Origin of the sequence: Flammeovirga sp. SJP92 (genome assembly GCF_001583495.1) — a bacterium.
In the GTDB taxonomy this organism is placed as follows: domain Bacteria; phylum Bacteroidota; class Bacteroidia; order Cytophagales; family Flammeovirgaceae; genus Flammeovirga.
The window spans coordinates 115343-173013 of sequence record NZ_LQAQ01000032.1 but is presented as its reverse complement, the minus strand read 5'-3'; the positions used below and the strand labels follow the sequence as shown (position 1 = coordinate 173013).

Genomic DNA, 57671 nt, shown 5'->3' with positions numbered 1-57671 from the left:
TTACTATTAAAGTAGGTGGAGATAAAAATAATATTCGATTATTGTATGGAAATTTACCTCACCAAAATGATTTCAAAGGCTCCAATTTTGAATTGAATAACCTCACAAATTACCCTGTTTTATTATCTGACAAATCAGAAAATATCACTGGACAATCAGGTGGAATGGTAACAGATTTGGGTGTCAATAACAACCTTACTTATACAGCAGTTTCTGCATTAGCAATTGAGGCAGTAGATTATGCTGAAATGTCTGGCGTAACGAAAACAGCTTCTTATGTAACTGATATTACTGCTGATGATTGGATGGAATATACGATCGATGTCCCTTATTCAGGTACTTATTTGATGGATTATTCAGTAGCGAGTGCCTCTGAAAATGGAGCATTTATAGTTACTCATTCATCAGAAACAATTGACCAAGTTACTTTCCCTGCCACAGGTGGAGCGGAAATTTGGAATACAGTTCGTTCTACGTCTTCTTTCTTTTTAGAGAAAGGCGAACAAACTATTCGCATCACTTCCAATTCTTCAGATTGGAATTTCCAAGGCATGGATTTATTGCTAGAATGTGCACAGGTAGATATCGTTCCTTATGTTGAAGAACTTAATGTATTAGGGACTAGATTAAGTTTATCAGAAACGAACGAAATTGATGTTTTCCCAGGCAATACCGTAAAACTATTACCTGAACCAACGGTTGGAGGTAGCTGGTCTTGGACGGGCCCCAATGGTTTTTCAGCAGACACTAGAGAAATTCAAATTTCAGCAATTCAAGCAGAAAATGCTGGAGAATATGAAGTGACCTTCACGAATGATTGTGGAGTAGAAGATAAGATGGTTTTCACTATCAATGTTGAAGATTCTTATGTCATTCAAGCTCAAAATTTCTCAAATTCAAATGGTGTAGAAACAGAAGTGACATCAGATGATCAAGGTGAGAGCAACGTTACTGCGATCCATACTTCAGACTGGATGGAATACGAAATCAATGTTCCCGTTTCAGCTACTTATAAAATTGATTATAGAGTATTGAGTGCGTCCAATGATGGAGACTTTACAGTGAGTCTAGATGGAGAGTCACTAGAAAATGTTACTTTTTCATCATCTGCATCATGGCAAACGGTAACTACAGCTACGCCATTCTACCTTACAGAAGGTATGCACACTATAAAAGTTACTTCTAATTCAGAAGATTGGAAACTCAATTGGATAGAGTTGAAAGGAGAAAGCTTTGTCAACCCATGTACTTTGCCTTTCACGCATGACGGTTTCACAATCAGAAACGAAGACAAAATGTGGTCTTCAGGTTTAATGGATATCTCTTGTGTGAATAGTGTAAACGTATACGCTGTGTTTGAAGCGATGGGTGCAATGACAGCTTCAGATCAGTTAAATATCTATTATAAATTGGATGGAGGAGAGAAAGTTCAACTATTGGAAGAGACTGGAGATCTAGAAAATAATACGGTCGTTTTAAAAGATATCAGTGGTCAAACCATAGAAATTTTGATTGAGGGTGTTTCAACAAGTGAGGATAACTATTATGAATTCACGAAAATTAATATTGTTGAAACGACAGATCCTTTCCAAAAAATAGAGGCTGAAGATTTTGATGATCAATCTGGCGTAAAAGTAGGGAATAATGGAGATGTAGACGGTGGCCAGAATTTAGGCTCTATTACACCGGGTTCATGGTCGATGTATGCAGGTTTAGATCTTACAGAGGTAAAAAGCATTGACCTTCGATTAGCCACTATTTTTAATGATGCTTTTGTAGAAATTCGCCTTGGTTCACCTGAAGGAAGATTAGTCGGAAAAGCATTTGCAACCAATACCAACGGATGGCAAGTGTATGAAACAGTCAGTGCTCATATTGAAGACGTAACGGGTATTTATGATGTTTACTTAGTCTATCAAACTGTTTCAAGCAGTTATGTAGTGAATGTCAATTGGCTTCAGTTTTCAGATCAATTTGTAAAGCCTGTCATCAATCCTTTTGAGAGATTTGAAGCAGAATATTTTGATGAAGAAAGTGGCGCTGAAGTAGTTGAAACAACAGATGTTGACGGAAGTGAAGACGTGGTAATTGGTAGTACAAATGGTGATTACATTAAGTTTGACCGTCTTGATATCACAGGGGTAGAGCAAGTGGAAATGAGAGTTGCTAATCCTAATACAGCTTGTACAATAGAGGTACGTTTGAATAGCCCTGAGGGTAAAATTATCTCATTTATCGATGTTCCATCAACAGGTTCATTATCAGATTGGACAACTGTCAGTGCTCCTGTTGATGCTGTGTTTGATGAAAACAGTATTTATTTCGTTTTCAAAGAAGAACAAGAAGTGGCTGTCAATTGGCTTCAGTTTAAAGGGACTGAAAACAGTTTAGGGTATTTACAAACACAAGATTATGATGACAGTGGATTGGAGAAAGCATTGATCTCATCTATCACTTCAGATGCAGAAGGCGGAGAACAAGATTTACGTAATATTGTTTCAGGAGATTGGATCATGTTTAGTGCTGTGGACCTTACAGGAATCAATAGTATCAATACTCGTTTTGGTTCTTTATCGGATGACGCATTTATTGAAATCAGAACAGATGCTTCTGACGGAAATCTGATCGGACAAATTGATTTACACAACACGGGAAGCTGGCACAACTGGGAAACAGTTTCAGGAAATATTGAGGTAGAAGACGGCGTTTATGATCTTTATTTTGTCTATAAAACCGTCAACAGTTCCAATGTATGTAACAGTAACTGGTTCCAGTTGTCAGAACAGACTATTGCACATCCTTATGGTCCGTTAGAAAGAATTGAAGCAGAATCTTATACAAGAGCCAATGGAACTTCTACTACGGCAACAACTGATGAAGACGGTGGAGAACTAGAAGTAACATCAATCTCACAAGGCAACTGGCTTCTATTCCAAAATGTAGATTTATCCAATGCCGTTAGCCTTGATACACGTATTGCCTCTGCATCAGATAATGTAACCATTGATGTGTATGTGGATGCTTATGATGGCGAAAAATTAACGACAGTGGAAGTGCCGAATACGGGAGGTTTATCCAATTGGGAAACTGTGAAAACACTCCTTGATGGGAATGGAAAAGAAGGAATACACCATATTTATTTGGTATTTAATGGAGAAGGAGAAGATCTAGTCAATATCAATTGGTTGCAGTTCAGTGACCTGACAGAAATTGTATTGTTAGACCAAAAGATCACTTTCCCGGTGTTCCTACAAGATTATAAAGTTGGAGATGAAAACATTCAATTAAGTGCAACGACAGATTCTGGTTTACCGATCACATACTCAAGTTCAGATGAAAGCGTAGCAACAATTGTTGATGGCGATATGGTTCAAATCAACGGAGCAGGAGAAGCGTATATTACTGCATCTCAAGAAGGTAATAATAAGTATAAACCTGCAACTAATTTGAGCCGAAAATTAGTGGTAATCTCAGATGACGTCACAAGTATTGATGATCTTTTAGGTGAAATCAGTTTTTACCCTAACCCGGCCTCTGAGTGGTTAGTGATCAAAACAAAAGAATTCAAAAATGTAGCAATAGAGATCGTTAATTTGAATGGTCTTGCCGTACATTCTCAAAACATCAATCAAGGGGAAAGTCAAATCAATATCAGCACGCTGAACTCAGGTATGTACATCCTTAAAGTTGTAGGTAATGATAAAGTTTTGATGACTTCAAAATTTATAAAAAGGTAAGTTTTACCGTGAGTACATTGTAAACTAATAGTGGTTAGTGTGGGCGTTGCAATTCAACGTCCACACCTATAGCGCAAGAGTTAAGCGTCAGCGTCTCTTGTGTTTCATAGATCACAAGAAGTCTCTGACTTCTAATCGAAAAGTTCAATTTAATTTCAAGTTACTATTACTGATAACCTTTAGAAATCAGGAGATTTCTATTGATCTGTAAGGCACGAATGACGCTATCGCTTAACATTCGCGCCATAAGTAGAAGCTCAATGAATAAGAAAAACAATTCTTAGTTTACAACATACTTATACCCAACAAGGAAGACGCTGTCACTTCCTTTTAAACTCTGATAGCAAATGACAATTAAGAAATAGGTGACCGACATTACTTATTTTTTCTTGTGAGAAAATCACCTTCAAATGAATGTGAGATTTCCTCTATTTACTGACAACTATTTTTTACATCAATGAAATTATTACTAATTACAACCTTATTAGTCTTAGGGGTATTCAATCTGTATGGGAAAGATTTTATACACCCGGGCTTATCACATAAGAAATCAGATTTAGAACGGATGAAAAGTCAGGTGCTGGCAGGTATCGAACCTTGGAAATCTTCTTATGCTGATTTGACACAAAAAACAGACGCAAGCTTTAATTATAACGTACAAGGACCAACTCAAAATGGAAATGAAGCACATTATTTTGATGAAAGCAGTTTAGGCCCTATCCAAAAAGACGGTCAGGCGGCTTATTATAATGCGCTGATGTGGTATGTGACAGAAGATATAAGATATGCTGAAAAAGCGATAGAAATATTTGAAGCATGGTCGACAATCCGATATGTGAAAACCATTCCTCTTACGTCAGGAAAAGCACTATGGAGGATGTTGGAAGCGGCAGAGATCATTAAACATACCTACGGCGATTGGGAAGAAGAATCTATCCAAAGTTTTAAAGAAATGCTTGTTTATCCGGGGTGGTCCGGAACACAAGTGCCCGATGGTGATAAAAGTTTTTACTGGACGATTTATAACGGAGATAAGGCACGTCATGGTAATCAAGGTCTTTTTGCATTCAGATCTGTAATGGCCATGGGCATCTTTATGGACAATGAAACTATTTATAATAGAGCGTTACGTCATTTGCAAGGATTACCGCATGATGAAAATGACCTTCCTTATCCATCAGGACCTCCGATTACGCAATTAGTAGATACAGGCAATGAATATTATGAAGAGTACAAAATTGTGGGTTATGAAGACACTATCGAAGACTATATTTACAACGGGTCGATAGAAAACTATATTTGGGAAAATGGACAATCTCAAGAATCTGCAAGAGATCAAGCTCACGCTTTTGGTGGAATATCTATTATTGCAACGATGTGTGAAATGGCTTGGAATCAAGGTGACGATATTTATGGGTTTTCAGATAATCGATTGTTGTTGGGGTTAGAATTCGCTTATCGATATAATATAAGTTATAACTATTCTTTTCCGGATCAAGAAGAACCTTGGGAGCCTACTGTAGCATCAGGAGAATTTATAGAAAGAACAGATCGTTCGGGAAGATGGAAATCTTTGAAAATTAATCCTTGGACAGCTCATTTAATTCATGATGAAGAATACCTGACAAGAGGGAAGCATGATCAAATTCCATTGCCACAATTGATATTAGGACATTACAAGGATAGGTTACATCTTGACCAAGAAAAATATAAATGGGTGAATAGAGCCGATAGTTTAGCACTTGAAGCAAGAGGTGGCTATGAAAATGCAGGTACTTACACAGATCACCCTTCATTCGGACATCTTTTTTATCATAGAATAAAAGGAGCAGAAGGCGACCCTGTTCAAAGCTTCACCAATCAAGTCCCAACTTTTGGTATGCACACATTGCCTACCACAATTGAAGCTGTAAATTTTGACCACTTTGTATTAGACGGAAATGACAAAACCTATTTCGACCTTTCTGATACCAATGAAGGAGGAGAATATCGTTTGGATCAATCAGTGGATATAGAGGAATGTAGCGAAGGCGGTTATAATCTCACAGGTTTAGAAAGTGGTGAATGGCTGAACTATACAATTGCTGTTCCCGTAGCTGGACTTTATACCATTAAAGTTAGATATGCTTCAGAAAGTACGGATGGCAAACTAAAATTCTCATTTGATGGAGAAGATAAGACGGAGGAAATTACGGTTCCATTTGGAGGAGAAGATTCACAAGGGATGACAGATTGGAAAGAGTTGGTTGTAGCGAGTGATATCATCCTAAAAGAAGGTGTACAAATCATGAAGGTGAATATTAGTGGTGTTTCTAATTCATTTACTTTGAAAAACATTTCTTTAGAAGAAGGAACTCCATCTGATTGTGAGGAGGCTTGGTCTGGAATTAAAGCTTCAGATAATTTTCAGGAAGGCGTCTATTATCAATACTTTGAAGGGGACTGGGAAGAACTGCCTAACCTTGATAATCTAGAAGCAAAAGAAGAAGGCTTTACGGATAATATTCACCTTGATATTGCACAAAAAAGCAGTGGTTACGCTCTACAATTTGATGGTTATATTAATATGGATCTCAAAGGAAGCTACACTTTTTATACTACTTCTGATGAGGCCTTGAACTTATGGATTGATGGGGAGAAAGTAATTGAATATGATGGAAGCCAATCTAATAATGAGCAACAAGCAACAGTCTGTCTGGATAAAGATTATCATAGTTTTAAAATACAATATTTCAATCAATCAGACGATGCAGAACTTTCTGTGATGTACGAAGGTCCAGGTATTAAAAAAGGAGCGTTAACTTCTTTATTTGCTACGGTTCCATGTGAAAATTCTGGTATTGTTCCCCCGGAAGATCTTTTAAAAGGGCAAATCAATTATACGTATTATGAAGGAACTTGGAGTGAAATTCCAGATTTTAAAACTTATTCTGCAAAGAGCATTGGTATACACTCATCAGTAGACCTGAATATTGAGGGCATCCAAACTAGTTTCGGCCTAGTGTTTAATGGCTATATCAACATTGCAAAAGGAGGAGAATATACTTTTTACACGGCCTCTGATGATGGATCACGCCTGTCTGTTGATGATGTAGAAGTAGTAGATAATGACGGTTTACATCCTTCACAGGAAAGGTCAGGTGTAATATGTCTGGCTCCAGGATATCATTCGGTAAGTATAGAGTATTTTAATGTGGGTAGTTCCAAAAATCTGTCAGCCTCCGTAGAAGGATTAGGGCAACCTAAAGTATTACTCTCAGAATTTGGACTTTATGGTGTTCCAGTACCCGATAAGCAAGCACAAACAATAACTTTTCCTGAGTTTGACGAACCAAAGCTAATCACAGATGAAGATTTTGACCCAGGAGCTACAGCCTCGTCTTTCTTAAAGGTCAACTACAATACTTCTGATAGGGAGATCCTTTATTTTATTGGTGGAAAAATGAAAATTGTAGGTGCAGGAACTGTCGATATTATCGCGTCTCAAGCTGGTGATGCTCGTTTTTTACCTGCTGAAAGTATAACACGAACTTTGGTAATTTCGAAGTTAACTCCAATCATTACTTTCCCAGAGATTGAAACCAAAACGCTCGATTCCAAGGATTTCGACCCGGGAGCGACAATTAATATCGAAGATCTTGAATTAACGTATTCAAGTTCAGATGATGCTGTGGTTGAATATATTTATGGGAAACTACGTGTCAGAGGTATAGGTGAAGCAGAAGTGACGGTATCAAATATTGAAACAGACCAATATAAATCAGTGTCTGCAACTCAGAAAGTAGTGGTTGTTCAAGATAATGTAACTTCTATTGATAGCAACCCTAAGACAATAGAGATTTATCCTAATCCAGTAATCGATTTTATGAAGGTGATCAATAAGAGCAATAATCAAAATGTAGAATTAGAGATCATCAATAGTGCAAGTAGCCTTGTATCCACTTCTAAATTAAATAAAGTAGAAAATACAATCGATTTGAGAAAGCTTCAAAAAGGGGTTTATATCATTAGAGTGAGAAGTGATAATACCGTTCTGTCGAATGAGAAGATTATTAAAAAATAAGATTTATCAGTTGTTACATACAAAGTACACTGTAAACTAAATTATCGCAATTAGAAATCAGGAGATTTCTGATGATCTGTTGGACACGAATGACGCTTACGCTTAACATTCGCGCCAGGGGACTTTCTACCTAAACCGGTTGGTAGTGCTCCCCCGGCCTTGAAGGGAAAAGCGTTAAGAATTTCATGTATTGAGCCGTTAAAAATGATTTTCTTGTTTGAGCTTTAGCGAGTTTAAAATCATTTAGGCGAGAGGAATGGAATTTAGCTTTTGACTTCAAAGCCTTGACTTTTTTGCTTCGTTTTTGTGTTAAGACAAAAATGAAGAAGAAGGTAGCTTGGAAGTAGAACATAAAAGTCTTGAGGAAAGATCGATTGAAAGTTGACGATAACTTCGTTTACAGTGTACCAATTCAAATTTAGATATCAATTTCAACGCTTATGATCCAAAAAATACACTACTTAATTATAGTTCTTTTTTTAACAGCCATAGCACCCATAAATGGTCAAAATAGTATCTATAATAATTTAGGAGTAGCACCTGTGGATGGAGGATTAGAAATGGATGATTATTGGGTTTGGGGAAGTTCTGTTATCAAAGGTGAAGATGGCCAATATCATATGTATGCATCAAGGTGGCCTAAATACTTAAAATTTCATCCTGGATGGATGATCGCTTCGGAAATTGTACATGCGGTGTCAGACAAGCCGGAAGGTCCATATAAATTTCAAGAGGTTGCATTGGGTGCCAGAGGTGCTCAATATTGGGATGGGAGATCATGTCATAATCCTAAAATTGTAAAGTACAAGGATGAATTTCTCTTATTCTACATGGGGTCTACTCATCCTTTTGAAGATGTCTCTGAAGAGAATGCAGATCAGCTGACTTTATCAAGTAAGTGGTGTATTGCAGGCAGGTGGGGGAAAAGAGTAGGTGTTGCGACTTCAAAAAGTCCATATGGACCGTGGAAAAGGTTAGACCACCCTATTATTGACGTAAAACCAAATTCTTATTATAGTTTCTTGACTTCTAACCCTTCTCCACTAATAAAGGAGGATGGGACAGTGATTTTGTTATTTAAGGGGAGAAGTTACCAAGAGGATGAACTGACTCATACAGATCAATTTATTGGTGTTGCAACTGCTAAAATATACCATGGACCCTATACGATCAGTGAACAGCCGATTTTTTCTAAAGATAAATTTGGTGAAGTAGAGGACCCTCACCTTTGGAGCGATGAGAACGGTTATCATATGATTGCAAAAGATATGAGAGGAAAGATTGTCAATCATCATCATGGAGGAATACTCGCTCACTCTAAAGATGGTATGCATTGGAAATTAGATAAAAACCCATTGGCTTATACTCGTAATGTCACTTGGAGTAATGGAAAGGTACAACAACAAGGGCAACTAGAAAGGCCTTTTGTATTTGTAGAGAATGGAAAACCAACGCATATTTTCTTTGCAACGATGGACGGAAAAGGTGGATTTTCAAATGGTTCGAAAACTTGGAATATGGTGATAAAATTAAACGATACAATCAAATAAAAAACGAAGACCATGCACTTTAAAAAGCACTATTACATATTAATCTTAGCCCTATTTTTTTTCAAAACAGGCTTAGTTAGGGCACAAGTAAAAAGCAAAATTGACTGGCCATCATTTATGGCACAACATGATTTGATTTGGGAGGAAATTCCTTCACAATGGGCAGAAGGGGCCTTTGTAGGGAATGGACAGCTAGGCATGATGATGTATGCAAAATTAGATGAAAACCGCTTTAATTTTCATATTGGTCGTCAAGATGTAACCGATCATAGAAAAGCACCCGATAAGAAAACTTCAATGGGAATAGACGGGGCCAATTTATTGGATTTTTCAAGACTTGATATTGGGAAAATGGTCATTCGTCCCGAAGGAAAAATCCTCAATGCCTCATTACGTCAAGACCTTTGGAATGCAGAAGTGAGGGGTACGATTTATACAGATTTAGGGCAAATCGATTTTAGAGCTTTTACGGCTTATGATGAGATGCTTCAAATCATAGAATTAACTTCTTCAGAGCAAAAAGAAGGAAAAGAATGTCCTATTAAATATGAGTGGCTACCCGGTGATCCGTCATGCCCGAGAGCCCATTTGATGTATGAAAGGTATAAAGATGATTATCAATTTAATCCACATTTACCCGAACAAAAAGTCATTGATGGAGTCAATGTTTGTGTACAAAAATTAGAAGCTGGAGGTGATTATGCAACAGCATGGAAGGCTGAAAAGAAAGGGGCTAAGACAACATTATTTTTAACGACCGCCAATGAAGTGCCGGCTTCCAACATCTCAGAGAAAGTAGCGGTGAAGGAAATTCAAAAAGGGGTTGAGCTTGGGGTGAAAAAACTAGAGAAGGCAACAAGAAAATGGTGGCATTCCTTTTATCAAAAATCATTTTTATCAATGCCCGACAATAGAATGGAATCGTTTTATTGGATTCAATTGTATAAACTCGCTACCTGTTCCAGAGTTGGTGGACCTGCCTTGGATTTGAATGGAGTATATTTTAAAAATACTTCATGGCCTGGGTTGTGGTGGAATCTGAATGTACAATTGACGTATTGGCCTTTCAATACCAGTAACCATCAAGATATCGCTTACAATTACATTGAGTTGATTGATGATCAGTTTGAATGGATTATGAGAAATAGAACCGGAAAAAGCTTAGGTGATTACGGTTGGGCACTGCACAACTATTGGCTGTATTTTGATTATCAAGGAGATGATGAAGCACTTCTTGAAAAATGGTTGCCTAAAGCCAAACGAATCATCAAAAAATATGAGGATAAATTGATTCAAAATGATGAAGGGAAATATGAACTGACGCCCATGGGTTCGCCTGAGTATAAAGGATTTAAATCATTTCATAACACCAATTATAATCTAGCAGTACTAAGATGGCTACTGAATGAATCAATTGCTTTAAGTCAACAGTTTAATGCCAATGCTGAGTTAATAACACATTGGAAAGGGATTTTAAACGACCTCATTGATTACCCAACGGATGAAAACGGATTGATGATAGGCAGTGATCAGCCTGTAGATATGTCGCACCGTCATTACTCTCATTTATTGGCATTGTATCCTTTATTTCAGTTGGACCCTGACAGTGAAAAAGACCGAGATTTAGTAGTGAAATCAGTTTTGCATTGGCATCATATTGATGATGGAAAAGCATTGGCAGGGTATTCATTTACGGGAGCATCCTCATTATATTCCGCATTGGGTATGGGCAATGAAGCAGAGGCGATTATGCAAACTTTTTTAGATGCAGAAATTGGTAGAGCTCATTTTCTACCCAATACTTTTTATATGGAAGGCAGTAATCCTGTGATTGAAACACCCTTAAGTGGGGCCTCATCCATCATGGAATATAGCCTTCAAAGTTGGGGAGGAAAAGTTAGGGTTTTTCCTGCTATTCCAGAAAAATGGGAAGAAGCATCTTTCTCCAATTTACTAGCACAAGGAGGTTTTGAAGTGAGTGCGTCTCTCCAAGAAAAAGAGATAAAATGGGTGGAGGTGAAAAGCCTTGCAGGAAAGGAGTGTGTACTTAAAATTCCTGGTTGGGAAAACGCTTTTCAAATAAGTAAAGGGAAGCAGTTCAAAATTGAAAAAGTGAAAGAGGGAGAGTTTCGTATTTCTCTTAAAAAAGGGGAAAAAGTGACATTGGGTATCACTCCAAAAATAAAACCTATCTTGAAATCAATTCCGCATCCTGAAGGTAAAGCCAACTATTTTGGAGTCAAAAAACACACGAAGAGAAAGCCATTGTTAGAAGCTCCAATTTTGGAATATAAAGCATTAAAATAGTACCGATGAAACAAACGAAACAAACACTACTTATCTCCTTTCTTTTATTATTCAGTGCGTGTTCAACGAGTTTGGAAGAAGAGGAAGATTTACTATTAAGTTACAATCATCCGGCTACAACTTGGACGGAAGCTTTACCCATTGGAAACGGTAGACAAGGGGCAATGATTTATGGTGGGGCACTGGAAGAACATTATCAATTAAATGAGAATACACTTTATTCTGGTGAGCCTTCTTCCAATTATAAAGGCACCAATATTCAGCCCACTTTCCAAGAAGTGAGGGAGCTGATTAATGCACAACAATACAAAGAGGCAGAGAAAATTATGGCTAAAGAATGGCTTGGTCGTTTACATCAAAGTTATCAGCCTTTTGCAGATTTGAAGTTTAATTTTGGCGAAGGAGAAATCTCAAATTATAAAAGAGATTTAAATATTTCAGAGGCCATTTCTCATGTCTCTTATCAAAAAGAAGGAGTTGAATACAAAAGAGAGACATTGGCAAGTCATCCTAATCAAGTGATCGCCATAAAATTAAGTGCAAGTCAGCGTAAATCCATCAATTTCAAAACACATTTTGAAGCTGTACATCCACAATGTAAAGTGGAAGTGGAAGGCAATACGCTTATTTTCAAAGGTCAAGCGCCAGGTTTTGTGTTGAGGAGAACCTTAGAAAATGTGGAGAGAAATGGTGATGACCACAAGTATCCAGAGATTTATAATGCTGATGGAAGCAGGAAAGAAATAGCAAAGCAGGTGCTTTATGGGAATGAGGTCGATGGGAAAGGAATGTGGTTTGAGGCACGCTTGGAAGTGAGAAATCAAGGGGGAGAAATTACTTCTACTTCAAAAGGATTATCAGTCACTGGTGCTGATGAAGTGGTATTGTTGTTAGCGATGTCTACAAGTTTTAATGGTTTTGACAGAAGTCCTTCAAGAAATGGTATCAATCCATCTGCATTGAATAGGACCACCCTCAGACACCTTTCAAATAAAACATTTGAAGAGATAAAGAAAACACATTGCAAAGATTATAAAAACTTATTTGATAGAGTTTCTTTTCAACTTGAAAGTGATGTAGACAGCAAAGGCAAAACGACAAAACATCGTCTTGAGGAGTATGCAACGAATCATGATCCGGCACTTAATGCGTTACTTTTTCAATATGGACGATACTTAATGATCTCAGGTTCAAGAAAAGGAGGACAACCTCTAAATCTTCAAGGAATTTGGAATGATATGCAGATTCCGTTTTGGAACTCGGCTTATACCATGAACATCAATGCACAGATGAATTATTGGCCCGCTGAAGTGACAAATTTATCAGAGTGTCATGAACCAATTTTCAGATTGACCAAAGAATTAGCCATCACAGGCAAAGAGACCGCCCGAAAAATGTATGGTTTATCAGGTTGGGTAGCCCATCACAATACAGATATTTGGAGGACTTCTTACCCTGCCGATAATGCCGTCCAATATTCATTTTGGCCATTGGGTGCGGGTTGGTTGACGAGTCATTTATGGGAACATTATGCCTTCACTGCTGATACTACATTTTTAAGAGAAGAGGCTTATCCATTGTTAAAAGGAGCTTCTCAATTTTATGCGGATTGGTTAGTAGAAAATAAGGAGGGTTATTTGGTAACTCCGGTGGGTACATCACCAGAGAATTCTTTTTATTATGCTGATGGAAAAACGGCTTCGGCGAGTGAAGGTTGTACTATGGATATGGCCATCATCAAAGAAAATTTTGAAAGGGTAATTCAAGTTTCTGAAATATTGAATATAGATCCTGATTTCAGAGCAGAATTAAGACAAAAATATAAGCAACTTTTACCTTATAAAATAGGGGCAAAAGGACAGCTTCAGGAATGGCAAATGGATTTTAAGGAGACGAACGAGCACCATAGACATTTATCACACCTTTATGGATTTCACCCTGGCAATCAGATTACAAAAAATGAAACGCCAGATTTGTACAAAGCCGTGAGAAAGACCTTAGAATTAAGAGGAGATGAGGCGACAGGCTGGAGTATGGGATGGAAGATTAATTTCTGGGCAAGAATGTTTGATGGTAATCACGCTTATAAAATCATCAATAACTTATTCCGTTTTGTGGATGCCTCAAAGGAACAAAAACATGGCGGTCTATATGCCAACTTATTTGATGCACATCCACCATTTCAGATCGATGGTAATTTCGGTTATACTGCAGGTGTGGCAGAAATGCTATTGCAAAGCCATACAAGTGAAATTCACCTTTTACCAGCATTGCCAGAGGCGTGGAGTTCGGGGAGTATATCAGGTTTAAAAGCTCGTGGAAATGTGGAAGTAGATCTAAAGTGGAAAGATGGAAAGCTTTTGGAGATCACTTTAAAATCAAAGTTCAATCAAAAAGTGAAACTACGTTATGCCAATTCTTCCATCGAAAAAGAATTGAAAGCGGGTGTTCCTTTACAATTGAATCTTAAATCTTTTTCAAAACTTTAGAATGAAGTCCAAAGTCTATTTCATTCGTTATTAAGAAAGTTGTAAGCTTTAGAAAACAGAAGATTTCTGTTGACCTATAGGGCACGAATGATGCTTAGGCTTCACATTCGTGCCTGTAGGTATTCTACACAATTAGTTTTGAAGATACATTAATTTAAGCCCCAAAACTTAAAGTTTTAAGAAGTACATCCCATTTCCATTTTAATAGTTATCACTTTTTTATCATATTTATAATACAAAAAGGAAATCTCCCCTTCAAAATAAGTGAGATATAATGGAATGATCTGCTACACTTTTTAAGATTAACCTGATTTTTTTATATGAGATTACTATTACTTTTTTTACTTTTTAATGCTTTTGTAACATCTGTATTTGCGAATAAAACTCCAATAGAATTTCGTCATCTTTCCATCAAGGATGGATTGATTTCTAACTATGTCAATACCATTTATGAAGATGCGAATGGACTGATTTGGCTGGGGACTAATGGCGGTTTGTCAAAATATGATGGGTATAACTTCCAATCGTTTACAAACTCAACCTCCGATACTGCAACATTGAGTAATAATATGGTGACCGTTTTGGCGGAAGACAAACATGATAATTTATGGATCGGAACCCAAGAGGGATTAAATAAACTGGACCTTACGACTTATAAAATCACTAGAGTAGCTTTAGAGAAAGAAGATGATATACCGTTGATGGTAACAGCTATTTTGATTGATGCACAGCAGAATATTTGGGTGGGAACTTACGGTAATGGTTTGTATTGTTTGGACGCTCAGTTCAATTTGATCAAACATTATGTTCACGATAAAAACAACCCTTCTTCCATTATCAGTAATCAGATCCAAAGTTTATTGGAGCACCCACAATGGGGAATTATGGTGGGAAGCATCAAAGGACTTGAAATACTCAGTAGCTCCTCTAATGCGAATAACTACATTTTCTTACAAGGAAGCAGTATCAATAGTTTGACTTTGAAGGAAGATGCTTCAGTTTTGATCGCCGTTAACCATGATTATGATGAGTATTATCTATTGTCATCAGACTTTATTATTGAAGAAGAAAAAATTCCATTTGGCCTCAAAGGAAATACCAGTATTCTGCAAATCGATTCAGAAGGTAACAGATGGTTAGGCGTAAGAGATGTGGGTGTTGTTTTGAGGAAAAAGAATGGAGAAATCAATACGCTCAGATACAATAAATACCAAAAGAGAGGTATCAACAGTAATACAATCACAAGTTGGCTAGAAGATCAATATGGGAATATTTGGTTGGGAACTTTGGATGCAGGTGTCAATATTTTTGATAAAAACAGAAAGCCTTTTAATACTATTGATGATAACTATCTTGATAATGGATTGAGAAACAATAGGGTAAGATCCATGTATCAAGATTCTGAAGGGGAGATTTGGATCGGTACAAAAGTGGGAGGAACGCTAAGCAGGTTTGATGCAAACACTCACACTTTTGAGCATTATGAAGCCAATAAGAACGATAAGAACAGTTTAAGTAATGATTATATTTTTTGCATCACAGAAGACAAACCAGGTTTTTTGTGGGTAGGAACATTAGACGGACTAAATTATTTCGATAAAAAGAAAGGTACTTTCAAAAGCTACAGACCTGATCCAAACAACCCCAACAGTTTAAAGTCAGAGTCGATTTATGCACTGTTGAAAGAGCAGGACGATCTGTATATTGGGCATGCACATCATGGTTTGGATATCTACAATACCATCACAAAAAAGTTTGTCAATTATCAAAATGGAGCCAATGAAAATACCCTTTCTGATAATAGAGTAAAACAAGTTTTTAAAGATTCTAGAAATGAAATTTGGGTAGGTACCATGAAGGGGTTGAATCTGTTTGACAGTCAGAAAGGAACCTTTAAAAGGTTTTTAAATTCTACGTCGGATACGACAAGCATCTCAGGAAATATCATTCAAAGTATTTATGAAGATGAAAATCAAAACCTCTGGATTGGAACATCACTAGGTCTGAATAAATATGACCCTGAAACCAATTCCTTCATTAGTTATACAAAAAAAAATGGATTGGCAGGTAACTCCATTAAAGGGGTGTTGGGTGACTAGGTCTGAATAAATATGACCCTGAAACCAATTCCTTCATTAGTTATACAAAAAAAAATGGATTGGCAGGTAACTCCATTAAAGGGGTGTTGGGTGATAATAATGGAAACCTATGGTTGAGTACCAATAAAGGGATTTCAAAATTTGAAATTGAAAAAGGTCGATTTAAAAACTATAATACTCTGGATGGACTGGAACCCAATGAATATTGGCCCGATGTGCAATGTAAAACCACCGATGGACAATTGTTGTTTGGTGGGAATTATGGTCTAGTGATTTTTGATCCAAGTCAAATCAAAGACAATCTTTATATTCCAAAATTGAGATTGAAGGGTTTTAAAATCTCCAATAAAGAAGTTCCTATTGGAGGAGAAAATTCGCCTTTGAAATCTCATATCAGTTTATCCCAAGAAATAACTCTGAAATATTATCAAAATGACTTTAGCATTGATTATGTAGCGTTGACCAATACCTCTTCAAAGAAAAGTGAATATGCTTATCAATTGGTGGGTTTTGAAGACGATTGGAATTATGTAAGGAATAAACAAGAGGCAAGCTATACCAACATTGATCCGGGGAATTATACATTTGTAGTGAAAGCTTCCAACAGTGATGGGTATTGGAATGAAGAAGGGACTTCAATTGAAATAGAAGTTTTACCTGCCCCTTGGTTTACAGTTTGGGCTTACAGCTTTTATGCAATTGTACTTCTTTTGATTGCTTATCAAATATGGAAATATTGGACAGAAAGGATCAAAAACAAGAAAGAATTAGAGTTGAATGACTTGAAAATCAACTTCTTTGCGAATGTAAGTCACGAGTTCAGAACGCCATTGGCATTAATACTTACGCCTTTAGAAAAAATCATACAATCTAATAAATACCCCGAAGAAGAGGAACAGCATTTATTGATTCATAGAAATGCCAAACGCTTGTTGAATTTGGTCAATCAACTATTAGATTTTCAAAAGATCGGCACCAACCAATTACAACTCAAGCGAAGTGTTACAGATGTGGTTTCCTTTACAGAAGAGTTACTACATTCCTTTGATGATCTGACGCAATCGAAAAATATCAGTTTAGAATTCCACACTGAAATAGACTCTTTAAGAAGCACTTTTGATTATAATAAATTAGAAAAAGTACTTCTCAACCTTCTTTCCAATGCCTGTAAATTCACTCCTGAAAATGGAAAAATCACGCTTTCAATCAACAAAGAAAAGGACTCATTGACGATTAAAGTGAAAGACTCAGGAATAGGAATCGCTCCAGAACATTTGGAAAATATCTTCAATCGTTTTTATCAAATTGACACTCCAAATGTGACCAATAGGGAAGGAAGCGGTATTGGTTTATCTTTGGCGAAAGAATATGTGGAACTTCACGGTGGACAACTTACGGTGGAAAGTACACTAGGTGAAGGAAGCTGTTTTAGTGTGAAACTACCTCTTGAGAAGATAGAAGAAGGAACACTTCCGTTGCATAAACCAAATGTGATAAAAAATAAGAAAGCATGGTTTAAAAAGGAGACAGAGGTGAAGCACTCTAGAAAAACTCCGAACTTATTGGTGGTAGAGGACAATGAAGACTTCAGAAAGTTTTTGGTGGGTAATTTAAAAGGCAAATTCAATGTAATAGAAGCTAAAAATGGACAAGAAGGCTGGGAGGAAGTCATCAACAACTTCCCTGATTTGATCATCAGTGATATAATGATGCCGGTTATGGATGGAAATTCACTTTGTAAAAAGGTGAAAGAAGATATTCGAACTTCGCATATTCCGGTCATATTACTTACCGCTCAAACTTCTGAAGAATCACAGGTGCAAGTTTTTGAAAGTGGAGCAGACCAATACGTTTCTAAGCCTTTTAATTTTGATGTCCTTGAATCAAGAATCCATAGTTTATTGGAACAGCGTACAAAACTTCAGCAAGCCTTTAGCAAAAAGCTGGAAGCCAACCCAACCGATGCGAAAGTGGAAAGTATTGATGAAAAGTTGATTCAAAAAGCTTTAATTTTCATTGAAAATAATATTTCCAATTCCAATCTTACTGTAGAAGAACTAAGCAGTGAACTAGATATTAGTAGAGGACATTTATATAGAAAAGTGCAAATGCTGACGGGTAAATCACCTTCTGATTTTATCCGAGCCGTTCGATTAAAAAGGGCAAGCCAACTGTTGGAATCCAGTAATCTGACCATTTCAGAAATTGCTTATGAGGTGGGTTTCTCCAATCCGAAGTATTTTTCAAAATGTTTTAAGGCAGAATACAAAGTCTTACCGTCGGTATATGCCAGCAATAAGAAAACAGAAACCAAAATCGATATTTAAGACTTATTCAGTGTAATATAACTATTGCTGTATATTATTGAATTATTTTAATTTGGGGTACCATTGTAACACCTATTTGTTACCAATGTTACCCCATCTTTTTGGATAAATAATTCTCTGCATGTGTAAAACGATATAGATTTGCTACATAAATTAAATAAGTGTAATTATTACTGTATTCAGGCTCCACATTAGTGAGTTTGCACATTTAATGGTATATGTATTAGAAGAACAAAACTTATTGAATAATAACAATTATACATAATGACATTTTAAGAGGTCTCTTGAAATTAAGATTGCGCAATCAAGTTATTATTTTAATTGTCCGATTTATTCAACCAGCAAAATGAAATGAATTATTAAGAACAATGTAAACTAAGTTTTCAAATTTTTATGGTTTTAGAAATCAGGAGGTTTCTGAGGATCTATAAGACACGAATGACGCTAACACTTAATATGCACGTAGTGGACTTTCTGCCATTTTAGTTTGGTAGTTCGACCCTCGGCCTTCAAAGCCTTGACTTTTTTGCTTCGTTTTTGTGTCAAGACAAAAATGAAGAAGAAGGGTGTTTGAAAGTAGATCTAAAAATCTTGCAGAAATGTCGATTGAAAGTTTGCTATAATTTAGTTTATAAAAGAATTACTCTAATATAAATAGACTGACGTAACCAAATATCTTATCGAAATGATTAGAAGTAACTCATGATTACTTCTAAAAAGCCCCCTATTCTCTTATGCGAAACATAGGTAGGCCGTTATGTCTAATAATGTGTAAATACTTTTGATGAAGCCCTGAATTAAATTCACCGGCCTCCATTATGATGGCTTTATGATTTTCAATAATCACTCAACACATTTTCTATTACATTTTAATACTTTTATTATGATGAAATATGTTATCAACTTTTCTGGCGTTTTATCGAAAGCGTTCATCAAACTATTTACATTGACAACTTTCTTTTTATTTACCTCCACTCTTTATGCCCAAACTGTAGTCAATTCACTAAGTGCATTAAAACCTTATTTGGATGATGATAATGCAAATGTGAAATTGGCTCCCGGAAACTACTATATTGATGCAGATGATATTGCAAATGGGGATTTTGGTAATCCACTTTTCGTTTTTGAAGGGAATAACAGCACGTATGATTTTACAGGCGTAACCCTTTATATCAATACCGATGTAATGCGTGCTTTTGGGAACGTAGATTACAGTCACCTTCAAACTTTAGGGAACAACAATGTTCTTAAAAACCTGACCATGATCGATGATGGAACCGTCGATGATCGTCCTCAAAAAAGAGCAACAAATATCCATATGGACGGCTCAAATAACCTGATTGATGGTTTTCATCTTACCGTAAGAGGTTCTTATCCTTATGGATACGGTGATGCCTTTGGTAAAGGTGGAGGTCCTGTAATCTATCATTATAAGCACTCGGCAATCAATGTTAGAGGGAATTACAGCCATTTGAAAAACACTACAATTATCCATCACTCTTACGGACATGCTATTTTTATGCAAGCGGCCAGTCACCCCACTATTGAAGGGTGTTACGTGGAAGGTCAAGTAAGAACAACTGATGATATGCTGGCAGAAGAAGGGACAGGTTCTCCGGCTGATAATGTTGATTTTATGACCACATGGGGCTATAAATTACCTCCAGGATATATGATGAGTTTGGGTGAGGCAGGCATTAGAGCCTATAATGCAGGAACAACTTATGTCGATGGGGTGGAGATCAGTAGAGGAACCGACAACCCCACTGTGATAGATTGTACGGTAAGATATATGAGAACGGGAGTCACTGTTGCTCATGCTACGGGTACAAAATATGTGGAGGGCTGTACAGCAATTGCTTGTGAAAACGGCTTTTCATTGGGTTCCGGTACATTGACAAATTGTAAAGCAGACCTAGCTTACGGACCTGTGTATCAAAATACTTATGGATCAGACAATGGGTACTTGGCAGATATTACCATCATCCCTGCCGTTGATCCTTATTATAATGGTTCGAAAACAGTTGCCTATGTTGGAGGAAGTAATCATGAGATTACACTTACAGGGACTGAGACGGTTGTAAATCAAGATTTTAAAATCAAGTTTGGAGGCTCAAAGGATATTGTACGTCTCTTAGGAACGAATTCTCCTTCTCAAAATAACTTCGATGCACAATCTTGTGAGTTCAACAATAACACCCAATACCCTATGGTCATCTCATCAGGAAGTGGAAATAATACCATAAAATCTTGTGGAAATGTGACAGATAATGGCTCTCAAAATAACGTTTCTGGTTCATCAAATTGCCCTTCTTTAAATGATAATATAGCATTGAATGGTGTTGCGAGTCAGTCTTCTACAGATTATGGCGGATCTGCTTCTAGAGCTATTGATGGAAACACAAATGGCAATTGGGCCAATAATTCTGTTACGCATACATCACCTAATGAAAACAATCCATGGTGGGAAGTTAATCTGGGTGGTACTTACAGCATTGATGAAGTGGTAGTTTTCAATAGAACAAACTGTTGTATGGATAGATTGAGTGATTATACTGTTTCGGTCATTAATGGCACAACTACCACGTATTTTGAAACTTTTGCTACTCATCCTGCTCCTTCACAAACTGTAAATGCAGGTGGTGCTTATGGCAACATTATCAGAGTACAAATCAATGGAACAGGTACGCTTTCTTTAGCCGAAGTTGAAGTCTATGCAGGGGAAATTAGCACAGACATTAATTATCAATTGATCAAAAGAAATGCTACTGGATATGCGATAGATGGTGGAAGTAATGGCGGAAATATAGAAGGGCGTTCTGTAGAACTTTACAATTTTGTGCAACATGATAATTTGACTTGGACAGAAATCAATTTAGGTGGAGGTTTTTTCGCCTATGAAAAATTAAATTCTGGCTATTGTTTAGATGGTGGCGATGCGGGTACAAATGGTCAAAATGTAGTTTTATCAGCTCGCGATGATACAGATTGGGGGCAACAATGGGAGAAAATTGATGCAGGAAATGGACATTACCGACTTCAGAAAAGAGGGACAAACTTCTCTTTAGATGGAGGAAGTGGAGGAGCTGTGAATCAGAGTGTTACTCTAGGTGCAAGCAGTAGCTCTGACGCTGATCAACAATGGAGATTTGATTTTGTGTCTTCAAATTCTAGGCAATCAACCAACGAAATGAAGACTTTGGAATCTGATATTGTGATGTATTATCCCAATCCTGTGAAGGACAAACTTTCACTTTCACTTCCAGTTCAAACTTATACTGCTTTTGAATTGTATGGTGTTGATGGTAGTGTTTATCATCAAGATGAAATTCCAGAAAATGACAGTGCTTTAAGTATTGACTTCTCTTCTTTAACTGATGGTGTGTATGTATTAAAACTATTAGGGAAGGATGCTGTGAAATCATTAAAAATCATCAAAGAATAAGGCCATGAACAAGAATAAAAGAAGCATAAGATTTTGTCTGGCAATAATTCCGTTACTGTTATTACTCACTAATTCAGTATTTTCTCAAACTGTCGTTAATTCCTTAAGTGCATTGAAACCCTATTTGGATGATAACAATGCAAATGTAAAACTCGCTCCAGGTACTTACACTATCGATGCATCAGACATCGCTAGTGGGGCTTGGGGGTATGATGTTCCCTATTTTGACAGTTATACGAAAACGGTAATGCACTTTGCAGGGAACAATAGCACTTACGATTTTACGGGTGTAACCATCAATTTTGACACGGATCTGTTTACTTCAGCAGGAAGCAAACAAATCTGGGAATTACAAATAACCGGAAGTGATAACGTCTTGAAAGGTTTGACAATGGTGGATGATGGTACTGTAAATGATGCTCCTTCAAAAGGGGTATGCAACATAGTCATGGACGGAGAAAATAATCGGATTCAAGATTTTCATGTAACCATAAAAGGTTCATATCCATATGGTTATGGTGATGCTTTTGGGAAAGGAGGCACCAACAATATCATTGCACATAGAAAACACAGTGCTTGTTTGGTGAGAGGAGAATCAAATCATGTGCTGAATAGTACGTTCATTCATCGTTCGTACGGGCATTGTATTTTTATGCAAGCGGCAAGCAATCCAAAAATCGAAGGATGCTATGTTGAAGGAGAGGTGAGAACTACAGATGATATGTTGGCAGAGGAAGGAACAGGTTCTCCGGCGGATAATGTAGATTTTATGACGACTTGGGGTTATAAATTACCGGCAGGGTATATGATGAGCCTGGGAGAAGAAGGAATCAGAGCTTATAATGCAGGGGAAACAGTGGTCAATGGAGTATTTATTGAAAGAGGAACTTCAAGCCCGACCGTCTTAAATTGTAATGTGAAAAGAATGAGAGGTGGAGTGACCTTACCGCATGCTACTGGAACAGTAACTGTGTCAGGTTGTACAGTACGAGAATGTGAAGGCGGATACCAACTTGCTGGCGGTACATTAACCAATTCAAGCTCTGATTGTGTTTACGGTCCGGTCTACAAAAGTGCCTACGATAATGACGATCCTTCATCTTTAGATATTACAATTTTACCTGCAGAAGTTCCGTATTATAATGGATCGAAAAGTGTAGCTTATCTAGGCAATGACCATGGCAATATCACGCTTACAGGATCTGAAGCGATTGTAGATCAAAACCTGAAAATTACTTTAGGTGGATACTTTGATGGAGTTGGTCTGAAAAATGGAAATGCTTCTTCACAAAATGATCACACAGGGTACTATTTAAACCTGACCAACAATACTTTTTATCCTGTAGAAATTCCATCGGGAGCCAATTACAATTCAGTAATTTCTTGTGGAACGGTAACGAATAATGGATCAAATAATACGATCTCAAGTTCTACAAATTGCCCTTCTAGCAGTTGTTCTTTCTTAAGTGCATTTTCAAGAATTGAAGCTGAAAATTACTGTGATCAGTCAGGCATAGACACTGAACCTTGTGACGAAGGAGGTTTAAATGTAGGTTGGGTTGATGACAATGACTGGATCAAGTTTGACGATGTAGACTTTGGTAATGGTGCTAACTCCGTGGATTTAAGAGTATCAAGCAGATACACAGGCGGTACTGTACAATTGCGATTGGGAAGCACTTCTGGAACTTTAATCGGAACAGCTTCAGTGCCTGTGACAGGGCAGTGGCAAAATTGGACTACAGTAACAACGCCCATCAGCAATGTTTCTGATACTCAAGACTTATATCTGGTATTTACCAATGGAGGAATTAACATTAACTGGCTTGAGTTTTCAGCTACATGTGCTTCTTTCTCAACTATTCAAGCAGAAGATTTCAATGGTATGTCAGGTATTGTAGATGAAGGAAATAACGTAGGTTTTGTTCATAATAATGACTGGGCAAGGTATGATAATATTGATTTGACATGTGCTCAAAGTATAGCAGTAAGAGCATCAAGTCAGACGAATGGAGGAAGTATTGAAGTACGTTTGGGAAGTGCGTCGGGTACATTGATAGGGACAGTAAATATTGGTAGTACAGGCAATTGGAACTCTTGGCAAACGAGTACAGCATCTATTTCATCAACCAACGGCACGCATGATGTCTACTTGGTGTTTAAAGGTGGAAGTGGTTACTTGTTCAATTTGGATTGGCTAGAATTTAGCACTTCTTCATCCTCTTCAAGAGAAGGAAATTTATCACTTATGGAAAACTTTCTTTCTCCAGAAATTAGGATTTACCCTAATCCTGTAACTGATATTTTGAATATTAAGAATGCAGAGGGTACAGATGTAAAAATCTATAATACTTCAGGAAGTTTAATCTATAAAAAACGAAATAGTGGTAGTGTAATAAATATAAGCAATTTGGAAGACGGGATATTAATTATTCATGTAACTGATAATAGTGTGACTAAAGTGTTTAAGGTTATCAAACAATAGTTTTAGTACATAATAGCAAGCCTTAGAATTATATTCTTTGACTTGCTGTTTCTACTTTTTTATTCCAAATGATTAATGATTTGACTACTATAAATAATACAATAATAATAGATAGTGTTTTATACTTTTATTTCATGAAAAATGAATCAGTACACAGCTTGAAAAAGCAATTAAACTACATACAACATTGAGATGATTTAAGCATCGAAGCCATAAGTAATTTACTTTTGGCTTCGTTATTTAAAATAAAATGCAATCGATTGTATTTTTTAGTCAAAATGTTTGCTTTTATAAGTATAAAAGTCGTAGTTTAGCATTGTAGAAGTAATAAATGTCATAAACACTTCAATAATCATCAAAACAATCGATTGTATTTTTTTTCCTTCAGAAAAACTACAATTCAAACATTCAATGTGAAGATTTTGGTGGTAAAACAATGAAATGAATCTATACTATAATATGTAATTCCTATTTTAAAGAATTAAGCAATTCATCATTAATTCGATAAAAAGGATCAGCAATAAACTATACGGTCAAAACTTATATATCTGAATTTAATGCTCTTGGGATAGTGTACTCATGGGCTTGAAATAAATTTTTTTAATCTACTAAAGTATCTGAAAAGAAGTATTTAGGTGTTTCTTGCACCATAGTTAAAACTGTGGGCAGGTGATAAACAAACCTTTCAAAGACTGAAGTCTTGAAGGTTAATTACGGAGGCAACACTTCAGTGTTGTTGGAGTCAGTATCATTAGCCCATGACTTCAGTCGTGGTGCACGTTATATTTCAAAAGCTAAAACCAATAGCAAGGTCAAAAATTAAAAGTCTGAGAGATAATGAAACGCAAACAACAAATCGTTTTTACAATTATTTTATGGGTGGGAACACATCTCATGGCCTTTGCTCAAGAGGCGATGCTGTTTCCTGTACCAGATAATTTACCAGAAAGTTATCCTCGGATATTTACGGCTCAAACCAATAAGAAGGAGTTACAGCAAAAAATAAAAAAGGAGCAGTGGGCGCAAGAGTTATTAAGTGATCTTCATGATAGAATTGATGTTCATGTCGAAAGGCATGTCAACGATCCCGAGTGGATGGTTTCTCGTTTACAGATGAATTGGAAAACCAAAGCTTCAAATGTATATGTCAATGGGATTAATTATTCTCACTCTGATGGAGAAGCTCCAGTACCCACCGTAAAATTTGATGGATCAAGAAATTCAACCACAGTTTATGGGAGACCGAAACTTGAAGATATTCTTCCTTATATGGATGACGAAAGGGGAATGTATCTTCCTAACCGATCAAAAGAGGGGCATCCTTTTGAATGGACGGATCGATCAGAAACGGGTACTATCATTTCTTCTATCAATAATGAAATTCTAAAACTAGGGAAAGAATCAGCCTTTTTATACTGGCTTGAAGGAGATGTTCGGTATGCTCAATTCGCCTTTGACCTTTTTGACGTTTACATGACCGGAATGTCTTATAGAAAAGAACCGATTGATTTATTAAATGGCCATATTCAGACTTTGGTTGGGTTTTCCCATTTCCAAGTCATCCACGAGAGATCCCTCGAAACGGTATCCATACTATATGATTTTTTGCATCATTATATCGAAAACCAATCAGCTGATAAGGTGGAGTTATACGATGCTACATTGAAGAGATGGATGGATCAAGTGATAAAAAATGGTGTGCCTCAAAACAATTGGAATTTACATCAAGCTAATATTATTCTAAAAGCGACAATGGTGCTTGGGGACGATGACGACTATGAAGATCAGAAAGGTAGGCAGTATTATATCAATTATATTCTTAATGTCACTTCCACAAGACAATGGTCACTTTCCAAGTTTATGAATTACGGATATGATGCTGAAAATGGAATTTGGAATGAATGTCCCGGCTATGCTCAAGGAGTTACAAAAACACTGATGGAATTTATTACCAACTTTGATAATGCGTTCAATGTAAACCTTTTACCTTACGCTCCAGTAATGGAAAAAGCGATTAAAGTTCTACCACAATATACATTTCCTAATGGTCAGACGGTTGGTTTTGGAGATACCTATTATGGACCTTTAGAGACAGAAGCAATTGAGAATGTGATACGTTTAGCTCAAAAATATAAGAACGACCTACAAGAAAAAGAGTACACCGCTTTGTTGTATAGCCTTTCACCTGATTACGGTCTGCATAAATCAAAACGAAAGCATAAAACAGATATTTCCTCTTTTTTCAGTGCGCAACCATTGGTGTTGAATCCAAAATACAAGCAGGGAGATCTTGAAGAATATATCACACCTACATTTTATGCTCCCAATGTAAGTTGGCATGTACAAAGAATAGGGAAGGGAACTGATGGATTGATGGCTTCTCTGAATGCCTCTTTGGGAAATCATATGCACGCCAATGGAATCAACTTGGAATTGTATGGCAAAGGGTTTGTTCAAGGAGCAGACCCTGGAAAAGGAGCAGGTTATCTTGATCCTATTTACCTAGAATATTACTCTCAGTTTCCAGCACATAATACTGTCATGGTGGATGGGATTTCATCTTATACAGAAATGCTAAGTAATCATGCTTTCGACTTATTGAATGAATTTCCCACTTCGGAACAACAAAATGAGTATGCTCCCAATGTGACTTTTTCTAATGTTTATTTCTTAGAACCTGAATCTAGAAGTGATCAAAATAGATTGGTAAGCATTATAAAGACAGGGGAAACAATGGGGTATTATATCGATATTTTTAGATCTAAAAAACAAAAGGGAGGAGATAAGTTTCATGATTACTATTATCACAATTTAGGGCAAAGTATAAAAGTGATGAATTCCAAAAATGAATCTTTGACATTGGAACCGAATGATGATTTTGGCTTCGCTGGCGGTCATTTATATGCGTTAGATTATATATGGAATAAGCAATCTATTCGCACAAATAAAGATTATCAAGTAGAATGGAAAATAGATTTCCCTCAAGGAAAAGACGATGTTTTTATGAATCTTTGGATGAAAGGAACGGAAGGACGAGAAGTATTTACAATGGACTCTCCACCTTGTAAATCTTTTAGAAAGAAGAGTGGAATTCCGTATGAAGTGAGCAAAGCCCCTTATCGAACCATGGTCGCTCGTCAATATGGTGAAGCATGGAACAAACCTTTCGTATCCGTATTTGAACCATTCACCTCTAAAGAAGGAAAACAAATTAAGACCATACAAGGGATTAAAAATATTCCTGATACCGCAGTAGGTTTGAAAATAGAGCACAAATCCGGCAGAAAAGATTACGTTTTTTCTTCCTATGAAGGACAATTGATCAAAGCAGAAGGGCATACCACTGATGCAGAGTATGCATTGATTGGAGAAGAAAAAAATGGTGACTTAATATTAGTAACAGGCAACGGTACAAAGTTGAATTCAAATGAATTTTCAATCAAAACAAAATCAAAAGGTAACTTTGTACTAGAAGTAAAAAATCAAGTGATTACACTGCATAACAATGTTGGAATAACAATAGGTCATAAAGGAAAAGAATACTATTTTCAGCCTGATCAAGCTAGAGTAATTCAATTTGAATGATAAGGTGTCACTTGGAACTTTTTATTTAATTCGAAGTCGGGAGACTTCGCCAATGTGTCATCACAAGTGACGCCTATCGGCTTAACACTTGCGATATAAAGGAAAACTTACAAAAACATTAATACAACTTTGAAAAGAGAATAAGAAAAATGAAGAATATATTACTGATTATCACTCTTATATTAACACCTATTCTACCATTATTTTCACAAGTAAAAGAATATATTGGGAAGGAAGATTTTTCAGATTGGAAGGGAGCACAGAAAGTCAAAAAGAATGTAGCTACACTCTCGAATACAGATACACTTTCCTATACCTATTCTAATCAAAATAGGATTTACTTTCCGGGTATTCACAGACCCTTTTACGGGGATGCATCGGACTGGACAAAATACAAAGGCATTACTTTTGACATCTTCCTAGCATCAGATACACCTACTGAAGTGACATCAATTATCAAAGTAGATTCTTTGGATTACAGTGAATTAAACCCTGTAAGCACGGCAAAAATAAGATTAGCACGTAAGGGTTGGAACTCGGTTTTTATCCCATGGAATATGTTTAACATTGACATTGGACAGAGAAGAGGGACGTTATTTGCCGTGAAGCATGTGTTATTGACAGCTGATGCCAAAGAAAAATATCAGATCAAAAACATCAGGGTAACAAAAGGCTTGGCTACTTTTCTAGAAGCTGAAGTCCAAGGGAAATCAGCAAAGGCAGGCACAACAGTTGCCTATGAATTTGAGGTAGGAAACACCACAGATCATAAGCAAGGAGTACAGCTATTAGTACAAAGAAATGGGTGGGAATCTATGGAACCTTGTTTAAGTAAAGATGTGGTGGATTTGGAAGCTGGAGAAGTAAAAACAGTGCAATTAACGGTGAACATTCCAGATCATATCCCCCAAGGTATCAGAGAAAAACAAGTAATAAAAGCAGTATCTAATGGTATTGGTGGATCAGAAGAAACGTTAGAATTTATTACTGCAGTAAGCGTACCTACACCCAATATTGTATTTAGCTCAGAAGGATGGGAAAACGTAAGGGAAAAGGCCAAAAAGTACGATTGGGCAAAACAGGATTTTGATGAATATGTAAAACGTGCTGAAAGATGGAAAGTGCCAAAGGGAAAAGACTTTTCAAATACAAAAGAGAGACCTTTGGGGCAATCTGTTTTTAATACAGTGGGGCATGAAATTTATAATTGTGCAATAGCTTATCAACTGACAAAAGAGAAGAAATTCGCCTCGAAGTGTATCCAACTATTACGTCGTTTAGCAGATCCTGAAACGGGGTATCCAGCTACATTAGTAGGGGGAAGTAATAACTTTGTAGGAGAAGGAAAGTTTTGGCAAGCCACAGGGCGAACTTATGATTTAGTGAGAGAAAGCAGTCAACTGACGGAAGAAGATCATAAAAAGATTCAAGCCACTTTCAGATTATTTGCCAACCAAACGATCAAAGGAAATAGCAAAGGAGCCATCAGTAATTGGAATGTGGCAGAGCTTACGGCGGCATTTTATTGTGCCATGAATTTACAGGATTGGCATTTAATTACTCAACTATTAGAAGGGCCAACAGGAATTTATAATCACCTTACGCATGGTATTATGAATGACGGTTGGTGGTACGAGTGTGCAGTAGGTTATAATACATGGGTAGCACAAGAGTTTTCTGAAATTGCTCTAGCACTTCAACCGTGGGGCATCAACTTTAAAGATCAGAAATTTCCAATTGGAACCACAAAGCATTTCTCTTTACTGGCAAGCCGAAGAGAGGGTGGTATGTATGGAATGGAGTTTGAAAAATGGGGAAAACTGGAGCGTAACAACGTGTGTATAAAAGATATGTGGGATGCCACTGTTCCTTTCTTGGACTACAGAGGCGTGATCATGGCCGTAAATGATGCAGTTGAATCCAAAGTTTCTGGTAAACCGTATGAATTGGCTTATTATTTATACCGAGACCCAGAGTATGCCGCCATTGTCAATAGAGGAGGAGACAGAGACCTATTATACGGTGTTCCAGACCTTCCAGCAGTGACTTCAGAAAAAATGAAACAGTCAGCCTATGCGGACAATATGGGGATTGTTCAGTTAAGATCTCAGAAAAAAGATAGACCTCAAAGAGAACAAATTCAAGCCTCTCTTCACTATGGTTCTCATGGCGGTTTTCATGGACATTTTGATAGAACGAGCATGGTCAATATGGCCCGTTATGGAAGGAGTTTTTATGGAACTTTAGCCTATTGGTTCAGGTACAGTAGTTTTATGTATAAATTCTGGAAGCAAACTTCTATCAATAAAAATATGGTTGTGGTGGATGAAAAAATGCAACAGCCCGTTCAAAATGCCCGAACTATGTTTCATACAGGAGACATGATGCAATCCACGGTGGTAGAAACTAACTCAAAGTGGAGTTATGCACCTTACGGAGGAATAAAATGGGAAGGACATACTTTTGCAGAGAAAATGTGGAAAGAGAGCAGAACCATTGAGCAACCAGAAAACGCTCCAGAATACGGTGAAGTGACGGCTTTCACAGAACCTGTAATGCAAAGAAGAGCCATGGTAGTGATGGATGATTACATCATTTTGGCTGATTATTTAGAAGGAGAACAAGAACATCAATTTGATTGGATGATGCAGGTGAAAGGTTTTAAAGGAATTGAAGCTGATTCTGTCAGATACGTTAATCATACCAACCAAATGAATACAGATCCATTAGGTGCCGCTCAATTTATTACAGACTGTGATTGGTATGAGGTACAAGGAACTTCAAAAACGCAGTTTGAGATGTGTTTTGGCGAAGGTTGTGACAACCAAGGAGTAAGAATGCCCAACAGAGAAGATGGTCCCTTGAAAATGGACATTTATAACGCTTGGCCCCAACATTCAAAAATTATGATTGGCACCTCAACGGAATCCATTAATGTAAATAAAAAACTCTGGTATTCCATTCTAGCAGACGGTCAAGAGGTGGTCAATGACAGTACAGGAGCCTGGATTTTAGGCAGTAAAAATATCTCCATCGATTTATCAAAAACAAAACAATTGGAATTGATTTCAAAAACAGAAAGAAGAGTCAACAACAATACATTGTTTTGGGGAGATGCTAAATTGATTTTAAAAGATGGATCTGAAGTTTTCGTTTCTAGTCTTCCTGTCAAATTTGAAAATATACTTCTCCCGGAAGAAAACGGAAAAGACTATTACGGAGGACCTATTAAAATTCAAGGTGAACTAATGGCTAATTCTACTCCTGCCATGCCTGAAAACTTGAAAAAGGCAGGGAAAGTAATCATCGATTTGAAGGACCTTGATGTTGTCCGATTTGAAGCAAAAGTAGGCGGTGATTTTCCTTTAGGAGATGAAACGTCTAGACTTAAAAATATGGCGGTTCGTACGCAGGGTAAACAGAAAAAAGCAAGATACCTCGCTGTAGTTGAACCTTATGAGTCAGAAGCATTGGTGAAAAAAGTGACGGCTAAAAGTGCGAATGAACTTACCGTAGAATTGAAAGATGGAAGAGTACATGAGGTTGTTTTTGCTGGATTAGAAGAGGATAGTCAAAAAGTAAAAGTAATTACAAAAGAATATAAAGACGGAGTACTGCTGAGAGAGGAATCAAGTGATAACAAAAAGGAAGTAGGACTCTAAAAAGAATTGAACAGTATGATAGCTACACAAAAAGAAATCGTTTTAACATTAGATGCGGGGGGAACTAACTTTGTTTTCTCTGCCATGCAAGGAGGGGAGTTTATTGTTGAAAATTATAGACTGCCTGCCGAAGGTCATGATTTAGAGAAAAGCTTAAAAAATATCCTTAATGGATTTCATCATATCAATGACCAATTGCAAGCCAAAGGATTAACAGCAAATGCTATCAGTTTTGCATTTCCTGGGCCTGCAGATTATCCTAATGGAATCATCAGAGACCTTCACAATTTAACAGGTTACAAAGGCGGAGTAGCCTTAGGCCCGATGCTGAATAAAGCGTTTGGTGTTCCTGTTTATATCAATAACGATGGTGATTTATTTGCTTTAGGAGAAGCATTAGGAGGATTCTTACCAAAAATCAATGCACTGCTGAAGGAAAGTGGAAGTACTAAAAGATATCATAATTTGGTTGGCTACACCATGGGAACAGGACTCGGGTGTGGTATTGTAAGCAATGGAACGTTGCATATTGGTGATAATAGCGCAGGGTCTGAAGTCTTCCTTTTGCCTTCAACAGTATTAGAAGGAGAGAACGCAGAAGAAGGCTCATGTATCAGAGCTGTAAAGCGTTTTTATAATGATTTCTCCCATTCAAATGATGCAGACGAGTTGACACCAAAAGACATTTTTGATATTGCTGAAGGGCATAAAAAAGGAAATCAAATTGCAGCTGTCAACGCATTCGCGAAAGCAGGTGAAAATTTAGGAGGGGTTTTATGTGCTATTAATGCACCCATAGATGCCCCAATTGTAATTGGCGGAGGATTGTCTGGTGCATTAAAATACATTCTTCCTTCAGCTTTAGAAGTGATGCGTTCTTCTTATTCCAATGGAATAAAAAAGGCCATTGCAAAGGTGTATGATTTCACTAATCCTGAAGAGCAAAAAGCATTTATTGAAGAGAAAGGTAAAAAGATCAAAGTTCCTTTTTCAGAGGAATATGTTTTTATGAATGAAGAACAGAAAATAGCCATTGGAGTATCACAATTAGGTACTTCAGAAGCAATCGCTCTAGGTGCTTATGCATTTGCGGTTGGAAAACTAAAGGCAGAAGAAATTCAACTTTAAATCGGTAGTAAGAGGGAGGGCTTTTTAATCTATATTATTAGGTCTTCCCTTCTTTTTACACCAAACAAAATCAACTTTCAATTAACTATTACGGACTTTTTTATAAAAACCAAAGTCTAGCGCAAGTGTTCAGCGAAGCGTCACTTGTGCTTGCCATTATTTATAAGTCTGAAGACTTATAGCTTCAGCAACTTTATTTAGAACTAAAAGTCTTCAGACTTTTTTCAGATATTAGGTCCAAGTCACGCTTTTAGCTTAAGACTTGAACCAGTTTTAATTTTTATAAAAAAGCCGTGCATAACTATTACAAAATTTATGAACAAATTCATCTACCTAATTTTTATTGGTTTAATACCATTCACCCTAAAGGCTCAACTTACCGAACCGGTAGGAAAAGCAGACTTTAGTGATTGGGCAGGTATTCAAAAAATAAAACAAAATGAAGCGATTGTAAAATCAGCGGAAATCCTTTCTTACACCTATACTTCAGGAAAAAACTGGTCAAAAGGCTATAGAGATTATTTCAATGGATGTGATTGGAGTCAGTATGAAGGAATTTCATTCGATGTTTTTCAAAAAAAAGAAGCAGAGGCTAGCATTGCATTGACTTTTTATGTTGCGGAAGAAAACACACGTAAACTAAAATATGAAAACAAAGCCTCCGTCACCTTTTATGGAGCGGGTTGGCAAACTGTATTTATTCCATGGAAATTATTTGATTTGCCAGAAGGACAACGAGGTACACTTCAAGGAGTGAAAAATCTAAACCTGATCATTAATTCTGATAAAAATGAAGTAGTCAAACTAAGGAATGTCCATTTGACAAAAGGTAAAAAAATAGCCGTGTCATCACCCATTCAAGGTTTATCAGCCAAAGCCGGAGAACATGTAACGTATACTGTCAACATCGGAAATCCAACAACGCAGACTCAAACCGTACAGCTCCATTTGCCAAAAGTAGGATGGGAATCAATGATAGCGAGAACAAGCACATCAAGTATCACTTTGGCACCCAACGAAACGAAAGAGGTGATGTTGGAAGTGGAGATTCCATCAAGTTTGCCCCAAGGTGTCCGTGAAAAACAGGTTTTAAAACTTACGCCAAATGCTGATGGCAATAATGCTCGTACTATTGAATTTACAACGGCTGTAACGGTTCCTTCTCCATTTATGGTGCACACGCTAGACAATTGGAAAATAGTGGAGGATAAGATTGAAAATTATGATTGGGCAAAAGAAGAATTAGCAAAAATAGAGGCAAAAGCTCAAAAGTGGACAGTACCTGAATATTCACAAAAAGAAGCGCCTATGGATGCATTTAGAGGTCCCTATTTATTCCATAACAATGAAGCAGGGAAGATGATGAATTGTGCGATGGCTTATCGTCTGACAAAGAAGGAAGAATATGCGAAGAAGTGCATCGTATTTTTAGAAAAGTTAGTGGATGAGGAAAAAGGATATCCAGCTACTTTCAGAGTCAATCAAAATAACTTTGTAAAAGAAGGTGGCGTTTTCCAAGATGTTGCCAGAGGTTATGATATGCTATTGGACAGCGACCTTTTGACGGAGCAATTGAAAGCAAAAGTAGAGAAAACATTCCGTTTATATATAGAAACAGCCATGTTAGGCAATGATGATGGAGGAGTGAACAATTGGGATTTAAGTGAGTTGGCAGGTGCTTTTTATTGTGCATTGGTGATACAAGACTGGCATTTGGTGGATTGGGTATTGAATTCCCCTTCTGGAATCTACCGTCAATTTACCCAAGGTGTAATGAGTGATGGCTGGTGGTATGAGTGTGCAGTGGGTTATAACCTCTGGTGTTCAACTATGTTTTCTGAAATTGCCATTGCTTTACGTCCATGGGGCGAAAACTTTGTAGATGCTCAGATGCCTATCGGTACAACTCCTTACTACTCTCTACTTCCTGAAAGAATGAAAGCAGGTTTATACGGAATGAACTTTGACAAATGGGGAGCAATGCACAAACCTAGCGTCGGTATCAAAGACATGTGGAATGCTCTGATTCCGTTCTTGGATTACAGAGGTGTTATCTTTGCGGTCAACGATGCACAAGAGGCAGTGGTCACTGGTGAACCTTATGAATTGGCTTATTACTTGTACGGCGATCCTGAATATGCCGCTGTGATTCAAAGAGGAAAGGGACGTAATCTTCTTTATGGTGTACCCGAACTTCCAGAGGTGAAATCAGAAACGGTCAAGCAATCTGCCTATGCAGACAATATGGGAATTGTACAATTAAGATCGCAAACAAAAGACCGAGAACAAAGAGAGCAGATCCAAGCTGTTTTACATTATGGTACACATGGAGGTTATCATGGACATTTTGATAGAACAAGCTTCTTAAGCATGATGCGTTATGGAAGAAGTTTCTTTAATCCAGAAATGTATTGGTACGGCTACAAATCCTATTTATATAAGTTTTTGGTCCAAAATTCCATCAATAAAAACATGGTGACAGTGGACCTGAAAATGCAAGACCCTCAAGAAAGTTTCCGTACTTTATTCTACACGGGCGACATGATGCAAGCTTCAGCTGTGGAAACGAAAGCACGCTGGCTCAACCCTCCTTATGGTGGAATTGTTTATGCAGATAAGATGGATTATACCTTTGCAGAGAAAGCTTGGGAAGAAGGCAGATCTTTGTATATCCCTGAAGAAAAACCACAATATGGAAAAGTGTCAGACTCTACGGAAGTGATCTTACAAAGACGATTAATGGTCATGATGGACGATTATGTGGTATTAGCAGATTATGTAGAAGCAGAAGAAGAGCATGATTTTGATTGGCTGTTTCAAATGAAAGGGTTTAAAGAAATCAATGGACCAAAAGTGAAATTAGATCGACATGAAAACCAAATGACCACTGATCCTTTCAGTAGTGCACAGTTTACTACAGACTGTAATTGGTATACCACTGAAGGTACATCAAGAGCTGTTTTTGAGATGTGTTTTGGAGAAGAATGCGACAATAGAGGTGCAAGAATGCCTAACAGTGAAGACGGTCCACTGAAGATGGATATTTTCACAGCTTGGCCAAAACAAAATGATATTATGGTAGGAACAGCACCAGAATCATTTGGCGTCAACAAGCAACTTTGGTATTCCATTAAAGCAGATGGAGAAGAGCTTTTAGCCGATAGTACAGGGGCATGGGTATTAGGAAGCAAAGATATTGATCTGAATATTGAAGGAAAGAAAGAGCTGAAATTAACAACTTTATTAAAGCGAAAGCCTAAAAATAATACCATTTTCTGGGGAGATGCTATTGTTGTATTAAAAGATGGAACAGAAATCAGTTTAGCTGATTTGCCTTTGAAAACGGACAATATTTTACCGACATCACAAAAGGGTGAAGACTATTATGGTGGAGTTGTGAAATTAGGCGGTCAGTATATCGAGAAACCTTTAGCAGGAATGCCTGAAAACGTTGAAAAAGCAGGTGAAATCACAGTTGATCTTTCGGCTTATAATGTAGCTCGATTAAAAGTAAGAATTGGAGGAGACTTTCCTTTAGGAGATGAATCACCACGAAGAAAAACATTGGCAGTTCGTACCAAGGGGAAAACAACTAGGTATTTGTCTATCATTGAACCTTACGAAAGTGAGTCGGTGATTGAATCTGTGGAAGCCAAAAATGCGGATACTTTAATTGTTCAATTAAAAGATGGGCGAAGACAGGAAATTACTGTTCAAAATATGGAAAGTACTGATAAAGTTATTGAAGTACATTCAAAAGAATTCTTGAATGGTAAATTAATTCGTGAAGAATCGACTAAAAATGCCACCAAGAAAAATTGGATGAAATAGAAATTCAAATGCCGGTTCAGTGTGTTGATCATAATGCACTGAACTGACGTTTTTAAAAAAACTAACCATGAAAAAATTCACCTTTATTTTATTCCTGCTAGAAGTAATATTCATCAATCCTCTTCTACAGGCACAAGGCAATCCTATCTTAAAGAAAAGTGATTCCAATTTCTTATACATTGCAGATCCATCAGCAGAAGTATTTGACAACAAAGTCTATATTTATTGCTCTCATGATCAAAATGAAGCCACCAATTATAGCAGTATGCAAGATTATGTTGTTTTGGAATCATCTGATCTTAAAACCTGGACCAATCATGGTGTTGTATTAAAACCCAGAGCCTATTCTTGGGCCCAAGGGCAAATGAATGCTCCTGATGTGGCGTACAAAAATGGCTGGTATTATTTCTATTTTCCATACGATAAAACGCACATTGGCGTAGCCAAAAGTAGAACCCCAGAAGGGCCGTGGGAAGAAGCCGTGACGGATAAAATCACTTCTATCTTTGACCCAACTGTCTTTGTAGATGAAGACGGACAAGCCTATATATATGGTAGCGATACAAAAATAAATATAGGAGATAAAGGGCGTCATATAATGGGTGCCAAACTAAAAGAAAATATGGTAGAATTAGACGGCCCTTGGCACCGATTAAGTGAGGAAACCGTGGCAGAAGCAGTACATTGTTTTAAGCGTGAGGGTAAATATTATTTTATGGCTAGAAAAGGGTGGAGAACCGCTTATTGGATGGCAGATTCACCATTACCCGCTGCACCTTATGCCGACTACAAAGGCTTTATCACACCCCATCAAGTGGATGCACCTGCCCATATGTCGGCCATTGAATTCAATCATCAATGGTATTTTTTCTACCAAAGAGGAGACGTGAATGAGGGAACATTCTGGCGCCGTTCAGCTTGTTTTGACAAAATGTTTTTCAATGAAGACGGTAGCATTGTACCAATTGAATACACATTGGGAGAAGGAGTAGAGACCAACGTTCCTGTGACGCCAATTAAATGAGATAATTGAGAGGGTTTCTTAATTTTTTGCTATTCATCCTCCCTGTATAATGGGAGGACTATTTTTAATGGAATGTTTACAAAGGTTGATTTCTCGAGATCAGGTGAGCAATTTAAATTAGTCTTTCAAAATTCTATACGTTTCAATTTCACCATAGACAGCAAACCCATATTTCTTGTAAATAGGTTCTCCCATTGCAGATGCATGCAAAACACAATACGGACAATCTTGATTTTGAGCTTCTACAATCAATCTTTCTGTGATGAGCTTGCCAATACCTTTTCCTCTTCCTTCTGGAACAGTGCCAATCATATGAAAGCCGGCGTTGTTAGAATTGTCAACAAACAAAATACCACATCCTAAACTTTGATCATTCTCTGTATATAAAAATGCCTTTATTTTTTCATGTTGAATAATTGTATAAACAACAGAAGAATCAACTTTATACCCAAAAGACCTTGAAGCCACCTCTGCAAAATAGATAGCTTCTTTTTCTGTATTGATGGAAATAATATTTGAACAATCATGATGAAAATGGTTTGTAACTGACATATCCAATGCCATATTTTTTTGAGACATCAGAAATTGAAGATGCTCTTTATCTTTTATCAATGAAGGTTGGTCAATTGTGATCAATTCCGGTAATTTTCCTTGCAGGCTTAATCCAATAACTTCTTCAATGCTGTTGGCATAGTGATCAATATCAAATTGAAAAACCCTGTAAGGCCAATCGCTTCCTTGAACAGATACAGCGTTATAGTGATCATTTTTTGTAATTGTTTTGGTCAATTCACCAATACAGCTCCAAAGCTCAAAGAGATTACCGACAATTTGTGAATTCATAGTACTCATTTTGGTTTATTCATCAACGAGCAATTTACTACAATTCATTTCGTACTCAAATCAATAGAAGTTTTAATCTCTTCAATCACTTTTTCGATATCCACTTCAATGGTCGAAAAATCAATAAAGTTAGCATTTTCTTCTTCTATCTTATTTCTTTTAATCAGGTTTAAATTCGATGCGTGTTTGAAAAATGGATAAAGTTTATCTTGAATGTTATTCATGTCTTTTTTCAAAATAATCCCATTTCCTTCTTCAATAATAGTATGGGGAGCTAACTCTGTGTTATTGACCGTTCCTGTAATGAAGATGATGGGAATTGGTAATAAAGACTGATTGATATACTGAAGTACATCCAAACCGTTGAAACTGTTAAGTTGATAATCAGAAAGTATGATATCAGGCCTAAATACCTCAATCACATGTAAAGTTTCATCGTAGAGGTTTGTAATTTGTATAGAAGGTTTGCTTATTATTTTGCGAACATGATACGCTATCAATTCCGCATCAGCAATATTGTCTTCAACAATAAGTATTTTTAATGGCAAGTCAAGCATCAAATAATATATTATAGATAATTCTAAAAAAGTTATGAGAAACAAACTTCAGCAATGAGAAGTTATCGTGTCACAAAATAATTATTATATATTAAAATTTGTTATATTAAGAGTACTATTAGTTATAACACCAAAAGCAAAATTTAAATAATACCTTCAGATATGAAAAAATTAATATCCAATCTCATGAATATGGGAACTGGTATTGGCTACGACTATGAAACTGAAAAAAAAATAAGGTTGACCAATGCATTAACAATGTTTTCAAGTGTATTTGCCTTCTTTATGTTTATAGATTTTATGACCTCAGGACTCTCTATTTATGTCTGTCTATCGGTGTTATGCATGTTTTTTATTTTAATTTCAATTCCAATCTTGCATCAAAGAGAATTGAAAGTTTTCCCAAGGTTATTGTATTGTAGTTACTCACTTATCAACGTGATTATACTTAGTGTTGTCATGGGGCCGGAAGTGCACGCCCAGTATTTTTTGTTTGCCTATTTGGGATTGCCAATGGTCATATTTGGCTATGAGATGGGAAAAATGAAAATAGTTTTGTCCTTGTTGGGGTTGGTGGTTTTTCTTTATCTGGAATGGCATTTTCAACATTTTGAGCCTATCGCAAAAGTACCTGAAGAGCAAATCTATACTCAAAGACTTACCAATAATGTGGTTTCTATTTTGGTTGTGATATTGCTTTATTATTTCTTGAATAAGGAAAACAAAAGGTACGTAGATCAGGTAAAGGAGAATATTTTTAGGGAAGAGAAAAGTAAATCGCTGGAATATTTTGCCTACTTGTCACATGATTTAAAAGAGCCTCTAAGATCAGTATCTGGATTTACGAATATCATAAAAATGGAATACCATGATGAGCGTAATAAAGAGTTAAATAAATATTTCAAATTTATTGATAATGGGGTGGAAAAGATGAATACGCTGATTGATGCCCTCTCACAAATGGCAACCTCAGGAAAAACATCTGACTTAAATAAAACTGATCTGAACTTTGCATTAGAGGAGGTGAAAGTTATGCTCAATGAAGTAATACTTGAAAAACAAGCTGTAATTCAAGCTAAAAATCTTCCCATAATCATGTGCTATTCCACAGATATAAAACAGATTTTTTCCAATTTAATTTCTAATGCCATTAAATATCAAGAACCTTCCAACCGGCCAGTAGTGAAAATCACTTATGAGGAGAACAAAGATTTTTGGAAATTCTGTGTAGAAGATAATGGTATTGGTATCCCCGAAGAATATCAAGAAAGAATCTTTAAATTTTTTACAAGATTACACTCTGATTTGGAATATGAAGGCAGTGGTCTAGGATTAAGTTTCTGTAAAAATTTAGTAGATAGACATTTTGGAAATATGTGGGTAGAAAGTGAAATTGGAAAAGGCAGTAGGTTTTATTTTACCATTTCAAAATACTTGAAAAGAGATGGCCTTCCTGTTTCAAAAATGATCCATCAAGAAAAAATGAATTAATAATACTGTCCCATTAATTAGTATTATCAGAAGTTATTAAGGCGCTATCATGTACATTCATTGCTTATTAGACCCCTATAAAAGCGGTTATAATTAATTGAGAATAAAAAACTCCCCTGTTATCAGTTATTTTTTTTCGTCGCAAAACTAATCTAAAACAGTATGTTTGTTTTGGAAGATAATTGTAAAAGCGAGACCGGCTTGAGTATTTATTTTCTATGAAATGAATGAAATAAATCATTAAAAGATTGAATTGATGAAATCTTTGAATATTACCTATTGCCTATTTTTTCTGATTGTATTAGGTACTTTTTCGACCTCTTTACTTTTTGCTAAGGATTATTCAGTATTGGATTATGGTGCTACAGCTGATGGCGTGACTACAGATACAAAGGCTGTCCAAAAAGCGATCGACGTTTGTAGCCAAAATGGGGGTGGAAGAGTGATTATTCCCTCAGGAAAAGTAGTGCAAATAGGTACTATTTACCTTAAAGATTATGTCACACTTTTTATAGAAAATGGAGCCACTTTAAAAGGAAGCCCATCTATAAAAGACTACGGTAAAGACACACACAAGAACAGATATAAAAATGAACCTCACATGGATCGTTGTTTGATTTATGCTGAAAATACCAAATACTTTGGGATTGAGGGAAGAGGCACAATTGATGGTAATGGTCATCCTAAGAACTTTAATAGAAAGACAGGAAGACCAATGCTTATCCGTTTTCTTAACTGTTCGAATATTCAATTTCGCTCAGTGCAATTGATAAATCCTGCAGCATGGACTTCTGCTTGGATTAATTGTGAAGAAATTGTAGTAGAAGGTATTCGAATTAAAAGCCGTGTTAATCATAACGGTGATGGTTTAGATTTTGATGGATGCAAAAATGTAATGGTTTCTAATTGTTCGTTTGATACAAGTGACGATTCTATTTGTCTGCAAGCTTCTGATCCAGATAGAGGGTGCAGTGATGTGGTGATCAATAATTGTATTTTTGAAAGTAAATGGGCAGGGATACGTATTGGTTTACTCTCAAGAGGTAATTTTGAAAGAGTAAATGTAATGAATTGTACTTTCAAAAATATCAAGGACAGTGGTTTGAAGATCCAAATGAACGAAGGAGGAGTGATGAAAAATATGACTTTTTCCAATATAACAATGACCAATGTTCCAAGACCTATTTTCATGACATTCTGCCAACAGAGAGCACATGTTGATGCTCCGGAAGAATTAGCTCCAATGAATTATATGGGAGATATGACTTTTGAAAACTTCCAGATTGACAATAGCATGGTAGAAAAAAATGCACTGATTGTGATGACTGGCTTGCCTAATGGTATTATTAAGAATATTACTTTAAAAAATATCAATATGCATATTGTTGGTGAAGAAATTCAAGGTGAAATCTCAAAAAATGATGTACAGGAATTAACTGTAGACGTGATGGAAGGATGGTGGCCCGAATTCAGTAGATTAGGAGGTACATTGCCTGCTTCGGGCGTTTATTTAAGACATATGGAAGGTGTATTTTTAGAAGGAGTAAAACTATTTACAGAAAAGAATGATAAGAGACCTCCAGTTGTAATGGATGATGTTAAAAAATACGATATACACCGTTTCTTCCTGAATGGTGAAAAAGTAGTTACTCCTTTGGAGAAATAAATTAGTATGTTAAGCTATTATAATTACTCTTTGATTGAAATATTATAGAACACACCTTGTGGTGAGGTGTTAAACTTTTGATTTTAAGGTGCTTAATTCATACTTTTCCCTTCGGTTTATGTGATGAAAAAATAAAGTTTGTAAGTAGTAAATGGTAAGTTTATCTACATTTCAACTAATAAATTATACCACACACTTCAAATCTCTTCGAAACCAAAAAGCACAAGACTATTTGCTAGTCTTGTGCTTTTTGATTTAGATCAGAATCTCCTTATTGCTTGATAATTTTTCTACTTCTTACACCATTTTCAGAAAAGGCAGAAAGAATATAAACTCCTCCTTTCAATCCAGAAATATCAATGGAATTTTGATTAGAAGAGATCAATACTTCCCCAGATAGAGAGATGATTTTATAATTTTCAGCATTACCAAGGCCTTTTATATTAAGGATGTTTCCAGCAGGAACAGGGTATACCTTTAGATCTTCTAAATAGTTACCTAATCCTAAAGGCTCGTCGGTGTTTCCAGTATTAAAAGTGGATCTCTCTACAGGAACTGACAATTCGAAAGTCTTAAGTATCATAGTAGTAACATGTCCTCCATCATCATTAAAGTTGATTGAAATACTGTTGTTTTCTTTGATCAATTCATAAGGAACAGGAACTTCTATCACGCCAAAGAATCGGTCTCTATTTTCTTGATCATTACCTTTCCAGTTTTTTGGAAAAGGAATAGTTGCACCATTAACTGTCAATGTTGGAGCGAGAGATTTATCAAAATCACGACCTAACCCGATTCTTAAAATAGCTTCTCCATGATCAGCAGTTGTGACATTATTGATAAAGAAATCGATGGTTGAATTCGCTTTGATTTCCTGAAGGTAAGAAGAAGCATAGAAGTTATTTTCTCTTTTAGTTTCACTGATATCAAAAGCATTCGTAAAAGTATATTCCAATATCATTGTAGCCTCAGAACCTAACGTTACTTTATCCAAATGCTCAGTGTAGTTTAAGGTATCTAATTGCGTTAGCAAATTAGTTTCATAAGCATGTTTTACCATGATACTTTCCACAGGGTACTTTGATAGTTCACTGATATTCAATTGTACATCTTTTACTTCTTGATCAAGATTACTTAAAATCAAGTATAATTTTTTGCCATCAACATAAGCATCAGAAAGAAGATCAAATTCATTGGCTTTTGTATCAATACGAGTTCCTTTTACATTGGCCCAAAGTTGGAAGAATTTAAGTAGATCAGTGTAAACGTAACCAGAATGAGGCTCTTCGCCTTCCATTTCTCCTAACTCTCTCATTAATCTTGGACCATAAGCATTGTATTCATCCTCAGCTTTATTGTGTGCCCAAGTTGCTTTTGTCAATAGAAAAGGAATAGCGTTGATAATTTGATCTTGTCTTTCTAGCAGTTGCAGTAGCATTGAAGAGAAAGAACGAACGTTATACCAGTCTCTTTCAGGATAATAAGGACCGTCACAGCTTGGACAGAACCAACCGTATTCAGAAATAGACCAAGGTTTTACCTTTCCTAAACTTAACACACTGTAATGATTAATCATGTCCATAATAGCCTCAATGTTGCTTCCTTTTCTCTGTTTTTCTTCCATAGTAGTATTGTCTCCCACATAGTCATACAGGTGGAAAGAGAAGAAATCCATATTTTCTCCAGCTTCATCAATAAACAATCTCCAGTTGTTGTCCCAATGTTTAAAATTACTGCTTTCAAATGCTGGATGTGCGGCTGTATATCCACCAACCATCACATCTGGATGATCTTTTTTCACACGTTGAGCCACAACATTGTGCATTTTAGCAATTTCAAGATTAGTAGTTTTATATTGATTGGCTTTTACAAAAGGCTCATTCAAAACTTCCAGCATTAAAGGTTTTTGTTTACCTGTTGTACCACCACTGCCGAAATAGTGCGTAAGGTAACCGCTGTAAAATTCTGCTACGGCCTCATAATCATCATATTCCCAAGGAGTAGCATCACTGCAACATGAACTAGGGTTTGTTTTTTGTCCATTAGGATACATAGGTGACATTTGACCACCTTCCATACTTGTCACAACTCTATGTTCAAGTAAGTGTGCAGAAGTCCTCTTCGCGTAATTATTGACAGTTTGTTGCCCTTTTTCTTGAAGGTGTTCTGGGTCAGGCCAACCTTTTCTATTAGGATCTTCACGTACCTGATTGAATTCCCAGACGATGGATCCGTTATTTCTACCTAAATAAACATCATAGTCATTCAAAAATGAAGCTCTTTGTTCGTCGCTGTCCCATTCATTTCCGGTAATACTTTCATGGTATACCATAAATTTTGATCGGTCGAATTCAGCACTGTTCCCAACAATATGTTTCATATTGAGGTTGATGTCAAGAGTGTCTTGTGCCTTTACAGCATAGCTGAAGGTCAAGCAATAGAGAAGTAATACAAGTAAGTTTTTCATCTCATTCAAAAAATTTAATTAGTCATACTTAATTTAAGAACTTTCTAAGAGTGGAGCTCTTTTTTCCAATATTACAGCTTTACTTACCTTATCCATTAAATAAAATTGAGTAAATGGTAGGGGGGAATTTTTGGATTTGAACAAGATGCGTCGGTGTTTTTATTGTTCAGAAAAAATCTAGTTTGAATTTTATAAGTAATTGAATCTTCAATAACGATTAAATTTGAACTGAATTAGAAAAAAGGGGGAGTAAACGTTTATTTTTGAGAGGTATAATAGGCGGGTTTCTTCAAACAAAATTTTTAAAATGAATTGGGAGCTCTATTTTGATTTTATAAATGCTTTTAATTTTTAAGAAGATAGAAATTCAAGTGGTTGTTTAGTTGGCTAAGTTGGGCATATAAAACAGTTTATAAGAATTTCACCCTCATGAATGCCCTTTTTTATTCCCTCTATATTATTATCAAACGTCTACCTTTATGTCAATTAGAACGTACTTAACAACTTTTTTGAGAGATAAGAAATGAGATTGAATACAGTGAAATATTGGATTTCGGGTCTACTTGTGTCTTTGTCCCTATTTTATTTAGCGGGGTGTGAAGACGGAAATGATAAACCTAATGTTATTTTAATTGTAACAGACGATCAAGGTTACGGAGATGTAGCAGCGCATGGAAATAAAGAAATTAATACTCCAGAAATGGATCTGTTGCATAGTGAAAGTTTAAGATTAACGAACTTCCATGTGAGTCCAACTTGTGCGCCAACAAGAAGTGCATTAATGACGGGTAGAGATTGTAACAGAGTCGGTGTATGGCATACCGTTATGGGTAGATCAATGCTTTATGAAGATGAGGTGACTATGGGTGATATCTTCACTGAGAATAATTATGCTACAGCAATGTTTGGTAAATGGCACTTGGGAGATAACTATCCTTTTGGCCCTCATTTCAGAGGTTTCCAAGAAGCGTTTTTCCATGGAGGTGGCGGAGTAGGTCAAACGCCGGATCACTGGAACAATGATTATTTTGATGATGTGTATTTAAGAAATGGAAATGAAGAAAAAGCCAATGGCTATTGTACAGATGTTTGGTTTAATGAAGCGTTAAGTTTCATAGAAAAAAGTAAAGACAGCAAGAAACCATTCTTATGCTATATAGCTACAAACGCTCCTCATGGTCCATTAAATGTGCCAGCAGAATATGCAAAACCTTATATTGATAAGGGAGTGCCAAAAACAAGAGCAAAATTCTATGGCATGATCGAAAATATAGATGATAATATTGGTAAGTTAAGAGCAAAGTTGAAAGAATGGGAAATCGAGGATAATACAATCTTAATTTTCATGTCGGACAATGGAACAGCTTACGGTGCAGGCTTCAAAGGAAAAGAATTGAAAGGAGGCTACAACGCTAATATGAGAGGAACAAAAGGCAGTGCATATGATGGAGGTCACAGAGTGCCATTTTATATTCATTGGAAAAATGGAGGTATCAACGTAGGAAAAGATGTAGATGATCTAACGGCTCACCTTGACGTATTGCCAACCTTAATGAAACTTTGTAATCTAAAGACATCAAAATCGATCCAGTTTGACGGAATGGATCTTACAGGTGTGATTAAAGGAGAGGAAGAGGAGAAGAAAAAATCAAAGGAGAGAGTTTTAATCGGAGATTCACAACGTATTATTTACCCAGAAAAATGGCGTAATTCTTATGTGATGAATGGCCAGTGGAGACTCATTAACGGAAAAGAATTGTATGATTTAACAAAAGATCCATCACAGTTGAATGATATTGCAAAAGAAAATCCAGGAAAAGTAGCGGCACTTCGCAAAGCATATGAAGCACATTGGGCAGATATTTCACCTACATTCCAGAACTTCCCCTATATCAAATTAGGAACAAAACAAGAACCGCACTCTACACTAACTGCTCATGATTGGCACATTAGTGAGGAACAAGCAATCGCATGGAATCAGAAGCTAATCCGTAAAGGAGTCGGTAAAGATGGAGAATGGAGAGTGGATTTTACAAAAGCGGGTAAATATAAAATTGCGTTAAGCCGATGGCCAAAAGAGGCTGATTTAGCGTTAGATGCAGCTGCACCAAAATTCATTTCAGATGCACCTGATTATGTATTGCCGGAAGGGAAGATTTTTAATTTTAAGAGTGCAACTCTAAGAATTGGTGATAAAACTTGGGAAAATACAGTTACTCCAAATGCAAAAAGTGTAGTTTTTGAAGTAGAAGTACCAAAAGGAGAAACAACAATGCAAGCCACTTTTATGACCAATGATAATACACCAAAAGGAGCTTATTATGTATATGTAGATGACCAAACTACATTAAAATCGAAATAATTACTCTAGGTTTTACGTTTACGAAAGGCCCGCAACCTCGGTTGTGGGTTTTTTATTTCCCATTTTTTAATCAAACACTTCTTCTACTTTTACATAATTTATTACAATTGAACTGCTACGTGTATCTTGTACTTATGTAGTATAGATAAAGACTACAAAAAAGGGATATATGACCAAACGAATCAAGAGTGATTATTCAGCATGAATATGATCAAGTGTATAAAACTTGGGAAGGTAGTTTAACCTAAAAAGTCAATTAAATATTTTACACCAATTCAAAGGGATGTATTAGTGATTTTTCAATTCCCTCAGATTTCAAAAAAGAAAATTAGTAGATGTCAATAATGCAGAATATTATGTAACACTTAAAGAATACAAAAAAGATCAAAAGGGTAATTCATAAAATAAGAAATTATCACAGTATTGGATCATCATTCAATGCTGTTTTATAAGAGTACTCCTTGTTATTGGTCAGTATTTTTTTAGAAGAAAAGACGAAACAATAGTCTAGAGTGTTTTAAAAAGGGGGGTGTTTTTAAAAATAGAAGTGGTAAATACCATTTTATATTTTTTTGTACCGTTGACGTAGGAGGGGTAAGACTTCGTAATAGGTGGCATATATGGCTACTGAAATTGAATTCACCCCTTTTTAAGTTCCCTTTTATCACAAACCCGAAATACCACCCTATTTTTAAAAAGAATGTTACTAACCTCCACCTCCTAATACTATAGCTTTGTATAACGTTTAAAGCATTCTTGTTATCGATTTTTGTTTCAACCCCAAGAGTGTGACGCGTGTTGACAGTATTAAAAAAACCTAAGCATTACAAAGATGAAATTAGTTAAAGTAATTTCACTCTGTGCTTTACTAGCATCCACTTCCTGTGATGTAGTGAATAAGAAGAGTGGAGTAAATATTCAGAAAGAAGAGAAGTTTGAAGAGGATTGGGAGTCTTTATCAAAAGCAAATGTTGCTCCCGAATGGTTTAAAGATGCTAAGTTTGGTATATATACTCACTGGGGGCCAGTATCAGGTGCCTTTGTAAATATGAGACCTAAACAACATTTGGCGGGATGGCACGGGATGCTGATGTATGGAAAAAATGGTATTCCCAATTGGAGAACTGGTAAATTGCCCAGAAGAAAAAATGGTACAGTTAATAATAACCCCACAGGTAATTACAAACATCATACTGCACAGTTTGGTGATCCTAGTGAGGTAGGATATAAACATCTGATTGAAAATTTTAAACCCACTGGCTTTGATGCAAAAGAATGGGCTGATTTGTTTGAAAAATCAGGGGCTAAGTTTGCAGGCCCAGTTGCCATGCACCACGATAATTTTGCCATGTGGGACAGTAAAGCAACCCGATGGAACTCTATGAATTATGGAGGAAAAGATATATCAAAAGAGCTAAAAACTGAAATAGAAAGCAGGGGAATGAAATATATTGCTTCGTTCCATCATGCTTTTACATGGAAATATTTTGCACCAGCACATGTTAATAGCAATGTAGATCCAAAGGATTATGACCTTTACACGGAACCGCATGGATATGATAGTAATATGCCATCCGAAAAGTTTCATCAGGAATGGTGGGCCAAATTAAAAGAGTACATTGACAACTATCAGCCCGATGTCTTATGGTTCGATTGGTGGCTAGAAAATATGGATGAGCAATACAGAAAGAAATTTTTGGCTTATTATTACAACAAAGGAAAAGAGTGGGATAAAGATGTTGTGGTACTTTTTAAAGAAACTACATTCCCTGAGGCTACGGCAGTAAGAGATTATGAAAGAGGCCGCCCAAACAAGCCCACAAAAGAAACTTGGATCACAGATACTTCTCCAGGTACATGGTTTTACCGTTCTAATGCAAAGTTTGTTTCTACAAATGAATTAGTAGACATCTTGGTTGATATCGTTTCCAAAAACGGTAGTATGCTCTTGAATGTACCACCAAATCCAGACGGTACAATTCCTCCACAAATGGAAAAGCTGTTAGTAGAAATGGGTAAATGGCTAAAAGTAAATGGAGAAGCTATTTATGGAACAAGACCTTGGGACGTCTTCGGTGAAGGTCCAACACGTCTGCCAGCGGGTGGTCATAAGATTGAACGTAAGAAGATAGTTTATACGGTCAATGATGTTCGATTTACTAAAAAATCGGAGGATACTTTTTATGCTATTATTATGGATACACCAGAAGATGATATCAATATCACTACGTTAGGCAATCATTTGGGTGTTTTGAATAAAGATATAGAGAAAATAACATTATTAGGCAGTGAGGAAGAATTACAATGGGAAAGAAAAAACGATGGTTTAGTGATTAAGAAACCTAAGTTCTTTCCTTCACTTCATGCACATGCCTTTAAGGTTAAATGTAAAGGGTTTAAAAAGACAGGCTTAGGTGGAGAACTAGAACAAACTTTGTAGACAGGTTTTAATGTTTAGGTAATGAACGACTACTAGATACTAAGCAAAGATTAATTTATATAGCTTGGTTTAAAATGAAAGTGTGACTACTTTTTTATGAAAGAGCATGTTTGGAGGGTTTTTCAAACATGCTTTTATTTTTTCAAGCTTTTAAAATTCAAAAATGATTAATTGATAGTTGATGACTATTTAGTTTACTGTGTATTACATTACGATTAGGTTATTTATCAGGAAAGAATATTGGTAGTACAAAAATAATTGTATATTTAAGTTTGAATAATAAATAAACTTCCCTTGATATACTATGAACATTACTCTAAGAGAAATACAGGTAGAGGATATACTGCACCTGATAAATTATTGGACTCAATCGGATAGTAAATACCTAAAAAGTTTAGGAGTGGACCTTAATAAACTTCCATCGGAAGAGATGTTTAAGGAAATGCTTGAAAATCAAATACAACAGCCATACTCAAAGAAACAGAATTATGCCTTAATTGTATTGAAAGAGGAGCAACCTATAGGCCATGTAAATATTAATGAAATCGATTTTGGCAATGCTGCCAAAATGCATCTTCACATCTGGAAGAAAGAAAACAGGCAAAGTGGAGTTGGTACTGAAATGATCCAATTAGCAATTCCTTATTTTTTCAAACACTTTCAACTTCAAAAGCTGATTTGTGAACCTTATGCTAAAAATAACGCACCCAATAAAACATTAGAGAAAGTAGGTTTTAAATTTGTCAAGAAATACACTACTGTACCGGGTTCAATCAACTTTGAACAAGAAGTAAATCAATGGGAATTAAATGATGTATCAAGCTCATCTTAATTAAATAATGAATGTATTAAATATGAAGACTTTTCACGTAGAAACAGAACGCTTACTATTAAGAGAATTAAGGGAAGAAGACTTGGATGGAATGTTTGCCTTAGATTCTAATCCTAATGTAGTGAAACATATTGGAATCCCTCCTCTTACTGATCCTCAAGAATCTTTGAATATTATTCAGAATATTCAGCAACAATATATCGATTTTGGAATCGGCCGTTGGGCTTGTATTCTGAAAGAAACCAATGAGTTTATTGGCTGGGCAGGTTTGAAAAAAGAAACGAAGTTAAGTGAGTTGGGACCTTATAACGATATCGGCTACCGATTTAGAGAAGAGTTTTGGGGTAAAGGTTATGCAACAGAGTCCGCCAAAATAAGCTTGGATTATGCTTTTGAGGTTTTAAAATGGAATGAAGTAGAGGCGTGTGCCGATTTTGGCAATGAAGGATCGAATAAAGTACTTCAGAAAATTGGTATGACTCACACTAGAGATTCAGAGTATGAAGGCATGCCATTGCATTGGTATAAAATAACAAAAGACGAATGGTTGGAAATTAAGTAACTGCTTAATAATACCATGTCTTCTTAATATTTTAAATAAAGAATACATGTAGAGTTTATAAGTTTGAAAGAGATATTAGAAAACACGTAGAAATATCGATTAAAAGTTGACGATAAAACAGTTTTACAATGTATTCCATTTGGCTCATTTATCTTTCTTAAATAGTAAGGAATGAGCCAAAACAATTTGAACGCGATAGGGTTTCTTATGTAAAAAGGACTTATGCTTTTAGAAACAACATATGGAAAACCCATTCATTACAATAAATCAAAACAAATAGTAGGTAAAACATTTTCGTTATACAAAATAATGAAAATTGGAGGAAGTACCTCGAAACGCTTTTTTATTCAATCCAGTAATTTAAATATAGGTTTTGATAAGGAAATTCAATCTGATTTGGACTCAGCCATTATTGAGATGAGGAAAAGTGGAATTGTGGTTCATATCAATATAAAAGTGAGAAACTTTGAGTGGTTCATTCCTTACTACCGTTTGGTTTTATATCATACCGATCAGGTTTTTAGTATACATAGTCAAGGTTTTTACCTTCAGTTTGATCAATACAAAGCCTCTTTACAACATTCACAGTTTGTCAGAAAGCTCATGCAACAGAAGCAAGAGTATAGAAATGAATATTCATTTATTGATGATCTGTAAACTACTGAATAAGAATAGAAATCACTATAAATAGAGTATTAAAATATCTTAACTCTGATTTTAGTTATTTTTCTTCAACGTTATACTTTATTATCTTTGTACGTTTTTAATATTAATACCTAAACGAATATTCAAATGAATTTACTATTAGAGAAGACAGACAAGATTCGTTTAATCCAAGAAGGGAGTAAATTACCCTACGACCTTCTTCTATTAGCTGATGAGACTATCGAAGCCATTGACAAATACATTCACGATTCAGAAATTTACATTTATGAAAGGGAAGGAGAAACCCTTGGTGTTTACGCTCTCCAAATGTTTGATGGTGAATCTATTGAGATCAAAAATATTGCTGTATCAAAAACATGTCAAGGTGAAGGTATCGGTCAAAGAATGTTACTTAATGCTATGGAGCAAGCCAAAGATAGAGGCTTTAAGTACATTTTGATTGGCACTTCCAATGCTGCTTTCAGACAACTTTACATTTATCAAAAAGTTGGTTTTGAAATCTTTGAAATTAAGAAAGATTTTTACACCAAAAACTACAGTCAAGAGCTCATTGAGAATGGTTTGCCGCTGAATCACATGCTTGTTTTGAGAAAGCAGTTGAATGATTAATAAAAAAATAACTGAAGAAGGTTCTTGCTTAATTGAAAGTAAGAACCTTTTTTTGTAATAGTCTACTTTTTGAAAGAGAATATTTTTTTTAATTTTTGAATAAGTTTATTATTAATAATGCTATACTTATGAGACTAATAACAACTTTACTACTATTATTTAGTGCCACAGCTTTTGCCCAAATAGATATTGGTGACACGGTGACAGTAGCAAAATCGAAGTACAAATATGTTGTAAAACACATTTCAATTACAAGCCAGAAGAAAACGGCTTACGAATTACTGAATATCAAAAGTAACAAAAGAAGATGGGTTCTAGAAGATGAACTCGTGTATGAACGTACAAAAAAGAAGAATCAACTTTATCGTAAAGCTGAGGAAGAGGAATTTGAGAACTTCATTGAATAAAGAAGTTCAAAATGCCCTTATAGGTACATCCAGTTTATGGGGTTTTTTATGGGCAATAAAAAAAGGACTCCAGCAAAACTGTGTCCTTTTCATTCTATAAACTAAACTAACAAACAAACTTCCAACTAAATATTTTTAATCGACTTCTTTATGTCGATGTGTTGTTCTTAAATCATACTCAAATAAATATCATTTAAACTTGTTAACCAAAATTGAGAATCATAAATAATGACATTATTAGAATAGTGCCATTATTAAATTTAAATTTTTATAAAACGATTAGCAAAACTTGAACCTTGGGTCAAAAAGTAAATAAAAAAAATTCCCCAATCCATTAAAAACGGAAAGGGGACTCATTATTAATTGGGGGATGTATAAATCATCCCAATTGAAATACGATATCAGATTTAAGTTGATTGTTTAATATCAACATTAATTATGTAGTGGTTTTAATGAAAATAGTCCTTTTCTACATGCCTGCTTTTTTTCTTCACTTATTTTCAAAAACCTTACGTAAACAAGTTACCAATTTTTAGGACTATTTCTACTTTTTGGATGGAGGTAAATACTAAATAACATTATATACCATTAATTATATAGTGTGTTGCTGATCAAAATTGAATTTATTTTGATTTTGATATTGTATTATCCCACTTTTTTATCATGTAGTATGAAATATGTGTCTTGTAATAATGTAATTCAAAAATTAAATAACTTATTATGTAATAAATATTACTAATTATAAATTACTTACCTTTTAATATTAAAAATACGTCAATAACAATTGCACTGTGTTAAAAGAATATATATAAAGTATTTTGTTCATTACATTTAGTTAGTAGCCATTAAAGAAAATGTATCTAACATGATTTTTATTATTTTTTTTTTGAATCCTGTTAAAATAGCACTTTTTAAGATGTTATTTATCCATTATTTTATGTGTTCGATGATATTATTTAATAGGTACTTTACTTTATTATTAGTAATATCAGTCAATGAATTTGAAAATGTAGAACCAATTGATGTATAATGTTAAACATTATTGTTCTTTCGTTTACCTCTCATCACTTTATTATTCTATATTTTTAACTATTTTGCGTAAAAAATACACATAAACATAACTTATTATTCTAAACTATGCCACATAAATACCATCCAGAGTCATTGATGATGACACATGGATATAAACCTGAATTGTCTGAAGGAGCTGTGAAAACTCCAATTTTTCAAACTTCAACCTTTGTATTCCAAACAGCAGAAGAAGGAAAGGCTTTTTTTGAAGTTGCTTATGGTTTGAGGGAAAAAGGACAGGATGAAAACCTAGGTTTGATTTACAGTAGAATCAACAATCCCAATTTGGAAATACTGGAAGACCGACTTTGCCTTTGGGATCAAGCAGATGATTGTGCTGTTTTTGAAAGCGGTATGAGTGCCATAAGTTCTGTGTTGCTCGAATTTTTAAAGCCTGGAGATCTTTTACTTTACAGTGCTCCAACTTATGGAGGGACTGATCATTTCATTCATGATTTATTGAAGAAAATTGGAGTGCACAGTATTCCATTTAGACCCGAACATACAAAAGAAGATCTATTTGAAATGATCAATGAGTCGGGCATGGCGGATCGTTTATCATTAATTTACCTAGAAACACCTGCCAACCCAACCAATGATCTTTTTGATATTTCCCTTTGTGCTGAAATAGCGGACCATTACAATCAACCATCCGAAGAGAAGAACGTTTTTGTTGCGGTTGACAATACCTATATGGGACCGATATGGTCGCAACCACTAAAACTAGGAGCGGATATAGTGATGTATTCTGCAACAAAATATATTGGTGGGCACAGTGATCTTATCGCAGGAGCTGTGTTGGGTAATACAGAGGTGATGCAGAGAGTGAAAACATTGAGAACTTTCCTTGGTAATATGGTTTCTCCACATACCGCCTGGCTGATATTGCGCTCTTTGGAGACTTTAAAAATAAGAATGGAGGCTCAAATGAGAAATGCTATTCAGGTAGCCGAATTCTTAGAGGAACATCCAAAAGTAGATAAAGTGCATTACTTAGGTTGTATTCAAGAAGGAACGAAAGAGTATGAGCTTTATAAGAAGCAATATTCTTCACCTGGAGCTATGGTTTCTTTTGATATTAAAGGAGGAGAAAAAGAAGCATTTAAATTTTTGAACCAATTAAAATTGATGAAGCTTGCCGTGAGTTTGGGAAGTACGGAAAGTTTAGCACAACACCCAGCGAGTATGACGCATATTGGTATTGCAGAAGAGGAAAAGACCACTTTTGGAATTCTGCCGAGCTTAATTCGTCTATCAATAGGTGTTGAAAATGCTGAGGATATCATCTGGGATATCCAACAAGCTTTGGACATAGTTTAAAGATACAAATCTAGGGATGATGACATTAAGGCCATCATCCCTATACTATTGTACTTATGCTAGATCTTCTTTGCGTATTTTTACAACACTCGACGTAGCATTTTCCTTAACTTCTTGTTCTTCTTTTTTCTTGGTTTTACGTTCTTCTTTTCTTTCCTTAAATAATTCCACTGTTGATTTTCCTTCCTTTTCAGCTAACGTTTGTTGTATATTCAAACCTTGGGCGTTGGAGTTCATGCTTAGTAGAAAAAGGGATAAAGTGAATGCTAATATTTTCATAGGTAAAATTAAGTTTATTCATTAGAGATGTTTAAATATAGTTTAATAACGTTTGTAAACTTAATTTTTTAAGAAAAGAACACGATTTCATCACCAATTATAACAAAGGTTATACATTTTCAAACCTTGGATAAACAAGAATTTTAGATTTTATTTCCCCTTCATCATGTTTTACAATCAGTTGAAATACACCTTTTCCCCATTTATTGAAGTAGATTTTGGTTTCCCCTTTGAAGTTATCATGAAGTAGAGTTTCTCCATCTTCATTAATAATTTCTACAAAATAAGTTGAAGATTTCTTTGGTGTAGTTACAGTAACATGATCGTATACAAGTGTAGGGTAAATCTTCCATTCCTTTTCAGAAGAAACGGTTTTCTTTATATAATTCAGAGCTTTGGTAAAGAGCATGAGATGACATAATTTTTATTTACGAAACGCAATAAGTGTTAAAATCAATAAAAATAAAAGTTTACCAACTTTTTTTTGACTTAATATCAGAGTAATGGTTTTTTTACTTTGAATAATACAATATATGTAATGTCACTTTTTGTCACATAAGCCATTCGATGAATAATATTGTACACGTTGCATTTCTTTGTTTTTTACAATTAGTACATCCAACTTTATTTTAAATATTACAGATTGATCATCTCATTTTCTGGAGAGATATTGATGAAGAAAAATATTAGTAGAAGTGATTGTATTTAGTAATCCAAAATGGAACAACAAACAATTTCAAAATAATAAAAGGATGATGAGGAGAAGTAGATCAAATAGTTCTTGAAATTGTAAAAAGATACCGTTTTGAATTAGGTAAAAAAACAATATTGATACCGATGTTAAAACTGTAAAACCAGTTAGTTTTTTGGGCTTTAAATCAAACAATATTAATCTATGTTATATGTTTACATTCTTAATAAGAGTTAAACAAACTAAAAATAATTGTGTAATAAAGTTAAATTAAAGATAATTGTTAATTATTATAAATTCCCTCTTTTTTATGGGTGAATAAATTAATGAAAAAGTAAACTTATTTTATAAAGAGCAAACTTGTCTTTGAAATCAATAAAAATAAAATCTCTTTTTATTCGTCATATTAAACTTATTTATGGTTAATGCTTAGTGGTCTTTAATTAATGATGAGTACAGAAAAAGTTATTACAATGTATTCTCAGTATATAATTTTGATAACGTGATTGATGTAAAATCTGAATGACGAATATCAAAGTTTAAAGCTCTTTTTTCAATTTTTATTTGTAGCAGTAGACTGCTAGATAAAATGGCAATCAATACTATATTATTCTTATTTTTTTGTTAGCTGTAAATTGGAAGTTTTAAGCGGTTAGAATTTAACTGGTATATCAAAATTAGTTATATCATATTTTAAAAAGGGATTAAATTTGGTAGTGCACAATGACGTTTTGTAGAAGGAAATCTTGGAATAAGTTTTTTTTATAAAAGCAGGTTAAAGAAATTAAATTACTAAACTGACTTATGTTGAAATAATGAAAATTAAGCAAAATCTAAAATTATTACTATTGGTTTTAATAGTAATACATTGTTTTTGTGAAGTATCAAAAGCTGAAGTACAGAAATATACTTACACAAAAACTTCTATTAACGGCGGTAATGCAACCTCTTCAATTACAGCACAGACTTCAGGTGAATGGACATTTACATTTTATTCTGGTCTTGGCTTCTTTCCTTCTTCACCTTCAAATGATGATTTAGTTAATGCACAATCAAGTTTGGTTAGCCTTTTAGAAGCGGTCAGAAATAATTCGTTTTCAGTGTTCTATATCAGAGATAATGTAACTAATGAAATAATTTTTACATATCGACCAAGCTTAGAATATATCAACGAAATAAGAAATGCTGCTCCTTCGGCTGCATATGGCAGTGAAATTGTCAACATTAACAACTTGATTAAAGATAGATCATATTCTATTTACAGAAATTTTCCGGGTGGAAAATCTACATTAACTTATACTTTAGAATCTCCACCTATCCCTCCAGCTATTAATATTAAGTATAATGGCACTCTTACTGATGAAAGTATATTCCCTATTTGCAGTAACGAAACAAGCTCAAGTTTAGTAGCTTCTATTCCTTCAAATAGTAGTAATTATAATTTAAGCTGGAGAGTACAAGGAGGTAACAATCATTCGAATGAAGGTGAAACATTAAATTTTAGTGACCTATTAAGTGGTTATCAGACTTCTACAAGTCTTACAAGGTACTATGCAACTTTGGAAATTTATGATATTGAATACGATTATACTCATCAAAAGAGTTATACTTTTGAAATTACAGATTATAATAACAACAATTATACAGTTGAAAGTAGTCAAGTATCATTAAATCAA

30 protein-coding genes (2 of these 30 running past the window's edge) are annotated in these 57671 nt (G+C 35.6%); 25 read left to right on the top strand and 5 right to left on the bottom strand.

Features of this window, described 5'->3' with window-relative positions; genetic code table 11:
- The 14 genes from AVL50_RS08060 to AVL50_RS07995 all read left to right on the top strand — a co-directional run.
- Window positions 1–3737: the 3' portion of a carbohydrate-binding protein gene (locus AVL50_RS08060; RefSeq protein ID WP_062615976.1), read on the top strand. Its footprint begins 1255 nt before the window's first position; the window shows 3737 of its 4992 coding nt (coding positions 1256–4992); the start codon falls outside the window, past its left edge; its stop codon occupies window positions 3735–3737.
- Window positions 3738–4194: 457 nt separating this feature from the next.
- Window positions 4195–7800 carry a PA14 domain-containing protein gene (locus AVL50_RS08055; protein ID WP_062615975.1) on the top strand — a complete coding sequence of 1202 codons (3606 nt, stop codon included), beginning with the start codon at window positions 4195–4197 and terminating at the stop codon, window positions 7798–7800.
- Between the two features lie 440 nt (window positions 7801–8240).
- Window positions 8241–9350 (top strand): glycoside hydrolase family protein, encoded by a 1110-nt coding sequence (locus tag AVL50_RS08050; protein WP_082795714.1) that lies wholly within the window; start codon window positions 8241–8243, stop codon window positions 9348–9350.
- A 117-nt stretch (window positions 9351–9467) separates the two neighbouring features.
- A complete protein-coding gene (locus tag AVL50_RS08045) occupies window positions 9468–11657 on the top strand; it encodes a glycoside hydrolase family 95-like protein (RefSeq protein WP_157491206.1) in 2190 nt (729 codons plus the stop codon).
- A 5-nt stretch (window positions 11658–11662) separates the two neighbouring features.
- Window positions 11663–14146 carry a glycoside hydrolase N-terminal domain-containing protein gene (locus AVL50_RS08040; protein ID WP_062615973.1) on the top strand — a complete coding sequence of 828 codons (2484 nt, stop codon included), beginning with the start codon at window positions 11663–11665 and terminating at the stop codon, window positions 14144–14146.
- Window positions 14147–14466: 320 nt separating this feature from the next.
- Complete coding sequence (locus tag AVL50_RS08035; protein ID WP_062615972.1) at window positions 14467–16245, top strand: two-component regulator propeller domain-containing protein; 1779 nt, start codon at window positions 14467–14469, stop codon at window positions 16243–16245.
- A gap of 59 nt (window positions 16246–16304) precedes the next feature.
- On the top strand, window positions 16305–18572 hold the full coding sequence (locus tag AVL50_RS08030; protein ID WP_062615971.1) for a hybrid sensor histidine kinase/response regulator transcription factor: 2268 nt from the start codon (window positions 16305–16307) through the stop codon (window positions 18570–18572).
- An 883-nt stretch (window positions 18573–19455) separates the two neighbouring features.
- Window positions 19456–22017, top strand: coding sequence for a discoidin domain-containing protein (locus AVL50_RS08025; protein ID WP_062615970.1), 2562 nt, complete (start codon window positions 19456–19458; stop codon window positions 22015–22017).
- A 4-nt stretch (window positions 22018–22021) separates the two neighbouring features.
- Complete coding sequence (locus AVL50_RS08020; RefSeq protein ID WP_082795712.1) at window positions 22022–24502, top strand: carbohydrate-binding protein; 2481 nt, start codon at window positions 22022–22024, stop codon at window positions 24500–24502.
- An 837-nt stretch (window positions 24503–25339) separates the two neighbouring features.
- A complete protein-coding gene (locus AVL50_RS08015) occupies window positions 25340–28087 on the top strand; it encodes a hypothetical protein (protein WP_216639021.1) in 2748 nt (915 codons plus the stop codon).
- Window positions 28088–28236: 149 nt separating this feature from the next.
- A complete protein-coding gene (locus AVL50_RS08010; RefSeq protein ID WP_062615967.1) occupies window positions 28237–31749 on the top strand; it encodes a hypothetical protein in 3513 nt (1170 codons plus the stop codon).
- Between the two features lie 15 nt (window positions 31750–31764).
- Window positions 31765–32877 (top strand): ROK family protein, encoded by a 1113-nt coding sequence (locus tag AVL50_RS08005; RefSeq protein ID WP_062615966.1) that lies wholly within the window; start codon window positions 31765–31767, stop codon window positions 32875–32877.
- 315 nt (window positions 32878–33192) lie between these two features.
- Window positions 33193–36708: an alginate lyase family protein gene (locus AVL50_RS08000; RefSeq protein WP_062615965.1), complete on the top strand. Its 3516-nt coding sequence runs from the start codon at window positions 33193–33195 to the stop codon at window positions 36706–36708.
- 67 nt (window positions 36709–36775) lie between these two features.
- A complete protein-coding gene (locus AVL50_RS07995) occupies window positions 36776–37732 on the top strand; it encodes a family 43 glycosylhydrolase (protein ID WP_062615964.1) in 957 nt (318 codons plus the stop codon).
- Window positions 37733–37849: 117 nt separating this feature from the next.
- On the opposite strand, the gene AVL50_RS07990 is transcribed toward AVL50_RS07995, so the two are convergent.
- The gene (locus AVL50_RS07990; RefSeq protein ID WP_172826789.1) at window positions 37850–38575 is read right to left on the bottom strand and encodes a GNAT family N-acetyltransferase; all 726 of its coding nucleotides are present in this window, start codon (window positions 38573–38575) and stop codon (window positions 37850–37852) included.
- Window positions 38576–38619: 44 nt separating this feature from the next.
- The gene (locus tag AVL50_RS07985) at window positions 38620–39132 is read right to left on the bottom strand and encodes a response regulator (protein ID WP_062615962.1); all 513 of its coding nucleotides are present in this window, start codon (window positions 39130–39132) and stop codon (window positions 38620–38622) included.
- Window positions 39133–39294: 162 nt separating this feature from the next.
- Between AVL50_RS07985 and AVL50_RS07980 the strand changes: the two genes are divergently transcribed.
- Both AVL50_RS07980 and AVL50_RS07975 read left to right on the top strand, forming a co-directional pair.
- The gene (locus tag AVL50_RS07980) at window positions 39295–40623 is read left to right on the top strand and encodes an ATP-binding protein (protein ID WP_082795711.1); all 1329 of its coding nucleotides are present in this window, start codon (window positions 39295–39297) and stop codon (window positions 40621–40623) included.
- Between the two features lie 256 nt (window positions 40624–40879).
- On the top strand, window positions 40880–42289 hold the full coding sequence (locus AVL50_RS07975) for a glycoside hydrolase family 28 protein (protein WP_062615960.1): 1410 nt from the start codon (window positions 40880–40882) through the stop codon (window positions 42287–42289).
- Window positions 42290–42560: 271 nt separating this feature from the next.
- Here AVL50_RS07975 and AVL50_RS07970 read toward each other — a convergent pair whose 3' ends face one another.
- Window positions 42561–44756: a T9SS type A sorting domain-containing protein gene (locus tag AVL50_RS07970; RefSeq protein WP_082795710.1), complete on the bottom strand. Its 2196-nt coding sequence runs from the start codon at window positions 44754–44756 to the stop codon at window positions 42561–42563.
- Between the two features lie 523 nt (window positions 44757–45279).
- Here AVL50_RS07970 and AVL50_RS07965 point away from each other — a divergent pair.
- From AVL50_RS07965 to AVL50_RS07930, 8 genes are all read left to right on the top strand, one after another.
- Complete coding sequence (locus AVL50_RS07965) at window positions 45280–47118, top strand: arylsulfatase (protein WP_063850601.1); 1839 nt, start codon at window positions 45280–45282, stop codon at window positions 47116–47118.
- An 832-nt stretch (window positions 47119–47950) separates the two neighbouring features.
- Complete coding sequence (locus AVL50_RS07960; protein ID WP_062615958.1) at window positions 47951–49558, top strand: alpha-L-fucosidase; 1608 nt, start codon at window positions 47951–47953, stop codon at window positions 49556–49558.
- Between the two features lie 304 nt (window positions 49559–49862).
- Window positions 49863–50390: a GNAT family N-acetyltransferase gene (locus AVL50_RS07955; protein ID WP_062615957.1), complete on the top strand. Its 528-nt coding sequence runs from the start codon at window positions 49863–49865 to the stop codon at window positions 50388–50390.
- Window positions 50391–50412: 22 nt separating this feature from the next.
- The gene (locus tag AVL50_RS07950; protein ID WP_062615979.1) at window positions 50413–50952 is read left to right on the top strand and encodes a GNAT family N-acetyltransferase; all 540 of its coding nucleotides are present in this window, start codon (window positions 50413–50415) and stop codon (window positions 50950–50952) included.
- A 222-nt stretch (window positions 50953–51174) separates the two neighbouring features.
- Entirely contained in the window at window positions 51175–51609 is a 435-nt protein-coding gene (locus AVL50_RS07945; RefSeq protein WP_062615956.1) for a hypothetical protein, read from the top strand.
- Window positions 51610–51744: 135 nt separating this feature from the next.
- Window positions 51745–52227, top strand: a complete 483-nt coding sequence (locus AVL50_RS07940) for a GNAT family N-acetyltransferase (RefSeq protein ID WP_062615955.1) — start codon at window positions 51745–51747, stop codon at window positions 52225–52227.
- 128 nt (window positions 52228–52355) lie between these two features.
- Window positions 52356–52634, top strand: coding sequence for a hypothetical protein (locus AVL50_RS07935; RefSeq protein ID WP_157491205.1), 279 nt, complete (start codon window positions 52356–52358; stop codon window positions 52632–52634).
- Between the two features lie 1137 nt (window positions 52635–53771).
- The gene (locus AVL50_RS07930; RefSeq protein ID WP_062615953.1) at window positions 53772–55025 is read left to right on the top strand and encodes a cystathionine gamma-synthase family protein; all 1254 of its coding nucleotides are present in this window, start codon (window positions 53772–53774) and stop codon (window positions 55023–55025) included.
- Window positions 55026–55079: 54 nt separating this feature from the next.
- On the opposite strand, the gene AVL50_RS07925 is transcribed toward AVL50_RS07930, so the two are convergent.
- On the bottom strand, window positions 55080–55304 hold the full coding sequence (locus tag AVL50_RS07925; protein ID WP_157491204.1) for a hypothetical protein: 225 nt from the start codon (window positions 55302–55304) through the stop codon (window positions 55080–55082).
- Window positions 55305–55413: 109 nt separating this feature from the next.
- Window positions 55414–55713, bottom strand: coding sequence for a T9SS type A sorting domain-containing protein (locus AVL50_RS07920; RefSeq protein ID WP_062615951.1), 300 nt, complete (start codon window positions 55711–55713; stop codon window positions 55414–55416).
- Between the two features lie 1097 nt (window positions 55714–56810).
- On the opposite strand from AVL50_RS07920, the gene AVL50_RS33495 reads away from it, so the two are divergent.
- On the top strand, window positions 56811–57671 hold the beginning of the coding sequence (locus AVL50_RS33495; RefSeq protein ID WP_062615950.1) for a DUF6443 domain-containing protein. The gene runs 5139 nt beyond the window's last position; 861 of the gene's 6000 nt are visible here — the first part of the coding sequence; it begins with the start codon at window positions 56811–56813; its stop codon lies off the right edge, out of view.

Excerpts from the sequence above, each read along its gene's own strand:
- AVL50_RS08055 (WP_062615975.1), top strand. The coding sequence starts at position 4,195 with ATGAAATTATTACTAATTACAACCTTATTAGTCTTAGGGGTATTCAAT.
- AVL50_RS08050 (WP_082795714.1), top strand. The coding sequence starts at position 8,241 with ATGATCCAAAAAATACACTACTTAATTATAGTTCTTTTTTTAACAGCC.
- AVL50_RS08045 (WP_157491206.1), top strand. The coding sequence starts at position 9,468 with ATGGCACAACATGATTTGATTTGGGAGGAAATTCCTTCACAATGGGCA.
- AVL50_RS08040 (WP_062615973.1), top strand. The coding sequence starts at position 11,663 with ATGAAACAAACGAAACAAACACTACTTATCTCCTTTCTTTTATTATTC.
- AVL50_RS08035 (WP_062615972.1), top strand. The coding sequence starts at position 14,467 with ATGAGATTACTATTACTTTTTTTACTTTTTAATGCTTTTGTAACATCT.
- AVL50_RS08025 (WP_062615970.1), top strand. The coding sequence starts at position 19,456 with ATGATGAAATATGTTATCAACTTTTCTGGCGTTTTATCGAAAGCGTTC.
- AVL50_RS08020 (WP_082795712.1), top strand. The coding sequence starts at position 22,022 with ATGAACAAGAATAAAAGAAGCATAAGATTTTGTCTGGCAATAATTCCG.
- AVL50_RS08015 (WP_216639021.1), top strand. The coding sequence starts at position 25,340 with ATGAAACGCAAACAACAAATCGTTTTTACAATTATTTTATGGGTGGGA.
- AVL50_RS08010 (WP_062615967.1), top strand. The coding sequence starts at position 28,237 with ATGAAGAATATATTACTGATTATCACTCTTATATTAACACCTATTCTA.
- AVL50_RS08005 (WP_062615966.1), top strand. The coding sequence starts at position 31,765 with ATGATAGCTACACAAAAAGAAATCGTTTTAACATTAGATGCGGGGGGA.
- AVL50_RS08000 (WP_062615965.1), top strand. The coding sequence starts at position 33,193 with ATGAACAAATTCATCTACCTAATTTTTATTGGTTTAATACCATTCACC.
- AVL50_RS07995 (WP_062615964.1), top strand. The coding sequence starts at position 36,776 with ATGAAAAAATTCACCTTTATTTTATTCCTGCTAGAAGTAATATTCATC.
- AVL50_RS07990 (WP_172826789.1), bottom strand. The coding sequence starts at position 38,575 with ATGAATTCACAAATTGTCGGTAATCTCTTTGAGCTTTGGAGCTGTATT.
- AVL50_RS07985 (WP_062615962.1), bottom strand. The coding sequence starts at position 39,132 with ATGCTTGACTTGCCATTAAAAATACTTATTGTTGAAGACAATATTGCT.
- AVL50_RS07980 (WP_082795711.1), top strand. The coding sequence starts at position 39,295 with ATGAAAAAATTAATATCCAATCTCATGAATATGGGAACTGGTATTGGC.
- AVL50_RS07975 (WP_062615960.1), top strand. The coding sequence starts at position 40,880 with ATGAAATCTTTGAATATTACCTATTGCCTATTTTTTCTGATTGTATTA.
- AVL50_RS07970 (WP_082795710.1), bottom strand. The coding sequence starts at position 44,756 with ATGAAAAACTTACTTGTATTACTTCTCTATTGCTTGACCTTCAGCTAT.
- AVL50_RS07965 (WP_063850601.1), top strand. The coding sequence starts at position 45,280 with ATGAGATTGAATACAGTGAAATATTGGATTTCGGGTCTACTTGTGTCT.
- AVL50_RS07960 (WP_062615958.1), top strand. The coding sequence starts at position 47,951 with ATGAAATTAGTTAAAGTAATTTCACTCTGTGCTTTACTAGCATCCACT.
- AVL50_RS07955 (WP_062615957.1), top strand. The coding sequence starts at position 49,863 with ATGAACATTACTCTAAGAGAAATACAGGTAGAGGATATACTGCACCTG.
- AVL50_RS07950 (WP_062615979.1), top strand. The coding sequence starts at position 50,413 with ATGAAGACTTTTCACGTAGAAACAGAACGCTTACTATTAAGAGAATTA.
- AVL50_RS07945 (WP_062615956.1), top strand. The coding sequence starts at position 51,175 with ATGCTTTTAGAAACAACATATGGAAAACCCATTCATTACAATAAATCA.
- AVL50_RS07940 (WP_062615955.1), top strand. The coding sequence starts at position 51,745 with ATGAATTTACTATTAGAGAAGACAGACAAGATTCGTTTAATCCAAGAA.
- AVL50_RS07935 (WP_157491205.1), top strand. The coding sequence starts at position 52,356 with ATGAGACTAATAACAACTTTACTACTATTATTTAGTGCCACAGCTTTT.
- AVL50_RS07930 (WP_062615953.1), top strand. The coding sequence starts at position 53,772 with ATGCCACATAAATACCATCCAGAGTCATTGATGATGACACATGGATAT.
- AVL50_RS07925 (WP_157491204.1), bottom strand. The coding sequence starts at position 55,304 with ATGAAAATATTAGCATTCACTTTATCCCTTTTTCTACTAAGCATGAAC.
- AVL50_RS07920 (WP_062615951.1), bottom strand. The coding sequence starts at position 55,713 with ATGCTCTTTACCAAAGCTCTGAATTATATAAAGAAAACCGTTTCTTCT.